Genomic DNA, 57,671 nt, shown 5'->3' on the forward strand with positions numbered 1-57,671 from the left:
GCTCCGAACAGAAAAAAGCCTACAAACGTATTGGTCACCATCTCAAGCCGATCGTAATGATCAGCGAAAACGGCCTCAGCGAAGGCGTGATGGCCGAACTTGATCGTGCACTCACTGATCACGAACTCATCAAGATTCGCCTCAGTGTTGCCGATCGCGACAGCAAGCAGGCGCTGATTGAAGAATTATGCAAAAACAGCGGCGCGGAACTGGTGCAGGTTATTGGCAAGATGGCAATTCTGCTGCGCAAGGCTAAAAAGCCCAACGCTCAACTATCCAATCTTGTGCGCTACAAGAACATGTGACCGCGTCACAGCTAACGTCCGGCTTCATCCGGACGTGGCTGTAGAATCAGAATCAGCCCCGCAAAAGCCACAACCAAATAGCACAACAGCTCGATGTAGACCGCTGCTGTAAAGGATCTCGCGCTGAAGAAGATTGCAGACGCCGCCAGCACCAGCATCAACAACTGGCCACGTAAATCTTTCCACCAGCCCACACCTGTCGCCGACCAGACAATGACCAGCTGAAGCACCGCGCAGACGGCAGCAAAAGCCACCATCAACGGCCGCATAAAGCTACCAATCTCTTCGGTCAGCATCGGAGCGAGACCGAAGCTTTCCAACGCGGGCAACAGGACGAAATGCAGCATCCAGATGCCGCCCACCCACAGCGTCACGGTCAGCTGCCAGGCAACCCGACCGCTACGCATGGCTGGCACGGCGGCCGATCCGCTCACAGATGCCGCACCTCTACCACTTCATACTCAACCACACCGCCAGGTGTCTTGACCGCAACGATGTCGCCCTCTTCCTTACCGATCAGTGCACGAGCAATCGGCGAACTGACCGAGATCTTGCGCGTCTTGATGTCCGCCTCGTCCTCACCGACGATCTGATAGACCATCGCCTCATCCGTATCGACATTGGCAATCTCGACCGTGGTGCCGAAAATCACCTTCCCCGAATGCGGGATAGTCGTGGGATCGATGATCTGGGCGTTGGACAACCGGCCTTCTATATCGCGGATACGCGCCTCAACCATACCTTGCTGCTCCCGCGCAGCATGGTATTCAGCATTCTCTTTCAGATCGCCCAGCTCCCGCGCTTCGGCAATCGCCTGGGTTATCTGCGGACGCATGGTGTTCTTGAGATGCTTCAACTCTGCTTCGAGCGCTTCTGCGCCCTGCTTGGTCATCGGGTATTTCATGAATCAAGCCCCCTCATGCAGATCCTGGAGACGCCGTACCGCACGCTCAGGACCAAATTTCAGTGCCATGCATACAGCCTGGCCACCAGCCAGGGTGGTTGTGGAGTAGACCTTGTGCTGCAGTGCATTGCGACGGATTGAATAGGAATCGGCGATCGATTGGCGCCCCTCGGTGGTGTTGATCACCAGACGGACTTCATCGTTCTTGATCATATCGACGATATGCGGACGCCCTTCCGTGACCTTGTTCACCCGGCGCACCTTATGTCCGGCTGACTGGATCACCTTGGCGGTGCCGCTGGTTGCGACCACATCGAAACCCAGCCCGATCAGTTCGCCGGCCATCTCGGCAACAAACGGTTTGTCGTCTTCACGGACACTGAGGAACACCGTGCCGCCCTGCGGTAGTGTTTCACCGGCACCAAGCTGGGACTTGGCAAACGCTTCGGCGAAATTATCGCCCACACCCATTACTTCACCGGTTGACTTCATTTCCGGCCCAAGGATCGGGTCGACACCGGGGAACTTGGCGAACGGGAACACGGCTTCCTTGACGCTGTAAAACGCGGGCACGATCTCTTTGGTGAAACCAATTTCCTTGAGCGTCTTGCCAGCCATCACCCGCGCCGCAATCTTCGCCAGCGACTGGCCAATGCACTTGGACACAAAGGGTACGGTTCGCGACGCGCGCGGATTGACCTCGATGATGTAGATGCGATCGTCCTGCAACGCCAACTGCACGTTCATTAAGCCCACCACACCGAGCTCAAGCGCCATCTTCTTGACCTGCTCGCGCATCTCGTCCTGGATATGCGCGGGCAACGAGTAAGGCGGCAGCGAACAGGCGGAATCACCCGAGTGCACGCCAGCCTGCTCAATGTGCTGCATGATCGCGCCAATCACCACATCGGTGCCATCCGACACTGCATCCACATCGACCTCAATAGCGCAGTTCAGGAAATGGTCCAGCAATACCGGGCTGTCGTTGGAGACCTTCACCGCATCGCGCAGATAACGCTTGAGTTCTTCTTCCTGGTAGACGATCTCCATCGCCCGGCCGCCCAGCACATAGGATGGGCGCACGACCAGCGGATAGCCGATCTTGCCAGCGGCGCGAATCGCTTCGTCCTCACTGCGTACGGTGGCGTTCGGTGGCTGCAACAGGTTCAGACGCTCGACCATCTGCTGGAAGCGTTCGCGGTCTTCGGCACGGTCTATCGCTTCAGGACTGGTACCGATGATCGGCACACCGGCTTCTTCCAGCGCGCGCGCGAGCTTCAAAGGGGTCTGGCCGCCGTACTGTACGATGACGCCCTTGGGCTTCTCCACGCGGACAATTTCCAGCACGTCTTCAAGCGTTACCGGCTCGAAATACAGACGGTCTGACGTGTCGTAGTCGGTCGACACGGTTTCCGGGTTGCAGTTGACCATGATGGTTTCGTAACCATCGTCGCGCATCGCCAGCGCAGCGTGAACACAGCAATAGTCAAATTCGATGCCCTGCCCGATACGGTTCGGACCACCTCCCAACACCATGATCTTTTCACGGTCTGAGGGATTGGACTCGCACTCTTCCTCGTAGGTCGAATACATATATGCCGTGTCGGTAGCGAACTCGGCAGCGCATGTATCCACCCGCTTGTATACCGGGAAGACATTCAATTTGTGCCGGTGGCGGCGCAGGCTTTTTTCACTGACAGCCAGCAACTCGGCGAGCCGGGGATCCGAGAAGCCCTTGCGCTTGAGCCGGAACATCAAGTCGCGGTCGAAATCAGCCAGACCCAGCGTCTTGACCCGCTCTTCGTCCTTGATCAGATCTTCGATCTGCACCAGGAACCAGGGATCAATATTGGTCAGCTCGAAGATTTGCTGCATGCTCATGCCCGAGCGGAACGCGTCACCGATGTACCATATGCGCTGCTCGCCAGGCACGGTCAGTTCACGCACCAGATCAGTCTGGGCATCGCTGCTGTTCAGATCGACCTTGGGATCCAGACCTGAGACCCCGACTTCCAGCCCACGCAGGGCTTTCTGCAGGGATTCCTGGAAGGTACGACCGATGGCCATGACCTCGCCAACAGACTTCATCTGCGTGGTCAGACGCGCATCAGCATTGGGGAATTTCTCGAAGGCGAAACGCGGAATCTTGGTCACAACGTAATCAATGGAAGGCTCGAAGGAGGCCGGAGTGCGTCCACCAGTGATGTCGTTGCTGAGCTCATCCAAGGTATAACCCACGGCGAGCTTCGCAGCGATCTTGGCGATCGGAAAACCGGTAGCCTTGGAGGCCAGCGCCGATGAACGGGACACGCGCGGGTTCATTTCGATAACAACCATGCGGCCATTGACCGGATTGATACCGAACTGAACGTTGGATCCGCCAGTTTCCACGCCGATTTCGCGCAACACCGCCAGTGAGGCGTTACGCATCACCTGGTATTCCTTGTCGGTCAGCGTTTGCGCTGGCGCTACGGTAATGGAATCCCCGGTGTGCACGCCCATCGGATCGAAGTTCTCGATGGCGCAGACAATGATGCAGTTGTCCTTGGTGTCGCGGACCACTTCCATCTCGAACTCTTTCCAGCCGATCAATGACTCATCAATCAGCAGCTCGTTGGTTGGCGACAAGTCGAGCCCGCGGGTGCATATTTCTTCGAATTCCTCGCGGTTATAAGCAATACCGCCACCCGAGCCGCCCATGGTGAAGGAAGGACGAATAATGCAGGGGAAGCCGACCTGATCCAGGACGCCATAGGCCTCCTGCATGTCGTGGGCGATCCCCGAGCGCGGGCATTCCAGACCGATGGCTTTCATCGCCTTATCGAAACGCGAGCGGTCCTCAGCCTTGTCGATGGTGTCGGCATTGGCACCGATCATCTCGACGTTGTACTTCTCCAGTACGCCATGCTTTTCCAGATCCAGCGCGCAGTTCAGTGCCGTTTGCCCACCCATGGTCGGCAACACCGCATCCGGGCGCTCCTTCTCGATGATGCGCGCTACTGTCTGCCATTTGATCGGCTCAATATAAGTGGCATCAGCCATCGCCGGATCGGTCATGATGGTCGCAGGGTTGGAGTTGACCAGAATGACCCGGAAGCCCTCTTCCTTCAGTGCCTTGCAAGCCTGGGCACCGGAGTAGTCAAACTCGCAGGCCTGGCCAATGACAATCGGACCAGCGCCGATAATCAGAATACTTTTGATATCTGTACGTTTTGGCATAGTCGTCTAAAAATCCTAAGTGAACCGGCGGCTTAGCGGCGTTTGGCCATGGTCTCGATGAAACGATCGAACAGCGGAGCCACATCGTGCGGGCCCGGGCTGGCTTCAGGATGACCCTGGAAACTGAACGCTTCTCTGTCCGTCAGCTCGATGCCCTGCAGCGTGCCGTCAAACAGGGACTTGTGTGTCGCCCGCACGTTGCTCGGCAGGGACGATTCATCCACCGCAAAGCCGTGGTTCTGGCTGGTGATCATCACTTCACCGGTACGTAGATCCTGCACCGGATGGTTGGCACCATGGTGCCCGCTGGGCATCTTCACTGTGCGCGCGCCCACTGCAAGAGCCAGCAACTGGTGCCCAAGACAAATGCCCAGCATCGGCGTGTCGGTCTTCAGCAGCTGCTGAATCGCCTCGATTGCATAATCACAAGGTGCTGGGTCACCCGGTCCGTTGGCCAGCAGGATGCCATCGGGCTTCAAGGCAAGCGCATCCGCGGCAGTGGATTGAGCCGGCAGGACCGTCAAACGGCACCCGCGTGCAACCAGCATGCGCAGGATGTTGTATTTGATACCGTAATCGAAGGCCACTACGTGGTAAGGCAGCTCACTTGCTTCGATCTCTGCATGGCTATTGCTTTCCAGGCACCACACACTTGAGCGCCATTCGTAACCTTCCTTGACGCTCACTTCCTTGGCCAGGTCCATGCCGTTCAGCCCCGGGAACTCACGAGCCAGCTCGAGCGCGCGCTCTTCAGTAGCGTCTTCGCCGGCAAGAATGCAGCCATTCTGCGCGCCTTTTTCTTGCAAGAGGCGCGTGAGACGGCGCGTATCGATTCCGGCGATGGCGACTGTACCGTTCTCGACCAGATACGCGTCCAGCGGCTGGGTGTTACGCCAGTTACTGGCCAGAAGCGGCAGATCACGGATGACCAGGCCGGCGGCCCAGACCCTGAACGATTCGCTATCGTCCGCCACAGTCCCGGTGTTCCCGACGTGCGGATAGGTCAGCGTAACGATCTGGCGCGCATAGGAAGGATCAGTAAGGATCTCCTGATAACCGGTCATGGCTGTATTGAAAACAACCTCACCTACGGTCTGACCGTCGGCCCCGATGGACTCGCCACGGAAAATGCTGCCGTCGGCAAGGGCGAGAATGGCTGGCTTGGACAAGAAAACCTCCGAAAAGAGCGGACAAGTTTTACTAAACGCGGGCTGCACAAAAGCGGGAACGAGGTGTTGGACACTTCATCCCGTTTACATTTTGAGCATTGTCAGATGCGCGCTGGATAGACAGATTAGCCCGGCATTCTAAGGGATCGCTCGACATATATCCAGACCGAAGGATCGCAGCGCCCCTCAAGCCGGCACCGAACCGTCGATCTATTTCGCTCAGGACACATTGGCAATTTGTTCCATATGCTGTAGCAGTTGTGTTAAAACAACTGTGAACGGATACAGCCCAGCCACTGATGCTGTGAAGCGCAGGAGCTGTGACAATAAAAAAAGGACCGGAGAGACCCCATGATACCGCGCCTAAGACGCTATATGGTGTTGGCACTGCTCAGTGTCGCGCCCATGATACATGCAGCAGAACTTCAAGAACTGCAAGACCTCCACGAATTCCGCAGCGATGGGTATGTTACCGGCACCTACGTGCTGATCGACAATAACCTGTTCGAGCGCGTACGCGAACCCGGCAATCGCGAGACCTACAACACCGCATTGAAGAACATGGATCAGCTGTTGCGCAAAATGGGCAACCCTACCGAGCTGCGCAGACCCTATGACGCACTGGTAGCCCTGATTCGTCAGCTTGAAGGCCAGTCAATCGAAGAAGCTCATTACCATCTGGCGACAGTCAACCAGATCATGATGGCCCACGCGGAACTGGACAAGGCCGTAGCGGCCGAATACGACTTGCTGGCCAAGGACGCTCCAGAGGACCTTCTCGCCCTGCACCGTCAGAGCTTGGAAACCAATCAGATTCTGCTGCTCTATCAGAACAGCATGTTCAGCTCCATTGGCGTCTATTTTGTTGAAGCCAAAGAAGGCCTGTTCAACGAAATGGATGCTCGCATTACCCAGCGCGCGAATGAATTGCGCGAGCTGTTTCCCGAGTTGAACGCCACCTTCGATCAACTGGAAAAACAGTACGAATTCATCAAGCCGCGACTACTGGATCACCGTGCGGACTGGGTGCCAACCATCGCTGCGTTCTATCTGCTACGTAACACCAGCACCCTCAACAACCTTTCCCGCGACGCCCTCAACCGCGACGCCTGAGACCGGTCGGTCCGGGTCCGGATGTAGCGCCTTGGCTCTTGCCGAGCACAGGCGCTACCAAAGCCTGCAGATGGTTCAGTATCACGAGCCGTCCCGGCTCTATCTGCAGGCGGCGTCAATCACGCAGGGATAACACATCCTGCATGTCATATAGCCCGGCCTTCCGTCCGGCCAACCAGATAGCCGACCGCACCGCACCCTTGGCGAACGTCATCCGGCTTGAAGCCTTGTGCGTGATTTCCACGCGCTCGCCTTCGGTAGCGAACAGGACGGTATGGTCGCCCACCACATCACCGGCCCGGACCGTTGCAAAACCAATGGCCTGGGGATCCCGCGCTCCAGTTTGGCCTTCGCGCCCGTACACGGCCACTTTCTGCAAGTCACGACCGAGCGCCTTGGCGACGACTTCACCCATACCCAGGGCGGTACCGGAGGGTGCGTCAACCTTATGTCGATGATGCGCCTCAATAATCTCGATATCAGCTTCATCGCCCATGACCCGTGCAGCCATATCCAACAGCTTGAAGCACAGGTTGACCCCTACGCTGAAGTTCGGCGCAAAGACGATCGGAATATCCTGCGCCGCCTCGGCAATGACGGCCTTCTGCGCATCAGAGAACCCGGTAGTACCGATAATCATGGCCTTACCGGCATCACGGCATAGCGCCAGGTTAACCATAGTGCTGGTCGGATGAGTGAAATCGATCAGCACATCAAACTCATCGAGCACATCCTCTAACGCGCCACTTACCGCGATCCCCAACCGGCCTACGCCAGCCAGTTCGCCGGCGTCAGCGCCGATCAGCGAACTGCCGAGCCTTTCGGTTGCGGCAGTCAGAACAGCCGCACCCTCGGCCTGACTGACCGCTTCGATCAGCGTTTTGCCCATGCGGCCGGCTGCACCGATTACCGCTACGCGCCTCATTTCTGCCCCAGTCAAAATTTCATGTCCTCGAAAAAGTTTTTCACCCCTTCAAACCAGCTTTTTGCCTTCGGAGACTGGTTGCTGCCTTCTTCTTCGAGACTGTCGCGCAGCTCTTCAAAAAGCTCGCGCTGGCGTCTGGTCAGATTCACAGGTGTCTCGACAACAACGCGACACAACAGGTCGCCGGCCGAACCACCGCGTACAGGCGTTACGCCCTTGCCGCGCAAACGGAACAGTTTGCCGGTCTGCGCGCCTTCCGGGATTTTCAGCTTGACGCGGCCATCCAGCGTCGGCACTTCCAGCTCACCGCCCAACGCGGCGTCAGCAAAATTGATCGGCACTTCGCAATACAGATTCTTGCCATCACGCTGGAAGATCTTGTGCTCGCGAACCGAGACCACAACATACAGATCGCCAGCAGGTCCGCCGTTGACACCCGCCTCGCCTTCACCTCCCAGCCGGATGCGATCGCCCGTGTCGACGCCCGCAGGAACCTTGACCGACAGCGTCTTCTGTTCTTCGACGCGGCCCTGGCCGTGACAGTCATTACAGGGATCAGCAATCATCTGGCCCGTGCCATGGCAACGAGGGCAGGTCTGCTGCACCGAGAAGAAACCCTGCTGCATGCGCACCTGGCCATGGCCACCGCATGTAGTACAGGTTATCGGCTTAGTACCCTTCTTGGCGCCGCTGCCTTCACAGGTCTCGCATGCGACCAGAGTCGGCACACGGATAGTGACCGAAGTGCCCCGCACCGCCTCTTCCAGATCAAGCTCCAGCGTATAACGCAGGTCGCTGCCGCGCTGCACGTTGGAACGACCACGACCGCCTGCTGCGCCGCCGAAAATGTCGCCGAACACATCGCCAAAAATATCCGAGAAATTGGCACTGCCGCCGCCGAAGCCACCAGGCCCGCCACCCATGTTCGGATCAACCCCAGCGTGACCATACTGATCATAGGCTGCGCGCTTGTTGGCGTCGGTAAGAACTTCATAAGCCTCGTTGGCTTCCTTGAATTTCTCTTCTGCGGTCTGATCGTCCGGGTTACGGTCCGGATGGAATTTCATTGCCAGGCGGCGGTAAGCCTTCTTCAGCTCGGCATCGCTGGCGCCGCGCTCTACGCCCAGCACTTCGTAATAATCACGCTTGGCCATCGTTTTTACCCATTTCTTCATTCAAAGCTCTGTTGACGTTTCGCAGCTGCAGGCTGCGAAACGTCAACAGACCCGAGGGTCCGTTACAAACAGCAACGCGGGAATAGCTCCCGCGTTGCCTGCAGTCAGTCGTCAAGCCGTTCGATCAAGGCCTTATTTCTTGTCCTTGACCTCTTCGAACTCGGCGTCAACCACATCATCCGCACCTTCCTGGCCGGCATCTGCTTCCGACTCGCCGCCCTGGGCAGCCTGCGCCTGCTCGGCGTACATCTTCTGCACCAGCGGACCGGACGCTTCGGACAGGGCATTGATCTTGGCTTCGATATCGGCCTTGTCATCGCCCTTGATTGCGGTTTCGAGATCAGCCAAAGCAGTCTCGATTGCAGTCTTCTCTTCCTCAGTGGCCTTGTCGCCAGCTTCGGTCAGCGTCTTACGCGTCGCGTGAACCAATTGATCAGCCTGGTTTCGGGTAGTGACCAGCTCCTCGAACTTGCGGTCTTCTTCGGCATTTGCCTCGGCGTCGCGCACCATCTGATCAATCTCGTCATCGCTCAGGCCCGAAGAAGCCTTGATGATAATCGACTGCTGCTTGCCGGTCGCTTTGTCCTTCGCGGACACGTTCAGAATACCGTTGGCGTCGATATCGAAGCTCACTTCGACCTGCGGCACGCCACGCGGAGCCGGCGGAATGTCTGCGAGATCGAAACGACCGAGCGATTTGTTCTGCGATGCCTGCTTACGCTCACCCTGCATCACGTGAATGGTAACCGCGGTCTGGTTATCATCAGCAGTCGAGAACACCTGCGACTTCTTGGTCGGGATGGTGGTGTTCTTCTCAATCAGCGTGGTCATCACGCCGCCCATTGTCTCGATACCCAGAGAGAGCGGCGTAACGTCCAGCAGCAGCACATCCTTAACATCGCCAGCCAGTACCGCACCCTGAATCGCTGCACCTACGGCAACGGCTTCGTCCGGGTTTACATCCTTGCGCGGATCCTTGCCGAAGAACTCGGCAACGGTGCGCTGTACCAGCGGCATGCGCGTCTGACCACCGACCAGAATCACTTCATTGATGTCGGACACGTCCAGGCCGGCATCTTTCATCGCTACGCGGCAAGGTTCGATGCTGCGCTTGACCAGCTCTTCTACCAGCGACTCCAGCTTGGCCCGGGTCACCTTGACATTGAGATGCTTGGGACCCGATGCGTCTGCGGTGATGTACGGCAGGTTAACGTCCGTCTGGTTGCTGGAAGACAGCTCGATCTTGGCTTTCTCGGCAGCTTCTTTCAGGCGCTGCAGGGCCAGTGGATCGTTGTGCAGATCAACACCGTTTTCTTTCTTGAACTCGTCGGCCAGATAGTCAATCAGGCGCATGTCGAAGTCTTCACCACCCAGGAACGTATCGCCATTGGTAGCCAGCACTTCGAACTGATGCTCACCGTCGACTTCGGCAATTTCGATTACCGAAATATCGAAGGTACCGCCGCCAAGGTCATACACCACGATAGTGGAATCGCCACGCGACTTGTCCATACCGTATGCCAGCGCAGCGGCAGTCGGCTCGTTGATGATCCGCTTGACGTCGAGGCCAGCAATACGACCCGCATCCTTGGTAGCCTGACGCTGACTGTCGTTAAAGTAAGCAGGCACGGTGATGACCGCTTCGGTCACCGGCTCGCCCAGGTAATCCTCGGCGGTTTTCTTCATCTTTTTCAGCACTTCGGCAGATACTTGCGGAGGCGCCATCTTCTCGCCCTTCACTTCAACCCAGGCGTCACCGTTGTCGGCCTTGACGATCTTGTAAGGGACCAGCTTGATGTCTTTCTGTACAACATCTTCTTCAAAACGGCGACCGATCAGACGCTTAACCGCGTTAAGCGTGTTCTGCGGGTTGGTTACCGACTGACGCTTCGCCGACTGGCCGACCAGAGTCTCGCCGTCGTTGGTATAGGCCACGATCGAAGGAGTGGTGCGACCGCCTTCAGCATTCTCGATTACCTTGGCCGTACCGTTTTCCATGATCGCTACGCAGGAGTTGGTAGTTCCCAGGTCGATACCGATTATCTTGCCCATCTAAATTCTCCGAATCTGTGTGCCGCGTGATACCCGCGGCGGGATTGTCTACTGATGAACCCTTAGTGGGGTCACTCGATTCAATTTCAAGCCTGTTCGTCGATCGAAGGCGATGCCGGCTTGTCAGCGGGAGCCTTGCTCACCACCACCATCGCCGGACGCAGAAGGCGACCACTGAGCGTGTAGCCTTTTTGAAACACCCGGACCACGGTGTTGGGCTCCATGCTGTCCCGCTCCTCTGTGGTCATTGCCTGATGGAGCTCGGGATCGAAGGGCTCACCTTCAGGGTGTACCGCTTCGATCTGATGGCGTCCCAGGGTGTCGGCAAACATTTTCAGTGTCAGCTCCATGCCTTCACGCATCGGCTTTAGCGCTTCATCACTGCGGTCAGACAATTCGATACCTCGCTCGAGACTGTCGAGCACCGGCAGTAAATCGTTGGCAAAACGTTCGAGTGCAAACTTGTGCGCTTTTTCCACTTCCTGCTCGGCGCGCCGGCGCGCGTTCTGCACATCAGCGGCCGCGCGCAAAGCCTGATCCTGCGCAGTAGCCAGCTGCTCTTCAAGGTTGGCCACCTTTGCAGCCAGGTCCTCCGCATCAGTGCCTTCCAGCACCTCTTCGACTTCGGGGTCCTGATCGTTCAGGTCCTGCTTCTGTTCGTCCGCCATGAATCTCTCCTGTCGATAAATAAGGGTACCTAGCCGGCCTGCTGACGCTGCGGAGCATTGTCGCTGCGATGCCGCATCAATAGACCTTTCGTCTCTGATCCCATATATGGGGACAGCCGCCTGCGATTCAAGCCCCTCGATCTCGCCGATAAAAGGATCGCGGGAGGACTTGAACGTAAAAGACAGACTACTGTATAAATAACCAGACCTATTATCCGGGAGCACGGCGATGCTGGTACATCTTGCGGTGAACAATTACGCCATTGTCGATCACCTCGAACTGGAGCTGGCCAATGGCATGACGGTCATCACTGGCGAGACGGGGGCGGGCAAATCAATCATGCTCGATGCGCTGGCGCTGACCCTGGGTGATCGGGCAGATAGTGGCGCTGTGCGTCCCGGTGCCAGCAAGGCTGATTTACTGGCGACCTTTGATATCAGCGACATTCCAGAAGCTGTCGCCTGGCTGGAAGAGCGCGATCTCGCAGGCGAAGATCAGCACGTCATTTTGCGCCGCGTGGTAACAGCCGAAGGCCGCTCGCGTGGATATATCAACGGCAGCCCCTGCCCGCAGCAGCATCTCAAGGCGCTGGGCGAAATGCTAATTGATATTCACAGTCAGCATGAGCACCAGTCACTCCTCAAGACCGACACTCACCGCCGCTTGCTGGACAATTACGCGGGTGCCAGTGAACTGGCGCGCCAGGTGCAACTGGCTGCACAACGCTGCCGGCAAACCGAGCTGGCTCTTGTGAAGGCGAGCCAGCGTGGCGACGAACAAAGCTCGCGCCTGCAATTATTGACCTATCAGCTGGAAGAGCTGGATAACCTCAGCCTGCAGGACGGTGAACTCGATCAACTGGAAAATGACCAGCGGCAATTAGCCAACGCCGAACAGATCCTGCATTCATGCCAACAAGTGATCAACCTCTGCAGTGAAAACGACAGCGGTAGCGTGCTGCAGTCGCTGACCGCCAGCCTGCAACGCATGGGCAGTCTGCAGGCAAATCATCGCAGTCTGGAAGAAGTCAACACCTTACTTGCCAGTGCCCAGATCCAGGTGGAAGAGGCGGTTGGCGAACTGACCCGCTACCTGGACCATTTCGAAGCCGACCCGGTGCGTCAGCAGCAGATTGAAGAGCGCCTTGGCACCATTTATGAGCTGGCCCGCAAGCATAAAGTCAATCCGGACGAACTGCCGGCCCTGCAACAGACACTTATAGACGAACTCGAGAGCATCCAGCAAAGCCACGCCGATTCAGGCCAATTGGCCGAAGAGCTCGACGCCTTTCGTGTTCATTATCGGGAGCTCGCGGGTAAGCTCACAAAGGCGCGAAAGAAAGCCGCCGACAAACTGGCTCAAGCGGTCACCCGGGAGATTCAACAATTAGGCATGCCCGGCGGCCAGGTTGTGGTTCAGCTGATAGCAAACAAAGCGGACGAATACTCGCCCCACGGCCTGGAAGGCGTCGAGTTTCTGGTTAGCGCCAACCCCGGCCAGCCACCCAAGCCCTTGGCCAAAGTAGCGTCGGGCGGCGAGTTGTCTCGGATAAGCCTGGGCATTCAAGTCATTACCGCCCAGACCTCACGGGTGCCGACACTGGTATTCGATGAAGTGGATGTGGGTATTGGCGGGCCGACAGCTGAAATCGTCGGTCAACTGCTGCGTCAGCTCGGCGCGCGCGGCCAGGTTCTGACCGTGACGCATCTGCCCCAGGTAGCAGCGCAGGGGCATCAACATCTGTTTGTTCGCAAGGAGCAGTCACGCAAATCGACACGCACCTGCATTGACAACCTCAACCGTGACGGCCGCATCCATGAGGTGGCGCGCATGCTGGGCGGCATCGACATGACCGAGGAATCCCTCGCCCACGCGCGCAAGCTTCTGGTCAGCCCCGACTAAAACAGAGCAGCCCAAAACGACAAGCGCCCTTTCCTGCAACAGAAAGGGCGCTATGTTACTGCCACGCTAAAGCGTGCTTCAGACGCGTTTCTTTACGTACAGCACCAGATTGTGATCCACCAGCTCGTAGCCGTGCTCCTTGACGATCTCATGCTGACGACGTTCGATTTCCGGGTCGTAGAATTCAATTACTTCACCCGTATCCAGGCACACCATATGATCATGATGCTCGCCATCCGCCAGTTCGAACACGGCGTGCCCGCCATCGAAATTGTGGCGAACTACCAGACCCGCGGATTCGAACTGGGTCAGCACCCGATAAACGGTGGCAAGCCCGACATCCTCACCCGCTTCCATCAGCGATTTGTAGACATCTTCGGCGCTCATGTGGCGGTCTGGTGAGTTATCCAGCATTTGCAGGATCTTGACGCGGGGGAGCGTGACTTTCAGGCCAGCTTTCCGCAGTTCTTGATTTTCAACCATGGGTAGTTTCTCGTTCAGCGCTTCGCAGGGCGGGATCTGTCGGGTATGATTCAAGGCCATTCAGCCGACTCACGATAGTGGATGTTACCACGCGATGCCAAACAGTCTGAACCGAATCCTCTGTGTCCTTTTGTGTACCTCTGCCCTGAGCCTGGCCGGCTGCGGCTTTCCCGGCGTGTATAAGATCGATGTGCAGCAGGGCAATGTCGTCACACAGGAAATGATTGACCAGCTGCGCCCTGGCATGACCACGCGGCAAGTCCGGTTCATCATGGGCACCCCTCTGATCCAGGATACCTTTGCGCCCAACCGTTGGGATTATCTTTACAGCATGCGCGCCGGCCATGACACCCGCGAGCAGGAGCGCGTTAGCCTGACCTTCGAAAACGATCAACTGGTTGGCCTGGCAGGTGACTTCCAGCCTGGAACCAGCCGCGACGAAGCCATCATGCGTGGCCGTGCTCACGAGGCGCCAGCGACTGAAAGCTATCCGGTGGATCTCGGTGCACCATTGGGTACCGGCGAATAACACGCAAGCCCCTGCTCGAAAGGAGACAATGCTGAGCTCCTTTCACCCCGGCTATTACCCCTGCTTCGCCTCTTCCGCCTTCGCTTCCTTGGCCTTGGCAGCACGCTGTTTGCGAACCTCCTTCGGGTCCGCAATCAGCGCACGGTAGATCTCCACTCGCTCGCCGGCTTTAAGCTGCCGCTCTGCCGGCTTTGGCACCGTCTTGCCGAAAATGCCCATGGCACTGTTCTCGATATCCAGTCCGGGGAAGTGCTCACCCATCCGGGACAGCCGAGCCGCTTCCAGCGCACTGGTCCCTTCCGGCACCACCAGGCTGATTATCTTCTGTTTTTGCGGGAGTGCGTAGGCTACTTCCACCGCGATGGTTTTATCGACCACCGTAGAGCTCCTTGGCGCGCTGCGAAAACGCTTCCACCAGCGTATTGGCAGCATGGTTGAACAGTGGCCCCAGCGTAGCCTTGACCACCGGCCCCGAATAGCTGAACTGCAGGTCCAGGCTGATCTTGCAGGCGTGATCACTCAGCACGCGGAACTCCCAGACCCCATGCAGCGAATTGAATGGTCCGTTTTCCAGATGCATATCGATTCGGGAGCCAGGCTCCAGTTGATTGACCGTGGTGAATGACTGGTGAATGCCGGCCTTGCCTACCGTAAGCCTGGCCCGCATCTCATGCTCGCTCTCCTCGAGAACCTCTGCGGCTGAGCACCAAGGCAGAAACTCCGGATAGCGCTCGACACGGTTGACCAGCTCGTACAGGCTTTCCGCCGGATAAGGCAGCAATGCAGAACGTTGAATATGGGTCATGGACACTTCAATTGTAGAGTTCTGTGACAAATACGATCGTCACGCCAACAGGTGCCACATAGCGTAGCAACCAATACACCACCGGGAACAGCCGCGGATATTTAAGCCCCAGCTCGGCCTTGAATACATCCCGACCCAGCACCCAACCGGCAAACAGTGCAAACAACAGCCCGCCCAGCGGCAACATGATGCGGCTGGTCACGTAGTCGACTGTATCGAAAAAGGTCTTGCCGCCTTCAGCGCCCCATGCGAACAACCGCCAGCCTGAATCATCCGAAACAAAAAACCTGGCCTCAGCCAGCACGTTAAAGGACAACGCCGAGCCCAGGCCGACAACCCAGCAAATGCCGGCGATGACGGCGGTTATTCGAGCACGGCTTTTGCCGGATCGCTCGACCCAGAACGCCACCGCAGGCTCAAGCATGGAAATGGCCGAACTCCAGGCGGCAATAGCCACCAGCACAAAGAAAATCACGCCGAAAACCTGACCCATCATCACGTTGCCGAAGGCGATTGGCAGGGTAACGAACATCAGTCCGGGTCCGGCGCCGGGTTCCAGGCCGGCGGCAAATACGATGGGAAACAGCGCCAGCCCAGCGGTCAAGGCGACGACTGTATCAAGCAACGCAACCGTTACCACGGTGCCACCAATAGACGATCTCTTGGGCATGTACGAGCCGAACACCATGATGGAACCGACACCGATGCTCAGCGTAAAAAACGCATGCCCCATCGCAGCGAGGATCCCCGCACGGGCCTGGGACAAATCAAAGTGGAACAGAAACTCGACGCCCTGCATGAAATAGCCGGTGGTAAGGCTATAACCCAACAGAACAACGAGCAGCACGAAAAGCATTGGCATCATGATACGCAGGCTACGTTCGAGCCCCGCTACCACACCCTTGGCAATGATATAAGCGGTGACAAGCATGAACAGCGTGTGCCAAAGGGTGAGCCGCCAGGGATCGGCAGTCAGCGAATCGAAGCGGGCGCCGGCTCCGGGACCGTCAATACCGGCAAACTCGCCCCGACCCATGCCGATGATGTAATCCAGGGACCAGCCCGCTACCACGCTATAAAAGGAAAGGATCAGCAAGGCCGCCGTCATGCCCATGGTCGCTGCCCACGACCAACGCGGCGATGCCCCGGACTGCAGGGCCAGGCTTCGCAAGGTATTGACCGGACTCTGACGCCCGCGCCTGCCGAGCACTGTCTCCGCCAGCATGATAGGCAGACCGATCAGCGCTATACACACCAGATACACAAGCACGAAGGCACCGCCACCGTAGGCACCTGCCATGTAGGGAAACTTCCAGATATTGCCCAGGCCCACTGCCGACCCGGTCGCCGCCAGGATAAAAACCCAACGGCTCGACCAGATTCCGTGTATCGATACGCTTTCGTTGGCCATATGAATGCCCGGTCCATATTGGAAAAGAACGGCATTGTCCAGATTCTGACCAGCCGCCACAAGAGCGGGCAATGACGGTGATAGCCGAACCGGTATTCAGCCCCTATAATACGCCGCCTATGAGCAACCAAAAGAAAACCCAGGCCAACAGCGGCACTATCGCGCTGAATAAAAAGGCCAAACACGAATATTTCATCGAAGATCGCTTCGAGGCGGGCGTTGCCCTGGCCGGGTGGGAAGTCAAAAGCCTGCGCGCCGGCAAGGTTCAGTTGGTCGACAGCTATATTTTGCTCAAGGATGGCGAAGCCTTTCTGCTTGGCGCCCACATCACGCCGCTGAAAACCGCCAGCACTCATGTGATTGCAGATCCGACCCGCACGCGTAAGCTGCTACTCAAAGCCCGAGAGCTGGACAAGCTGCTCACCGGCGTACAGCAGAAAGGCTTCAGCTGTGTCCCTATAGCACTGTACTGGAAGCGACACCTGGTGAAATGCGAGATCGCCCTGGTACGCGGCAAGAAGGATTTCGATAAGCGCGAAACCGAGAAAGACCGCGACTGGGCTCGTGACAAGGCAAGAATTCTCCGCGAGAACCACCGCTGACATTGCTGGGCGACGGCTCCTCGGCCTCGCCCGCTTTACAGCCGAGGGCGCGCCCTCGCCAACCCGCCTGTTAGGCGGAGTGTCCTCCGGCTACCCCGCCATGAATATTTTTGAAACAAACCCTCCTTGGTAAAGACCTGTGCTTACGTTACACTGCGCCCCGTACCAAGATGGTTTTGGGGCCGATTAGGATTCGACGACGGTTACAAAACTTGAGGGGCATGCCGAGTTGGTAACAGAACTCGTAAATAAACTGTTGCAAAACCTATAATTGCCAATGATGACAATTACGGTGCTCAACTAGCTGCGTAAGCAGCCTAGTCGCACTTCTGGTAGCTTCGGCTCCAGCAATCATTAGAGGATGTCTGTAAACTCGAAATGATTGTCATATAGAACAGAATCGCCGCCTAGTACGTTGTGGACGAAGCGGTTAAACATTACACAACTCGCTCCAAACACCCTGCCACTCGGGCGGTGAGGAGTTAACTCAGTAGAGCTGGCTAAGCATGTAGAACCGATAGCGGCGGACTGGCGGACGGGGGTTCAAATCCCCCCGGCTCCACCAAACAAACCAAAGAAGACGTCCTCGGACGTCTTTTTTTGTGCCTGGATTTCGGCTCATCCAGATGATTTCCCGAACCCTGTGCAGTGCCAAGCTCGAACGGTCCGTGGCATCAAAGCACAGGCGCAGGACTATATACCCTCGGCCCGCTACGGTGCGGAATATGGACAAGATTGAGCCCGTGCGTGCGCGCCCATTGAACACTCAGAGCTGTAGGCGCAGACAGGCAGACCAACGTCGATATCCGTCCGCGGACCGCTTTATGGATAAGCTCCAGACTGCAGCGACTTGTCACCACCGCGAAGCCATCGCTCGGGCTCAACGCGCTGCGATAAATGGCCCCGATCAGTTTATCCAGGGCGTTGTGCCGGCCGATGTCTTCACGACAGAGCAGAATGTCGCCCGAGGTCCGGTCAACAAATACCGCAGCATGCAGCGCACCACTCTGCCGCGCGAGCAGCTGAGCAGCACTGATTCGATCGCGCATGCCCTCCAACAAGGATGAATCTGGCAGAGCTGCATGATCCAGCGATGCAAGTGTCGGCAATGCCTGATCGAGGGCCTCGACGCCACACAATCCACACCCGCTAGTACCTGCCAGATGGCGGCGCTGTTGTTTTATCGCCCAGAACGCCCGACTACTCACTTCCAGATCTGCTCGCCGCTGTTCGCCCTGGCCGCTCAAGCGAATGTCATATATATCTTCGGGAGAAGTCACCAATGCGCCGGTGAGACTGAAGCCGACGACAAAATCCTCAAGCGCGTCCGGAGAAACCATCATGACGGCCTGACTGATTCCGTTGTAACTCACCGCTAGCGCAACTTCCTCCGCAAGCGTTTGGCTTGCCTGCACTTGCCCGCCAAGCTCGACATACTCGAAAGGACGCGCTGTCTCGCACGACCAATGATCGTTTTCGGACCTATTCTCTGGCATGGGACTCTCCGGGCTGTACTGACTCGTCACCATAGGAATTTAAGCCGAGCAGGTAAAGGCCTTCGCATGACAAGCGTAAGCCACAGTGCAGCAGATCAAACTGCCATCATTGCGCTTGGCCTCAGTCATGGGAAACACTCCATCTTGAGAGCGCGCCTGGTTTCGAATGAGCGCCAACGACGGAGCCCAGGCAAACGATGCCCACCGGGCATTAAATGATTTCGCCCTGCCCGAACACCTGATCCATACTCGTCAACGCGACACATTGCGCAGCGGCACACAATCCTGAAAAGACTGAGAAAACACCAGCCACTCAGCGACACAAATTTGGCGAAAAACCCCAAACCGCGCGCGATACGGCCCAACATGCTGATTCGCAAATGCTTTTCAGAAAGCCCTTTCTTCAACCGTTGCAGTTCGGATATTTTCTATCGAACAGATCCAGCAGAGCCGACCAATCCGAGGGAGCACCAGTCATCGAAAAGCATAGCTGGCAGAACAAAACTTTTGGAACTCTTCATTCAATGCTGAGTCTAGTCTTTCGGAGTGATTGAATCGGCTGATAGCGGTTTGATATCTCGACGATCAAGTGGCAGCAAACATGTTCGCGGTATGTGCCTCAAGGCTAGGAGGGCTTATGAACAACCATAGGGAAATGCCGGAAGTCGCCTGGTACCTCCTACAGCGCAAACCCCGACAGGTAGGCCGAGCGGGTGAGCATCGCGCTCATCAAGGCTTCGAGTGCTTGGAACCGAGCCTTCGGGTCGACGAGCTTCACGCTGGCAAAGTGAAGCGGATCGCGCAGCCCATGTTTCCCGGTTACCTCTTCGCAAGAATAAAAGCCCAGGATAACTGGACTGCACTCCCTTTGACCCGTTGTGTTTCACGCGTCCTCAACACTCGCGGGCAATCCGTTCCCCTCAGAGCACGCCGTCGCGGTCTCGTTGCGTCAGCCACGCAGAGACACGGCGCCTCAGGCAGCACATTTGCCTGGACTGGGCAGCGTGCCGATGACAAACATGATCAACAGGATGGGCGCACATTTTGCAGCGTTTTGATTTGAGCGGTACCGAAGCAAGCATTCGCGACCATAACAGGGAAACCGGGTGGCGCATCAAATGCCATCTTGCGGTTGATGAACCCGCTGGATCAAAGGTGACTCCTTTGGGCGGTAGCGTGCCTGCTGGTTAGCAAGCGCACTTGAACAGGGCATGACCTGTAACTGGACGCACGGAGGGGCATCTTGCACTTTCGTGCATCTGTGACTGAGTCAACAACGCTACGGCGTCAGCATGGGTAGTCTATATCTACCAAGGAGATAGTTGATGATGAGGAAAACTTTGCTTGTGCCGCTTACGGCGCTTGCCATGTCCGGGATGGGCATCACAAGTCTGCCAGCTCTGGCGGCGGATGTTTGTGCGCGCTCTGCAGAGCACCAGCTTGAAAACGCCGCCAGCACCCGTCAGGAGATCACTGTCGCGGTTCAGCAACGCATCACGGAATGCAGCGAGAAAGCTGTCGACATCGTCACGCTTGCTATCGGGGTAGCCCCCGAGCTAGCCAGTGATATCACCCTGGCGGCTATCGATGCAGCGCCCGATCAGATTGCAGAGATTGTGGAAGCGGCGGTAGCAGCAGCACCCGATCAAGCCGAGGAAATTGTCAGTGCAGTGACTGACAGACTGCCCACCGCGTCCGGTGCGGCATCGTCCACCATCCCGGCGCCCGCCTCTCTGGGCGTGCCACGCGGCGGCTCAGGGGGCGGAACCGGCGGTGGAACCACTGCCAGCTCCAGCTGATCGCTACCGTTCACAGAACAACAATCTTTCATTTCCGAGAAGGAAGACTGCTTTATGAGGCTCTCCAAATTTATTACCGCTTCGCTCGCGACCTCTGTATCTGCCTATAGCTGGGCAATCGAGCCGATGAGCATGGATATACGCGGCTTTCAGTTCACTCCGACCCTGTTTGTCTCCGAAAGCTACGACGACAACTATCGTGGTGTACGAGACAACGCTGCGGACTCGTGGATCACTACCATCGAGCCGACCTTTGCACTGAGCGCGGAAAACCGCAACAGCCAGCACGAGTTGAAGTACTCCTTCGACAGCGACATCTTTCATGATGATAGTGACGCATCCAACACCGATCATCACCTCACATTCAAGAGCGCGCTGGCGCTGACCTCGCGTCACCGGGTCCGGGGCAACATTGGTTACCACCGCATTGAAGACACCATCAACGATGACACCAGAAGTCGCACCGACGAACTCGCCGGCGACCTGGCCGGGCGCGACTTTTACAACGATCAGTACAGCCGTGCCGTAGCAGGTCTCGGCTATACCTTTGGCGCTGTGAGCGCCCAGAACCAGCTCGATTTCGCTACGAACTATGAACAACGCCGCTATCACAATAGCGGAGACATCAACGAAGACCAGGAGCGCGACAGCCTTGGCGTGAGCAGCACCTGGTTCCACCGCATCGGCGGCCGCACGCGTTCAATCGTTGAATTGCGTCATACTCAACATGAATATGTTGAAGACCGCTACAACCGAGACGGGACCAACACGGCAGGCTTGATTGGTGCGACCTGGGAGGCGACCGCCAAGACTACAGGTACTGTTCGTGTAGGCGCTGAACGCAAGAAATTCGACAGTGACGCGCGCGAAGATTTCACCAGCCCCATGTGGGAAGTCGGCGTTGCCTGGGCACCGCGGACTTACTCAACCTTCGAGATCAACGCCCGCCGCGCCTTCGACGAGGGTGAGGATGACTCTTCCACAGTTGAAGACGTCACCACCGCGCTCAGCTGGACGCATGGCTGGACGCCGCGCATCAGCACTGAACTGGAATACCAGATCTCTGATCGGGAATACAAAGCCAGTGACCGTGAAGACGACCGGACCGCATACAGTGTCGGAGTTAGCTACGCGTTCGATCGCTGGGCGGACATCACATTGGGCTACCTGCGGTCAGAAAATGATTCGTCTCGTTACTTCAACAGCTACGAGCGGAACGTATACCTGTTAAGCCTTAACATGAGCCTTTAACGCTCAGCGTCCGGCTGAGCGCTGCTTCGATAACATTAACACCTGCCGTATTGCCTGAATCCGTTAAAGGATTCAGGCCAGGCTATGGGGATGACATCCCCCCAGCGCTGAAAAACAGCTAGATGGAGAGAGCAAACATGTCTATCCAACATATTTTAAGAACAGCAACGATATTTTTACTGCTCGGTCTGAGCTTTCAGGCTACAGCGAACACACAATACCGGCTCAGCTCAGGCGACGTACTGAGAATCAGCGTTTTCGGGGAACCTGATCTTACCTTTGAAGAGATTCGCCTGAACGATGCAGGGACTTTCTCATACCCGTTTCTCGGTGCAGTCGAAGCGAAGGGCAAGACTCCGCGGGAGATCGAAAACCTGATTACCGAATCTTTGAAGGACGGCTATCTGGTCGATCCGCGCGTCTCGGTAAGCGTGATCAACTACCGCGAATTTTATATCAGCGGTGAGGTCAAACAGCCCGGCGGATATCCTTACCAGCCAGGCCTGACGCTTGATCGTGCCATTGCTCTGGCAGGCGGACTCACGGAACGCGCCTCGACACGTCGCATTACTATTGTTCGCGGATCCGATGAGAATCGGGCTGCAGAACGGGCGTCACTGAGCACTATCGTTCAGCCAGGTGACACCATTACTATCGACCAAGGATTCTTTTGAGCATGAACAGCTCCATACGACCTGACCGCCAGTGGCAGCCTATGCAGTCCGAAGACGACGCTGACTATATCGACCTGAAAAAGATCTGGCACGCGCTATGGTCCCGTAAATGGAGCATTATCTCGCTGGTTCTGGTAGTTACGATGCTGGCCACCCTGGCTGTCATGCAAATGACGCCCATCTATCGCGCCAGCGTGACCATGATGATCGAATCCAAAGGCGATCAACTGGTCGACTTTCAGCGCGTTTACGACAATACAGGGCAGTTGAGCGAGTATCTGCAGACCCAGCTTGGCCTGATCAACAGCCGCGGCGTCGCTGAACGCGTAGTGCGCGAGTTGAACCTGACCGAGCACCCAGAATTTGACCCGCGCCAGCGCCCTGAGCCACTAATCGATGTGAAAGGCATGGTGCGGCGCGCCAAGAGCATGATTCTAGGCGAAGATCCGTCAAAATCTGCCGCCCCGATGACCGAGGCAGAGATCATGGACGCAGTCACTCTGCGATTTCATGACACGCACGGCTGCGGACGTCGAAGGTAAAAGCCAGTTGGTCAGAATCTCCGTCGAGATGGCCGACCGCTTGACCGCAGCCCAGGCGGCCAACTCATTGGCCAACAGTTATATTGAAGGCCAGCTGGAAGCTCAGATGGAAATGTCCATGGCGGCCACTACCTGGATGAACAGCCGTCTTGCGGAACTGCGCACTTCACTCAAGGAAGCAGAGGATCGCCTGCAACAATACCGCGAAGAAGAAGGCCTGGTTGATGTGGGCGGCGTAGGCACTGTCAGTGCCGACAACCTGTCGTTAACCGGCGACCGGATGATTGATGCCCGTCGCCAACGCGCCGAGGCAGAAAGCCAGTATCGCCAGGTTCAGGCGATGTCGGAACAGGGCTGGGAACGGATGGCAAGCGTGCCAGCCGTACTCGGCCACCCGCTCATCCAGCAATTTAAATCTGAGCAAGCTCGTGCCCGAGCCAAGGTAGAAGAGCTTTCGCGCCGCTACGGCGAGCGCTTCCCGGCCATGCAGGCGGCTCAGTCTGATTTGGCGGCAGCCACCGCCAGCCTGAAAGCCCAGGTCGAACAAGTAGTCGCAGGTATCGAGCGCAACTATCAGCTGGCAGTTGCAAACGAAAACTCGCTGCGCGCCTCCTTCGATCAGAACAAGGAAGAAATTCAGGACATTTCGCGCAAGGAATTCAGGGTTCGCGAACTCGAGCGTGACGTGGAGAGCAACCGGGAGCTGTACGAGACTTTCCAGAACCGTTTGCGCGAAACGACCGCCACACAGGATCTAAGCAGCACCAACGCCCGCATCGTCGACGAAGCGCTGCCCCCTGCTGTACCGGCCGCGCCTAATACCCGTCTGCTGATCATGCTGGCCAGCGTGCTGTCATTCATCGCCGGGGTTGCTATCGCGCTGATTGCCGACTTCCTCAACAATACATTCAAAAGCGCCGAAGACGTCGAGAACAATCTCAATCTGCCGGTACTCGGAATCGTGCCTCTGGTCGCCAAAAAACAGCAGAAGAAGGTCGCTCATCTGTTCGAGAAAGGCGACGACATGCGCTTTTGCGAGGCGATCCGGACCATTCGTACCAGCGTGATGCTGGCCGATATGAGCCGGCCACAAAAGGTCATCGTGGTCACTTCCTCCGTGCCCGCCGAAGGTAAGAGTTCGGTCGCGGCGAATATGGCGTTTGCCTTGAGTCAGCTACAGCGGGTATTGCTGATCGATGCCGACCTTCGGCGCCCGACACTGGCCAAGAACTTCGATTTCCCGGTGGGTACACCGGGTCTGGCCAACCTGATTGCAGGCACGGCAAAGGCAGAGGATTGCATCCAGACAGTCGACAATCAGCTGGACATGTTGACCGCTGGCGCGGTGCCGCCAAACCCGCTGGAGCTGCTGGCGTCACCTCGCTTCGCCAAGTTTCTGGAGCGAGCCAAGGAGCAATACGATCACATCCTTATCGATTCTCCCCCGACCCAGGCCGTCAGCGATTCGGTGTTGATGTCTACGTATGCCGACTCGGTTATATACGTAATCAAATCGGAACACACCTCCATCAATATGGCTCAAAAGGGTGTTGGTCAGCTGCTGCAGAGCGGCGCCTCCATCGTCGGTGTTGTACTCAACCAGGTCGACGTGAAGAAGGCGGCCAAAAAAGGCGAGTACAGCGGTTACTACGACCACTACGGCTACAGCGAGCAGAATGCATAAGTTTTACTGCTGTTCCCTGAATGTAGCCAACCTTCCCTCCTACCCTACCGCCCGAGTGCCGCCCACCTAACAGTGGCGCGGCGCCACTCGCTTCACCCTCTCGCTTGGCTGTCCCGCGCTTAAACCGTTGTCAAACACGTTGATCGAGTCAGACAGACGCGGACACGTAACCCCGCCTTTTTTTGATCCACATACCGGTAGCACATAAATGCGAAACGCATCGAATTTTTTAGGGAACACCAGGCGCAAAGCCTTGTCGTAGATACACCATGTCTCATCCCGCATGAGTGCGTGACGGATATTCAGAGGTTACTGACCGCGGACGGTCAGGAGTGTCATGCCAACTCGGCGAAGGACAAAGGCAAGGACGTTTGGAAATGACCATATCTGCTGTTAACGGCCCATATACAAAAAGCACGTCCCCCCGCCGCGCCTTAGCGCAGCCATTGATCGCGCAGAAGCTGGCTTGCCTTATCGCGCTACCGGTGTCTGTTGCATGCCTGGTGCTCTCTGTTCCAATGCTGTTTGCCGGGGTAGCGAGCGAGCACGCGGAATTGGCACTACGTTACTGGCAGCGCTCGGAGGCACCGCCTAGCGAGAGCTACTGGAACATGTCTCTCCAGCGAGCCGCGAGCGCCGTTGAACAGACTCCGATTACCAACGCTGAATACCTTGACCGCCTTGGCAGGGTCTTGTTGTGGGGACCGTTGGTTGCGCCTGAAGGCTCCGGGAGTGAGGGGCAGAAACAGAGCGCGATCCAGGCCTTTCGCGAATCAGTTGAGGCGCGCCCTGCCTGGCCCTGGTCATGGCTGAGACTGGCCTACGCAAAACAGGGCTTGCACCAGCTAGATGATGAATTCGACCTGGCGATGCGCCGCACTAACGAGCTCGGCGCAGGCCGACCTGAACTGGACGGCGACCTCGCTGCACTGGGATTTTCGGCTTGGAGCGAACTCACTCCCAGCCAACGAATTATTACGCTCGAAGCAGCGAATCGCTCCGCCGCTTCGAGCAAAAAGGAAGCCTTACAGATGTATAACCTGGCAAGGGCCTCAGGCCTCGCTACCCCACTGTGCTGGAGTCTCGGCTCAGCGGTCAAAGCCGAACAGCAGATATGCAAGGAGGAAGGTTCACAATGATCGCTAAACGCACCAATCCCGCCGTGAATCGCCGGGGTCTTACATTCTGGGGCCAATGGCTCTGCGCTATGTTTCTGGTCAGCGGCCTGCTTTGCTATCTGGTTTATCAGCACGTCGGAGTCGTCTCGACGCAGTATCGACTGCTGATCGTCATCACCATTTTCGGCTCCGTACCGGCGTATATGCTGATGCACGTCTACCACAAGCGGCACAGTTATCTATCCGGCATGGTTCACTTGATGGGTGGATGGGCACTCTTGCTGGCAGGCTTGATGGCCATCACCTACGCCAGCCAGAGCATGCATTTGTTTTCCTCCGAGATCTTCTTGCAATGGGCAGTGCTCGGCTATCTTGTCCAGGCAGCGACGTATATTCCTTTGCGCTACTTTGGCAATCTCCACTCCAGCAAGCTGCGCCTCGGTAGAACATCTGTAATCATCGGCTCCGGGCCCGCCGCCTACGAGCTGGCCAAGCGGCTGCATGGATCCAATCGTGTACCGCTGGTGGGTCTGATCACCTCCAAACCCGATACCCAGACGCTGGATGGTCGTTTCCCGGTTCTGGGTGACCTTTCCAAGGTTCGAGAGCTGGTAGACCAATACGGGATACGTCGTGTCTACATCGCGCTGAGCCTGGACGAAGTTGCCTATATCGAGAAACTCTACATCACCCTGCTCGACCTTAGTGTAGACGTGGTCTGGATTCCGGATTTTGGTCGGATGCCTCTGCTCAATCAGTCCATTTCACAAATCGAGCAATTGCCGGCCATATACCTGAATGAGACGCCGCTCAGCTCGCATCCTGCATCGGTATTCAGCAAAGAATTGCTCGACCGCGGCGTTGCGCTACTGGCAATCATCGCGCTCAGTCCACTGCTGATCGGCGCCGCCATCGCCGTCAAGATGTCTTCCCCCGGGCCGGTACTGTTCCGCCAGCCCCGGCATGGCTGGAACGGCGAGATCATACACGTGATGAAGTTCCGCTCGATGCGCGTGCATAACGACGACAAGATCGTCAAACAGGCTACCCGCGACGACCCCCGCGTCACACCGGTGGGCCGCATACTGCGCAGCACGTCCATCGACGAGCTTCCTCAGCTGTTCAATGTATTGCGCGGCGAAATGTCTCTGGTCGGGCCACGTCCGCACGCCGTGACGCATAACGATTATTACAGCGACAAGATCCTGGCCTATATGGCACGTCATCGCATCAAGCCGGGCATCACCGGGCTGGCCCAGGTCACAGGGCACCGCGGCGAGACGGAAACCATAGAAAAAATGCAGCAACGCGTTGAACAGGATCTGGCTTACATCAATAACTGGTCGCTGTGGCTGGACATCAAGATCCTGTTCCGCACCCCGTTTACGTTGTTCTCACGAGACGTGTACTGACTGCCACGGCCATTCGGCAATCAGCTGAAGCCCCACATATGAAACGCCCCCGGCGTACCGCCGGGGAGTGCAAGCAGATTTCGTTCAAATTTAAGGAAGCGCCATGAATATCACTGTTGTTGGAACTGGCTATGTCGGGCTCGTTACGGGCGCTTGCATCGCAGAAATGGGTAACACCGTTTACTGCGTTGATATTGACCCAGCGAAAATCGAGAACCTGAAAAAAGGCATCTTGCCAATCTACGAGCCTGGCCTGGAAGACATTGTCGCTGACAACTTTTCTGCAGACCGCTTGCGCTTTACTACTTCGCTCAAGGACACCATCGAAGATTCCGAAGTCTTCTTCATCGCGGTAGGTACCCCGCCGGGTGAAGACGGCTCCGCCGATCTGAAATATGTCGTCGACGTAGCACGGGAAATCGGCAGTCTGATCACCCGTCCATCCGTGATCATCAACAAGTCCACTGTCCCCGTCGGCACTGCTGACCTGGTCCGCAGCACTGTAGCGGAGCAGCTGGAACAGCGCGGCCTGGATATCGAATACGACGTAGTCTCGAACCCCGAGTTTCTCAAGGAGGGTGCGGCGGTCGACGATTTCATGCACCCGGATCGCATTATCATCGGCACCGACAGCGACCGCGCGCGCAGCGTCATGAACGAACTCTACGCGCCTTTCATTCGCAACCATCCGCGAATGATGTTCATGGGCGTACGTGATGCTGAAATGACCAAATACGCAGCGAACGCCATGCTTGCGACCAAGATTTCGTTCATGAACGAGATTGCCAGCCTCTGCGAGCGGCTTGAGGTTGATGTGGAAAACGTACGCCTGGGTATCGGCTCTGATCAGCGAATCGGCTACCACTTTATTTATGCTGGCTGTGGTTACGGCGGTTCCTGCTTCCCCAAAGACGTTAAAGCACTGATCAGCATTGCTCACAAGAGCGACTTCGAACCCAAGCTGCTTCAGGCGGTAGAGGCGCGGAACGAGCTACAAAAGCAGTCGCTGTTCAACAAGGTCAATACGCATTTCGATGGCGACCTGGCCGGCAAAAGCTTCGCAGTCTGGGGCCTGGCATTCAAACCAGGCACCGACGATATGCGTGAAGCCCCAAGCGTGGTGCTGATCAACAGCCTGATCAGTGCCGGCGCGACAGTGAAAGCCTGCGACCCGGTAGCTTATGAGACTGCACGGCGCGAGTTTCCTGAAAAGTGGTTCGCTGACGGCAAGCTGGAGATCGTTGAAGGCCAGTATGAAGCCGCTATCGATGCAGACGCAGTGATCCTGGTGACAGAGTGGAAGCCCTACCGTCGGCCAGACCTCAAGGCACTGAAAAAACTGCTGAAGCAACCTCTGATCATCGATGGCCGCAACCAGTACGATCTGACCCAGATCAAGCGTGCCGGGTTTGACTATTACGGTATCGGCCGTACGAGCCTCAATGCCTAACGACGCGCCGACAGTGGAGGTCGACATCAACGCAAACGGAAAACCCGGATCCCGCTGGTCGAGGTATGGCGAACTGCTGCGTCAACAGATGCGCAGCAAACTGCTTCGCAATATTCTCACCGTCGTGTCCGGTACGGCCGGCGCCCAGATGCTGACGATGCTGTTCATGCCGGTCATAACCCGGCTGTACGGCCCCGAAAGCTATGGTGTGCTCGGGGTGTTCATGGGTGTGGTCATGATGATCGTGCCCGCCGCCGCGCTGTCCTATCCGATGGCTATTGTGCTGCCCAAAAGCAACACCGATGCGGGGGCGGTGGTCAGGCTGTCTCTGTTGATTGCTGTAGGCATGGCCGCTCTATCAGCCGTGCTGTTGTATGGATTCGGGGCGCCGCTGGTAGCGAAGATGGGCGTGGAGGAGATCACGCCTTTTCTGATGCTGCTGCCGCTGACCATGTTCTTCGGCGCTGCTCTGGAAATTGCGCAACAGTGGCTGATCCGTCATCAACTGTTTCGTATTACGGCCAAGGTGGCCATCGCGCATTCGCTGCTGCACAACCTCATTCGTAGCGCGGCGGGCTGGATCCATGCCTCGGCCGCTGTTCTGGTTTTCACAACTGCGCTCGGTCCGCTTCTACATGCGTTGATGTTGCTGTTTGGCATTCGACGTGGCAGCAAAACCGGCGGGGATGATGATTCGGCTGGCAAGCAGACAGGAGTGGACCAGACCCTTGCCGTAGCCAGGCGCTACAGCGACTTCCCGCTGTTCCGCGCGCCGCAGATGTTCATCAACACGGTTTCCCAGAACTTGCCGACGCTGGTTCTCGCGGCCTATTTCGGACCAGCCGCTGCGGGCTACTTCACGCTGTGCAAACAGGCGTTGAGCATGCCGACACATTTGATCGGCAAATCTGTGGCGGACGTTTATTACCCAAAAATCACCCAGGCCATTCACCGCCAGGAACCCATCACAGCGATGTTGATGAAGGCAGTGGCCGGGCTGGCAATCGTTGGGCTGGTTCCCTTTGGCATTGTGTTCTTTTTCGGACCATGGATGTTTGCGCTGGTGTTTGGTTCCGCCTGGGAATCAGCAGGTGAGTTTGCACGCTGGCTGGCGCTGGCCGAATACGCCATTTTTATCAGCCGACCATGCACTGTAGCCTTCCCCGCCCTGTCCATGCAGCGATTGTCTCTGGTGTTTGAAATTGTCAGCACCGCGCTGCGCATCGGTGCGCTATTCATTGGTGCCGCACTGCTGGAAGATTCGCTGAGCACGGTAATCGCCTTTACCTTTGCCAGTATTGCCATCTACCTGTGCCTGATTGCACTGACGGCTGTTGAATCGCGCCGAAGGTTTGCCCGGGGGTACCGCAATGCCTGATTGCCTCACCGGTTCACCTCTATCAATTTTCCTCAACTCTGGTTGTGAGACGTTATGCCTCTGAATTTGCCTACCATTATTGTCATCGGGTACAACCGCCCCAAGAGTCTGAGCCGATTGCTGAGCTCGCTGCGCAAGGCGCATTTTCCACCGGGCAACGTGCGGCTGGTCATCAGCCTGGATAACTCCGGTATGGAAGAACCGCGCGAGGTTGCGGAAGACTTCGATTGGCCGTTTGGCGAAAAGCGCATCATCGCTCACAAGACTCGCCTCGGACTACGACAGCATGTACTCAGCTGTGGCGATCTGACCGAGGAATACGGCGATGTCATCATCCTTGAGGATGATCTTTTCGCTTCGCCGTACTTCTACCAATACACTACGGCGGCCCTCGGCTCTTACGCGGATGACGCGAATATCGCCGGGATAAGCCTGTACAGCCAGCAGTTCAACCAGACCGCAAATCTTCCTTTTACGCCTGTCGATAACGGAAATGCCGACGTCTACTTCATGCAGCTAGCGGCATCCTGGGGGCAGGCCTGGTCGCGGTCACACTGGGTTGGCTTCCGCGCGTGGATGGAGAAAAACGGCACGGATATCGCTCACATCGACAACATCCCTGCGGATATCCGCAGCTGGCCTGAATCGTCGTGGTTGAAGCTCTACAACGCTTACATCATTTCGCGGAACAAGTTCTTCGTGTATCCGTACCGGTCGCTCACCACGAACTTTGGCGACCCGGGGCAGCATTTCAATATCGCGTCGTCGCGCTTCCAGGTGGCCATACAACAGCAGAACATTGATTACCAGTTCGCCCCTCTTGAAAGCAGCCTGGCCAAGTATGATGCGTTCTGCGAACTGCTCCCTGAAAGCGTGAAAAAACAGAATGAAAGGCTCGCCGCCTACGACTTCACCGTAAACCTCTACGGTTGCAAGGATTGCCGCAGCGGGTTGCAGCTGACTCGTACCGGTCAGAAAGGATTATTCAATTTCAGCTTATCTATGAAACCCATGGAGCTCAGCGTCATGCATGACATAGAGGGCGACGGCATTGCCCTGATCGATTCTGCCGAACTGAATAGCGCCAGCCTGACCACCCCGAAAACCGAATACGACATGTACCGCTTTTTCTACAAGTTTCCGTCGGTGCAGGTCATTCTCTTCGGCTTTCGCGAGCGCGTTCAAATCCTGCTTCGCAGCGCCAGATCACGATAAACGACTACCCGATTCAAACGAATCCAACTCATTGCAATTACGACCGGAGTGTCAAATAAATGGAACGCAAAAAGGCTTTAATCACGGGTATCACCGGACAGGATGGCTCTTACCTCGCAGAGTTTCTGCTCGAGAAAGGCTATGAAGTCCACGGGATCAAGCGTCGGGCTTCGCTGTTCAACACCCAGCGCGTCGATCACATCTATCAGGACCCGCATGTTGAGAACAAAAACTTCGTGCTACACTACGGCGACCTGTCGGATTCGTCCAACCTGACTCGTATCCTGCAGGAAGTGCAGCCCGATGAGGTCTACAACCTCGGCGCTCAGTCCCACGTAGCCGTCAGCTTCGAAGCGCCGGAATACACCGCCGATGTCGATGCCATGGGTACTCTGCGCATCCTCGAGGCGATCCGCCTGCTGGGCCTGGAGAAGAAGACCCGCTTTTATCAGGCGTCTACCTCAGAGCTCTATGGCCTGGTGCAGGAAACGCCGCAGAAGGAAACCACGCCTTTCTACCCGCGTTCGCCCTACGCTGTTGCCAAGCTGTATGCCTACTGGATCACCGTGAACTACCGCGAAGCCTATGGCATGTATGCCTGCAACGGCATCCTGTTCAATCATGAGTCGCCCCGCCGCGGCGAAACCTTCGTCACACGCAAGATCACCCGCGGCATGGCCAACATCGCCCAGGGCCTGGAAAGCTGCCTGTACATGGGTAACATCGATTCGCTACGTGACTGGGGTCATGCCAAGGACTACGTGCGTATGCAGTGGATGATGCTGCAGCAGGACCAACCCGAAGATTTCGTGATCGCCACTGGTGTGCAGTATTCAGTGCGCGAATTCATCAGCTGGTCCGCCGCCGAACTGGGCATCAAGCTGCGCTTCGAAGGCACCGGTGTGGACGAGCAGGCCATCGTCGAAAGCGTCGAAGGCGATCAAGCGCCGGGCGTCAAGGTGGGTGATGTGCTGATGCGTGTCGATCCGCGCTACTTCCGTCCGGCCGAAGTGGAGACCCTGCTGGGTGATCCGACCAAGGCCAAGACCAAGCTGGGCTGGACGCCTGAAATCACTGTTCAGGAAATGTGCGCCGAGATGGTCCGCGAAGATCTCAAGGTAGCCAAGCGTCACGCCCTGCTCAAAGAACATGGCCACGACATCCCGGTCACCGTGGAGGGTTGAGTATGCAACAGGATCTCGACCAGCGAGTCTTCGTGGCGGGACACCGGGGCATGGTCGGCTCAGCCATCGTGCGCCGGCTGGAGGCCCTCGGTTATCGCAACATCATCACCCGCAGCCGGCAGGAGCTAGATCTGCTCAGTCAGGCGGCGGTGAGTGCGTTCTTTGCGGAAGAACGCATCGACCAGGTCTACCTGGCTGCGGCCAAGGTCGGCGGCATTCACGCCAACAACAGCTATCCGGCAGAATTCATCTACGAGAATCTGATGATCGAAGCCAACATCATCCATGCCGCACATGCCAATGATGTTCAGCGGTTGCTGTTTCTCGGCTCGTCGTGCATCTATCCCAAGAATGCCGACCAGCCGATGCGCGAGGAAGCCCTGCTGACCGGCGTGCTGGAGCCGACCAACGAGCCCTATGCCATCGCCAAGATCGCCGGCATCAAGCTCTGCGAAAGCTACAACCGTCAGTACGGTCGGGACTACCGCAGCGTCATGCCGACCAATCTGTACGGCCCGCATGACAACTATCACCCGGAAAACAGCCACGTCATCCCCGCCCTGCTGCGTCGTTTCCATGAAGCGGCCCAGCGTGGCGACGAGGAAGTCGTGGTCTGGGGCAGCGGTACGCCAATGCGTGAGTTTCTGCATGTGGACGATATGGCCGCCGCCAGTGTCCACGTGATGAATCTGGATAGCAGCACCTATCAGCAGCATACCCAGCCCATGCTGTCGCACATCAATGTGGGCACCGGTCAGGATTGCACCATCCGCGAATTGGCTGAAACCATCAGCCAGGTGACCGGATTCCAGGGTCGCCTGACTTTTGATGCCAGCAAGCCCGACGGCACGCCGCGCAAACTGATGGATGTGTCGCGCCTGGCAGCGCTGGGCTGGAACGCACAGATCGGGCTGGAAGATGGCCTGCGGGATGCGTACAGCTGGTTTGTAGAGCACATGGACGAGGCGCGTGGCTGATATGTTTCTCGAAGCGGACGCCTTTCGATCAATAGTTGCCAGCACGCCGCTGGTTTCGATTGACCTGATCGTGCAAAACCAGAGCGACGAGATCCTCCTGGGCCAGCGGTTGAACCGCCCGGCCCAGGGATGCTGGTTCGTTCCAGGCGGTCGTATCTACAAGAATGAAAATCTCGATGCCGCTTTCAGACGACTGACTGAAACCGAATTGGGACAGACATTCTGCCGTGAAAGCGCCACTCTGCTTGGCATATTCGAACATTTTTATAGTGACAGTGTGTTTGGTGACACTCCTGACACCCATTATGTAGTGGTAGCCTACGCCTTGAAATTGTCGTCCGGGAGCGAACTGCAGCCGCCAGCAATCCAACATGACCTTTACCGATGGTGGTCAAGGCCGGACATGCTGGCCTCGGATGAGGTTCATGTGCACACCAAGGCCTATATAGCCTGATTCACTGATCCCGGCCGACATATGGCGGGGAACTTATTGCCGGCATCAGGGCCAAATTCTGTTGTCGAACGGCTGCTCGATCCCCGCAGCCGCGACCAGCCTCAACACAGAAAGGGAAATCGCCATTGCTCAAGCAATTGCTTGCATACAGGAACCTGCTTTTCATTCTTATTCTGTTGAACTCGGAAGTCTTTTTCCTGACTGACGATAAGAAAGCTGGCATCCCCTTTCTACGTGAACTGTATCTGCTCGGTGTTATCGCTGCTGCGGGCGCGCTGTTTGTAACCTGGCGGCGGGTCTATCAATCGAAAACCGCCCTCTGGATCGTGTTCCTCGGGCTGCTTTTACCCGTGTCGTCAGCCGTTCTCGCCAACCTCAACTACGGACAGCCTCTGGTCTACGGTCTGCTCGAAGAACGCCGCAGCTTCATGTGGTTGAGCTTTTTTGTCGCGTTGCTGCTGCTGATAAAGACGGCGCCTAGCCAGAAGCACCTTGAGAAGTATTTCCTGTACTCCGCGCTCTTCGCGACGTTCATCGGCTTCATGTACTACCTCAGCATCATCCCCGATAACGCGTCGGTTTCCTTCGCCAAGGATGAGGTTGACTGGGGTAACAATCCGCTACGACCCAACCGTTACCGTATAGGCTCGGGTTACGTCACAATCGCGGTATTCATGTTGCTGTATCAGCTCAAGGAAAAACTGTCGGTCGGTAAACTGGCGCTGGTTCTGTATTTTGCTGCCTATCTCTGGCTGGTGATCCAGACCCGCGGCACCATGGTTATCTGGGCGCTGGCGGCACTCTGGATCTTCCGCAACCGTATCGACTCGATGATCAAGGTCGGTGCGATGGCGGGGCTGATACTGGTCGCTTCGTTCTTCCTGATTCCTGAATTCTGGGCCGAGCAGATAGAGCGGTTCAACCTGCTGTTCGAGGAAGCGACCACCGGCCCTGGGGTACGGGACAACACCATCGCCACGATCCTGCAGGCGATCAAGGAGAATAACTACATCGGCAAGGGCGCGTTGTCGCTGCAGTGGAACGAAGGCTTCCACTCGCTATATAACCCGCATTTTTACCTCTCGGATGTCGGGATCGTCGGGGTCTACCATCGTTACGGCTTCCTGACTCCGTTTATTGCCGTCATCTTCTATGGCATGTACCTGCGCATAATGAGTCGCTGCAAGCACAAGGGCGATCTGCTCGCAGCCTTCCAGCTGAGCTTCATGTTCAGCATGTTCAATATGTTGCTGTCCAATTCCATCATGTACGGAGGGGATATGCTGGGCATTACAACCGCTTGCTTCCTCTATTACTCCAAGGTGCAAGCAACCGAAACTACGTCGCCTCGACAATTCAACCGGGTGAGCAATGGTCCACTTCAGTATCGTAACTATAAATTGGAATAACCTGGCTGGTCTCAAGGAGACCTACCAGAGTGTTGTCCGGCAGTCCCATCGTAACTTTACCTGGATCGTTATCGATGGTGCGTCCAATGATGGAGCGGTCGAATGGCTTGGACACATCAACGATCCGCAGGCGGATATCACATCCGAGCCGGACAAGGGTCTGTATGACGCCATGAACAAGGGACTGGTCAAAGGTTCGGCGCTGCCCGGCTATACGATCTTCCTGAACAGTGGTGACATGCTGTATGACGAAACCGTACTGGAAAAGGTCGCCGCAGCCGTCGAACAAGCAGAAGTCCGTCCTAAATTCATCTATGGCGACTTCTATCTGCGCACCGGTAGCCGCAAGCTCATCAAATCGTTAGCCAAACCGATCGACAAGCTGTTTATCGGCATGCCCTCGAGCCACCAGGCAATGTATTTCGAAAATGAGCATCTGAGTACCGTACGTTTTCGCGACGATTACAAACTGTCGGCTGACTACTGCATGATCATTGAATTCACCAACGGTATCGAGAAGCCGCGCGAAGTGTTGCAGCTTGCCGAGCCGTTGTGCATCTTCGATTTGACTGGCGTTTCCGAACAGCGGCGGTTTGCGGCCATCAAAGAGGATGTGCACATCCGCAGGCGCTTCCTCAAGCTGTCCTCGTTCAAAAACTACGTTCTGTATGGATTGCATTACATCCATGCCCACATCAAGTCGATCAAGGCCGCATTGGACAAGCGGGCGGCCTGAACGCAGTCAATTCACAGAATGCGCATTTGTAGGCTGTTTTCAGATGCCAGGGAGGTTGCATTGAAAGCTTTTGATATTGAATTCTACGAAGGCTCCGAGGAACAGCTGGTCGACGAAATCCGGACGACCAGCCAGGAAGACTTCAGTTATATCGTCACCCCCAATGTCAATCATGTCGTTCAACTCAAGGATGACAGGCAACTGCGCGCCGCCTATGACCAGGCCAGCCATCGAATATGCGATAGCCGCGTCCTGCTCCCCTTCCTGAAGATCTGCAATCTGGATCTCCAGGAGGCCATACCTGGCAGTACGCTGACCGCGCGTCTCATACACCTGGCCGACCAGCTGAACTGGAAGGTCTGCGTGGTCGGCTGTGAAGCAAATAACATGATGCTACTGCGGGAAAAATTTCCCGGTATCACTTTTTATCACCACTACCCTCCCATGGGCTTCATCAAGGACGAACAGGCTACTGCGGCCTGTCTGGATTTTATCGTTGATCACCCAGCACAACTGGTGGTGTTCGCGCTGGGTTGTCCAACCCAGGAAATATTGGCGCAGAAAGTTTTCCAAACTGGCAGGGCCAAGGGCGTTGGTCTCTGTGTTGGCGGCTCGCTTAACTTCCTGTCCGGAGCGGTGCCACGGGCACCCGAATGGGTTCAGAAGCTTTATCTCGAATGGCTGCACCGCATCTGCAGCGAACCGCGCCGACTGACCGGGCGTTACGCACGCGACGGCGTCCGGTTTATTCCCATACTCGTCAAGCAGCTCAGAACCAAACAGCCGCTATCATATAAAGGAGCTTAGAAATGATCCCCATCATCATGTCGGGCGGCACCGGCTCACGCCTTTGGCCGCTCTCGCGCCAGCTGAATCCCAAGCAATTCTTGCCGCTCGCGGATGACTCGCTGTCAATGCTGCAAGCCACGATCAACCGCCTGGATGGCCTTGATATCCAGCTGCCAAGACTGATCTGTAACGAAGAACATCGATTCCTTGCCGCAGAACAAATGCGCAAGTTGAAGATGGAAGAGGCGCCCATCCTGCTCGAGCCGGTCGGCCGCAATACCGCCCCGGCAGTAGCGCTTGCGGCACTGCAAGCAGTTGCCGATGGTGATGATCCAGTGCTTCTGATTCTGGCCGCTGATCACCTGATTCAGGACGAGGCGGGCTTTCGTGAGCGTATCGGCGTCGCTTTGCCACTTGCCGAAGCGGGCAAGTTGGTCAGCTTTGGTGTGGTGCCCACGCACCCGGAAACAGGCTATGGCTATGTACAGAAAGGCGCGCCTGAGGGGGATGGGGGCTACAAGGTGGCCAAGTTCGTCGAGAAACCGGACCTCGATACCGCCAAGGACTACCTGTTATCGGGCGATTTCTACTGGAACAGCGGCATGTTCATGTTCCGTGCCAGCCGGTATCTGGAAGAGCTGGAAAAATTCCGTCCCGATATCCTCGCCGCCTGTCGCAAGGCCATCAGCGCCAGCAGCCAGGACATGATTTTCACGCGTATCGACAAGGAAGCGTTCATCGCCTGCCCTGAAGATTCTATCGACTACGCCGTCATGGAGAAAACCGCCGACGCAGTGGTGGTCCCGCTGGATGTAGGCTGGAGCGACATTGGTTCCTGGTCCGCGTTGTGGGAAGTCAGCTCGAAGGACGAACAGGGCAACGTCTTCAAAGGTGATGTGCTCAGCGATAACACTCAGGGAACCTACGTACACGCCGAACACCGGCTAGTGGCGACCGTAGGCGTCGAGGATCTGGTGATCGTCGAAACCAAGGATGCGGTAATGGTCGCTCACAAGAGCCAGACCCAGGAAGTCAAACGCATCGTCGAACAGCTCAAGCGCGACGATCGCTGCGAGTATCTCAACCACCGGGAAGTGTATCGGCCCTGGGGTGTGTATGACTCCATTGACAATGGCCAACGCTATCAGGTCAAGCGCATCACCGTGAAGCCGGGCGCCAAACTGTCGGTGCAGATGCACCACCACCGCGCCGAGCACTGGATCGTGGTATGCGGTACAGCCCGTGTTACCAATGGTGAAGAGACTTACATGGTCACTGAAAACCAGTCGACCTATATTCCGATCGGTCAGGTGCATTCACTGGAAAATCCCGGTGTGATTCCGCTTGAACTTATCGAAGTGCAGTCGGGCTCCTATCTCGGGGAAGACGACATCATCCGCTTTGCTGACAATTACGGACGCGTGACGGAAGCCGAGACAAAGTCATCCGCTACCTAATCTGGATTCGATAACCCCCGGGCTGCGAATAACAACACCGGGGGACCAAGGAGCAACTCCAATGAACTATCGAAGTGTCAGCGACCTGGCGAATCTGACTAACAAATACGCAAGCAAGGTGCCTCACGATGTCGACCTCGTTGTAGGGATTCCACGCAGCGGTATGCTGGTAGCCAGTATCATTTCTTTGAAGCTGAATCTGCCGCTTACCGACCTTTATTCCTTTCATCGCAACGATGAACTGAAAAAAGGCAATACACGCACCTACAAGCACGCGCACCTGGCGCATCCCTGGGATGCAAAAAAGATCCTGCTGGTGGATGACAGTATTGCCTCTGGCAATTCCATGCTGGCTGCGGCTGAAATGGTCAAGTCGGTGTATCAGGGCGCGGTGATTACCATGGCGGCCTTCGCCCAGAAGGAGAACACCGGCAATGTTGATCTGTATTTCGAAACGGTCGAACAGCCGAGGCTATTCGAGTGGAATATTCTGCACCACAACCTGATGAGGCACGCTTGCCTGGATATTGATGGCGTGTTGTACGTGCAGCCAGCCGCAGCCGATGTGCACGATAATGAAAGCTGCGCCGCATTTGTCGAAAACGCAACGCCACTATTTACCCCATCGGTACCCGTTGCGCATTTGATTACCTGTCGACCGGAGAAATACCGAGCGCAAACGGAGCAATGGCTCGAACGTCATGGTGTCGAATATGGTCAGCTTCACATGCTGAATAGCGCCGGTGAGACAGGTGCGAAGGATGACGCCATAACCGCGTTCAAGGCTGATATCTATAATCAGGACCCCCACGCGATATTATTCATCGAGAATGATGAATATACCGCCATGGATATCATGCGGCTGACCAGCAAACCGGTTTTCTGCATCCAGTCCAATCAGATGTATGCACCGGGTATGAGTCTTCCGGCATTGAAGACACAGGTAATGCGTAAAAGTCTGACCTTCAGGCGCAAGGCACTCGGCAAACTACGGCGTCTTATGTCTGGGTCCCACCTGCCGACCGAGCCCTGACAGCTGTTCAGGCCGGCGGTGCATGGTGCATTACCGCCAGCCTATCCCAGCCATGCATCTAACCTTTTTTGGGACCGAAATCAGAGCAGTCGTCCTTGGCTGCATACTTTTTCAAGAGCGCTACCTGCGGTCGTTTTTCACCGTTCTTGGGCTCTATCGAGAGCTTGTAATTGCCCCAGGAAGGCCCGGCCGCCCAATAATTGATCGGGATGCAATTCTCATTGAGGTAGGCCAACAGTTTATCCATGGCATCCAGCCAACGCTCATCGTCGTTGGGAATGCCGAACTCGCCGATATGTCCTCTCTTGCCGTGCTCTTTCAGCCAATCGACGAAGGGCTCAACGCGGTTCACACCGATCATCGGCTCAAAATCCTTGCCTGGCCCTTTCTTATAACTGCCGCTGGCGTCTTCATCGATATACACATGGGCGGAAAATACCATATTGTCGGCCGGGTCCTTGAGCTTCAATAATTCGTCAGCGTAGCGTGGCCAGCGAGCGGCGCTCGACCACGACGCCCCCTCGATCAACAGCGGCCGCTTCTTGTCGTGCTCGCGCACACCATCGATTCCCGCCTGTGCCGCTTCAGGCCACAGCTCGTCAGCCGAACCATAGGGCTCGTTCATGATGTCATAGGCGAAGAGCGCGTCATGACCATGCCAACGCTTGGCAATACGCTCCATCAAATCCTGGTAGGCACTCACTGGGACCTCGTCGGTCCCGATCACCTTCTTGCGGTAGCGTGCGTAATTGTGCACGTCCAGAATGACCTTGATGTCATGTTCCTTTGCCTGGTCGAGCATGTCGTCGACCAGCGAGGCGTACACGCTGTCCAGCTCGGCATTCAGGCTTGGCTGCAGACGCTCCCACTTCAGCGGAAACCGCACGGTGCGTATGCCCTGCTCGCTCCAGTATTCAAAGTAGCCCTCCGGCGGGAAAAAATAATGCGTGCCGTGCTTGCCCGGCAGCTTGCCCCCGGTGAACTCGGCACCCGCAACGTTGATACCGATCATATCAACCGCCGCATGCGTCACTGTTGCGCCAGCTGATAGCAGGCTAAACGTGCCGAACATCAGCCATTTACGAACTGTCTTCAGGCCTGGTTGTCTCATTGTGTAGATCCTCCTGATGGGTTTTTCGATGGCCGCCCGGATAGTGCGAGGCCATGACAATTTCTCCGAGAATTCGACGACTCAGCTGAATGGCTATCCCTATCGAGTCATCCGACAACCTGTGTACCAGGAATCAATTCCAGGACCTGAATTGAACCAATAACCGTCGAAACGTACTCATATGAACCATTGTGTAATACGAGGTCCTCGATGACTAACTCTCTGCTCAAGCGTCACGACCCCCTGATCAACAAACTGCTGCTGATCGACGAGAATCAATCTGATGCGCTGTTGCAGAAGCTCGCTGCCATTGACTCTCCCACGACGCTGGCGTTCCTTAATCAGCACGCCTATAACCTCGCGCAGCAGAATTTGCCAATGCGGCGTCGTTTTTCCCAGATGTCCTATCTGTTGCGCGACGGCATCGGCGTCAAGATCGCCTGCAAGCTGAATGGAAGAGCTCCCCTGGCAAACATGAACGGTTCGGACTTCATCCCCAAGGTGGTGGACTACCTTATCCGCACCGATGCCGACCGTTATCAATTTTTCGCGCTGGGAACCCGTGAGCCCTGGTTATCCAAGGGCGCCCGTCGCCTCTTCCAGGGTCATCCTTTTCATGCCATGGACGGATTCCAGCCCGAAGAAAGCTATGCGCAATACGTTGAGAGGCATTGTGATAGCAATAAAGTTCCCGTGATTGTGCTGGCAATGGGCATGCCTAAACAGGAGGAAGTGGCTATCAGGATCAAACGTGAACTGGACATGCCCGCGCTGTTGATCTGTGGCGGCGCGATCCTGGACTTTTCTGCGGAGCGCTTTACCCGTGCACCGCTGATATTCCGCAAGACCGGGCTGGAATGGGCGTACCGCCTTGGCAAGGAACCAAAGCGGCTATTCAAGCGTTATGTGATAGGCATTCCTCAGTTCTTCTATTACGTCGGCCGGAACGGGTTTGGAAGTGCGCCACGCGACGCCAAGCATCAGGTAATAGAGTAACCCACTGGCCCTGTCTGTTTGGTGGGGTCCAGATCCGCGTCCGCCGTTCCCCCTTCGCTGCCCCGCTTTTTCTTGCTGCGTCCCGATCCGACTTTGTGCGTATTGGCGAGCACGGCAATGGCGCAGAGCACCACGTAGGTCGCTGCGTTGGAGGGTATCTGCAGATTGAAGTCCGTCAATGAATGCAGCATCAACGCCACTATCCCGAGCACCGCGCCACAACCGACACCGCTTCGATAGAGCGAGCGCTGCTGAGTCATTGCTTTCAGCGCATAGAACAGAGAAACCAGCACGAACAACACCAGCGGTAGGCTTCCAACCACGCCGTATTCGATGAAGAACTGCAAAAAATCGTTATGCGCATGATCATAATGCAGCGGTAAACCACCAGCGTAGGGTGGGAACACTGTCTCGAAGCTCCCCGCTCCCTGGCCGACCCAGGGCCGGTCGGCTGCCAGCGGAAGCGCCTGATTGAACACGGTGCCGCGCAACTCATTGGCTTGCTCAACCACCGCACCGTCGACCACTACGTCGGTCAGCCGCGTATTGACCAGCCGTTCCTTAAGCCGATCCAGACCGAAGTACTGACTGACTATCAATATGTCGATCAGCAAAATGCTCGCCAACAGCAGCCCGTTACGCAGCCGGTGCTCCTTGTCGAACAGCAGAAATAACCCGCCCGCCAGCAGCAGGCTCGAGAAGAAGGCGGTGTTGCCCATGCGCGAATGGGTCATGACCAAACCAATAACCATAATGATCAAGGCCAGGCGCAGCCGCATCTTGGGCCCCATCATGGTTTCAAACAGCCCCGCCCAACGGAACCTGCCAACCTGCCGCAGGGCCAGCAACAGCCCAACACCTGCCGCCAGGGTCAACTCAAGATAACCCGCCAGATGATTGCGGTTAACGAAGGTGCCGGTCGCATGGCCTACATGATGGTCCTTGGGCCCGATAATCAGCCATTCAAGTCCTGAAAGCGTCATGATGGTTCCGTAGAACGCTTGAAGAACACCACTGACTACCAGGACACCGAGTAAGACCGACAGCCGCTTGCGCGTCCGGAACAGGCCAATCACGAGCATATAGAGCAGACAATACGCCAGCCCCAGCATCAGATACTGAAAGGTCGCGGTCGAATCACGGGTCAGTTCGGCCCCCAGCTGGAGTCCCACCCAAGCCTGGGCCGCAACCAGCAGCCCCAGCGGCAACAGGGCTTTTCTGAACCCCGAGCCCAGAGAAAGGTTCTGTAGCATCTGCAGAATCAGCCAGACACAGGCAAGACTGCCCACAGCGAAGATCAGCAGTGCGGCTGACCAGTCCCGATTACTGCCGAGCGGTAAAGGTAACCAGACGAGCAAACAGAGCAGCCCGGCGAGCACAAGGCGTTCAGCGGTCTTGAAATAGCGGGTCATTCAGGCGCTTCCTACGACTTTGAAAAGGAATACTTCCGCCCTGTCAGGCGTACCAATTGTGTGGCTTTGTTAAGTCCATTGTCGAGGTCAGATGATGGCCATCTGCATAAAACCTGCATCCTTGGCCGACAGCTGGTTTACGCACCTGTACGCGGTTACTACACTCGGGCAAAGACAGGCTCCCGGGTTGCCGATTGGCGGGTAGTTCGGCATGGTCTGCTCCACACCCCGACAAAGGATAGCGGCATGCAGGTCGAATTCATCGAAATACGCGATCACCTTAGCCGCTTTCCGCCGTTCGATGGGCTGGACGAGGACGTGCTCAATGACGTCGCCCCTCAGATCGAAATCAGTTACGTCCGCGCGGGCACGGACATTTTGCAGTTCGGCGAGGACAGCCATTATCTCTATTACGTGCGCAGCGGAGCAGTCGAGATCTATCGCCGCAACGGCGATCTGTATAACCGGCTGACCGAGGGCGACATTTTTGGACACTTTGGTCTATTACGCGATAACAAGGTGCGCTTCCCAGCCAGGGCAATCGAAGACAGCCTGCTCTATCTGATCCCCGACAGACTGTTCAAACAGTTATGCGATGAGCACGACAGCTTCGCAGATTTTGTCGAGGCCGAAGGCCAGTCCCGGCTGAAAACGGCCGTGGATACCCAGGCCAAGGCCAGCGAGCTGATGAAGATCAAAGTGCGCAAGCTGGTGTCGCGTACGCCAGTGACCGCGCCGATGACAGCGACCATACGCGAGGCAGCCGGCATCATGACCCAGGAGAGCGTGTCGTCTCTGGTCATCGTCGACCCTGAATCCGGCCCCGCCGAAACCAGCAGCGGACCGGCACCTGCCGCACAGCAGGTCATGGTCGGGATCATCACTGATCGGGATTTTCGTACCCGCGTGGTGGCCGAAGGACTTCCAGCGCAAACCCCGGTCAGCGAAGTCATGACCGGGCATCCGATCACCATGCAGGCTGATGACTCGGTGTTCGAGGCCATGCTGTGCATGTTGCGCAACAATATCCATCACCTGCCGGTCGTTCATCGGCGACGCCCGATCGGGGTTATCAACCTGTCCGACATCATCAAGTACGAATCCCAGAGCAGCCTGTATCTGGTCAACAACATATTCAACAAGCAGAGCATCAAGGATCTGACCAGATTGCTGCCGGACGTGCGCGCCACCTTTGTCCGGATGGTCAACGAGGAGGCCAGCGCGCAAATGGTCGGCAGCGCGATGTCGAGTATTGGCCGCAACTTTACCCAGCGCCTGCTCGAACTTGCCGAAGGGCAACTGGGCCCGCCGCCCGTGCCCTATTGTTTCATGGCGCTAGGCTCGATGGCGCGGGACGAGCAGCTGATCGTCTCGGATCAGGACAACGCGTTGATCCTGGATGATAGTTTCGTGCCCGAGCAGCATGACGCCTACTTTCTGCAGCTGGCAACACTGGTCAGTGATGGCCTGGCTGCCTGCGGCTACACCTACTGCAAGGGCGGGATCATGGCCACCAACAGCAAATGGCGGCAGCCGCTCAAGGTATGGAAGAATTACTTCAACAACTGGATCGAGCGGCCCAACCCCGAAACGCTGCTGAACAGCTCGATCTTTTTCGATCTGGATAGCGTGTATGGCGAAGCCGAGATGGTCGAGTCGTTGAGGGATCTGCTGGCTGAGAAAGCCAGCCGCAACGAACCCTTCCTCGCTGCGATGGCGCGCAATGCGCTGAACCGCACGCCGCCCCTGGGGTTTTTTCGCACCTTTGTCATGGAAAAGGACGGCGAGCAGAAGAACGTAATCAACCTCAAACGCCGCGGTACTGCCCCGCTGACCGATCTGATCCGCGTGCATGCGTTGGCCTGTGGTACCAAGGCGCAGAATTCCTTTGAGCGTCTCGATGCTATCGCGAAAACCAAGCTCATGCCTCCTGAGGCAATAACCCGGCTGCGCTACGCCCTTGAATTCTTGACCAGCGTGCGCATCCGCCACCAGGCAATGGATATCGATCAGGATCGCGAGCCGGACAACAACATCGAACCGGAAATGGTCACGACGGCTGAACGACACAATCTCAAGGAAGCCTTCCAGATTCTCAGCAACGCGCAGAAATTTCTGCGTTACCGCTATCCCAGCCTGCAATCGACGCGGGCGCTATGACGGAACGCCAGCGCCGGTCCGCCCAGGCCGAACACACGCCAGACTGGCGCACGCTGTTCGCCAGCCTGGCCCGTACCGCTCGCCATCCGCATCTGGTTAAGTATTACCAGAGCGGTGCGGTCGCCGCCGATACGCCATTGGACGAAGTGCCATTGATGGCCCTGGATATGGAAACCACCGGCCTCGACCCGAAGAAACACGCCATTCTCAGTATCGGTCTGGTACCGATGAATCTCGAACGGATTCGCTGCCAGGGCTCGCTCTACCGGGTCGTCAAGCCGCCATCGGAGCTAAGCAGTGAATCCGTAGCGTTCCACCGCATCACCCATTCGGATATCGAGGCTGCGCCGCCTCTCGCCGAAGTGCTGGAAGAGCTGCTCGATGCCATGGCCGGAAAGGTGATGGTGGTGCACTACCGCAATATAGAACGAGCGTTCCTCGATCGGGCGTTGCAGCACTATCTCGGTGAGGGCATCCATTTTCCGGTAATTGACACCATGGATCTGGAAGCACGCATCCATCCCAGGCAGAAAACCGGGCTGCTCAACTGGCTGCTGCGCCGGCCACCGGAATCCATTCGCCTGGCAGACAGTCGCCGCCGTTATGGTCTGCCGCAATACCAGTCCCACCATGCGTTAACGGACGCGTTGGCGACAGCCGAGCTGTTACAGGCCCAGGTCGCCACGCATTTCCGGACGGACATTGCTGTGTGCGAGTTATGGCGCTAGGGTCTGTTCCCGTTTCATCGCGGCCGCGACGGAGGGCCGTTTGGTGCAGAACAAGGCGCGAGGAGCGAAGTTTGGTTGTTCCAAATAAGCAACGAGTAACGCAGTGCTGCGCTAAACGGGCCCCGTCCCTTCGGGTTGCGTGGCAAATGACGCCATGCGGCGTTGCGGGACTTGGGAAGGGAATAACCATTACCTGCGTCCCGCGCCTTGCCTGGCGCCATTTGACACAGCAACGCGGCTCGCGATGAAACGGGAACAGACCCTAGTCAGCATCCGGTGACCGCGCATTAAAAAAGGCGCGACCTTGCGGACGCGCCTTCTCTTCCCACTTTGCGTTATCGTGGCTCGGAGCGTAGCCCCTTGATGATCGCCACACACCCGACCAGCAGCACAACGGTGAATGGCAGCCCGGTGGATACGGCCATCGCCTGCAGCGCGACCAGACCGCCGCCAAGCAGCAAGGCGATAGCTATCACCCCTTCGATGATGACCCAGAACACCCGTTGCGGAGCCGGGGCATTGATCTTGCCACCCGCGGTAATCGCATCAATCACCAGTGAGCCGGAGTCCGAGGACGTGATGAAAAACACGACCACCAGGATGATGCCGATAAAGGAGGTAATCGCTGCCAGGGGTAGCTCGCTCAGCATGACGAACAGCTGAAGCTCAAGGGCGGCGTCCTGCACGCCGGTAAACCCTGCAGTCAACTGACTGATACCCGTCCCGCCAAAGGCGGTCATCCACAACACCGATACCAGCGTCGGCACCAGCAGAACCGAAATCAGAAACTCACGCACCGTGCGGCCGCGGCTGACGCGCGCGATAAACATCCCGACAAAGGGCGACCAGCTGATCCACCAGGCCCAGTAGAAGGCAGTCCAACCCTGACTGAAGTTGGCATCCTCTCGTCCTATCGGATTGGACAGCGCAGGCAGATGCATGAGATACGAGCCGAGGTTATCGAAAAACCCGGTCAGAATGGCCAGTGTCGGCCCCATGATAATGATGAAGCCCAGCAGCAGGATGGCGAGCCCCATGTTCAGCTCTGATAACCGCTTGACGCCCTTGTCCAGCCCAGCCAGGACCGATACCAGCGCGACCGCTGTAATGGCGACGATCAACAGTACCTTGACGGCGTTGGTCGAGGTGATACCAAACAGATAGTCGATACCGCCCGCGGCCTGCTCGGCGCCCAGGCCCAATGACGTGGCAAGACCAAACAGCGTGGCGAATACCGCGAGCACATCGATAACGTGTCCGGGCCACCCCCACACGCGCTCACCGAGTATTGGATAGAATATCGAGCGGATGCTCATCGGCAGGCCCTTGTTGTATGAAAACAAGGCCAGCGCCAGCGCCACGATGGCGTAAATAGCCCAGGGGTGCAGGCCCCAATGGAAGATGGTTGCAGCCATACCCAGCCGGGCCGCAGCTTCCACATCACCCTCAGCCCCACCCAACGGCGCCCAATCCGTGCGCGCGCCGCCTTCGGCAACTTCCGTTCCACCCATCGCAGCGGAATAATGCGACATGGGCTCGGAAACCCCATAGAACATCAAACCGATCCCCATGCCCGCGGCGAACAGCATGGAAAACCAGCCGAGATAAGAGTGGTCCGGCACGGCTTCCTTGCCACCCAGGCGAACCTTGCCCAGTGGGGAGACGATGAGGAACAGGCAAAGGATGACGAACACGTTGGCTGACGCGATGAAGAACCAGCTCAAATGTCCTGTAAGCCAGTCTCGAATCGCGTTGAATATCGGCGCCACTTCATTCTGCAATGCCAGGGTCAACATTACGAAGACGAGGATGGTCAACGACGAGATCAAAAAGACCTTGCCGTGGATATCCAGCGATAGGGAAAACTCCCCGGTGATATTGTCCTGACCGATCACGTAATCGGTATCGATCAGATTGGTTTCTCCACTGGGCGCCGGAATGCCTTCCAGGTTTTCTGGGGCTGGCTGGTCGGAGGGCCGTTCTTTATCCATGTATGGATACTCCTGAAAAAGCGGCCGCGCTTACCACGGCACATAAAGCGAAGACGTCTGTAAGTGCCTGGACCATAGTTCAGCCCGGACCCTCTGACAAGCGCCATACGGGGGCTAGAGAGATCTGCGAGCTCAGATCGAGTCGGAGATAACTGCCGACTCCTGGCAAACGGACACGCCGACCAAGGGGTAGCTAGCCCAATCGGGTGCACATGATATAGGTCTGGGATCCCATGGGATATCAACATCCATCCGCCGGGTCAGATAATCCACCGTCGCCAGCGGTCATTCATCGAACGTAACACCTCAGGCTTGAGCAGGTGCCGAGCGGAGAATGGCCAGCACAGTGCGCGCCGGCATGTTGTAGTCTTTCATCAGGGTCTTGAGTTCGTCGTTGAAAGCGAGTTCGCTTTGCAGTTGGGAGTCCTTTTGCAAGGCTTCCAGATGAGCCAGTTGCTCGGCGAGCTTGCGCTCGGCGGCTCGGAACTCTGCGAGTTTCGTCATATCCTGCCTGTTAGATATTAGATGGTGAGCCGACAATTCTACACCAACTAACATCGCTGTAGACGCCCAGCTCATCAGCTACTAGCCTCGTTTGCATGTTCAGATCACTCTTATATACACCGCTTGTATACAAAACGTCGGCTATTGCCCTGATCGGCGTGGCACTTACCATTCTATCAGGCTGCTCGGGCAGCGATCCCGCCACAACCCTGCGCACAGAACAACCTGTCGAACAGCGAATGGCGACTCGGCATATGGTTTCTGCCGCCCACCCCGCAGCGGTTGAAGCCGGACTGGAAATGTTGCGTCGCGGCGGGCATGCAGTGGACGCAGCCATTGCCGTGCAGATGGTGCTAGGTTTTATCGAGGCGCCCGAGACCGGCATTGGCGGCGGCGGCTTCCTGTTGCTGCATGACGAGAAAAACCAGCGCACCCTGGTGTATGACGGACGCGAAACTGCCCCCGAGGCGGCTCAACCAGAGCGTTTCATGACATTCGGCATCAGCCACCCAAGGGCACTGACTATCCCGAGTGGATCCTCGGTCGGTGTGCCGGGCCTGATCGCCATGCTCGGCGCAGCCCACCGCGAACATGGCCGGCTCTCCTGGGCCGAGCTTTTCGAGCCAGCCATCACGCTGGCCAAACAGGGGCTGCCCATGCCCCCTCGGCTGCAAGAGCAGATCGAGTCGGACTGGTCCCTGCGTTTATTTGCCGACACGCGCGATTATTTTCGCGAACAGATCGGCGACAGCGAGCCGACGCTGCGCAACCCGCAACTGGCCGACACGCTGAGGCAACTGGCTGATCAGGGTCCCGAGGCGTTCTATCAGGGCGAGATTGCCGAGCGCTTGGTCGAGCGGATTAATGACGCGCGCTGGGGCAAGGCTGACATGGCCACCGAGGATTTCGCTGACTACCGTCCAATCGAGCGCGAAGCAGTCTGCGCTCCTTACCGGCAATGGACAGTATGCAGTGCCGGTCCGCCCACCGCCGGCGGCCTGATTGTGCAGCAGGCGCTCGGCATGCTTGAGCATTTCCCGATCGCTGATATGGCGCCTGACGCGCCCGCCACTGTGCATTTGATAGCCGAAGCCAGCCGGCTGGCATTTGCCGACCGCAACCATTACGTCGGCGATCCGGATTTCGTGGAGGTGCCGGTAGATCAGCTACTGGACCGCCAGTATCTGCGCCAGCGTGCGGCGTTGATCGATTCGGACCAGGCCATGAATATTGCCCGACCGGGCGAACCGGGCCAACGGCCGGAAATGCCTGTCACCCCCAAGCCCGAGCCGGAGGAACAGGGAACCTCTCATTTCAGCGTGGTCGATGCTGACGGCAACCTGGTTGCGCTGACCAGCTCCAACGAGGCGCCCTTCGGCAGCCGCATGCTCAGCCAGGGCTTCGTGATCAACAATCAGCTCAGCGACTTCACCTTCGATCCGCAGCTCAATGAGCACACGCATCCCAACGCGGTGGGCCCCGGTAAGCGTCCGCGTAGCTCCATGGCGCCGCTGTTCGTGTTCGATCAACAGAACAACATCCGGCTGGTGATCGGATCGCGGGGCGGCAGCCGCATCCCCGGATACGTGCTCAAGACGCTGATTGGCGTGCTGGACTGGAACATGGATATTCAGGATGCCATGGCCCTGCCCAACATCGTCGAGCGGGGCCTGGGCATCGAGCTTGAAGCCGGCACCGATCTTGAAACGCTGAGTGAGGAACTGGAGCAACTTGGACACGAGGTCAGAATCGTTCCCATGACCAGCGGCCTGCATGGCATGGAACGCATCAACGGAACCTGGCGCGGCGGGGCTGATCCACGGCTGGATGGCGTTGCTTTGGGAGACTGAGCCCGGTTTCGCTGTCACACCTTGAAGACAGACTTTTACGCATCCAGGGAGCCATGCATGACCACATCGGATACTGCTTTTCCGTTGCCGCCGTGGCGGACCAATGCCGAAGGCAACCTGCGCCGGGTCGGTGTCGAGCTGGAAATGAACGGCCTGGATATTGATCGCCTGGCAGCTGTTGCGGCCAACTTTCTCAACTGCCAGGTCGAGCCGAGTAGCCGCTATGAGCGCACCTTGCGTGGCGATCCAGCGGGCGATTGGGTGGTGGAACTGGATTTTCGCCTGCTCAAGAACATGGGCCGCGAACAGCGCATGGAGGAGGACCTGGGCGATGAGCTTAAATCCTCGGCCGAAGACCTGCTGAAATGGGTCGCAGACAGCCTGGTCCCGCTGGAGCTGGTCAGCCCACCACTGCCCATGGATCGTCTCGGCGAGGTCAACAAACTGATCGTTGAGCTACGCGAAGCCGGGGCCAAGGGCACTGCTGATCGGGTGGCGAATGCTTTCGGCATGCAGTTCAACCCGGAAATGCCTGACACTGAAGCCGAAACCATCTGCGCCTACCTCAAGGCCTTCATGTGCCTCTATGATTGGCTGAATGCCCGCGCCAATATCAACATGACCCGCAAACTTACCTCGTATGTCGATCCGTTCCCGGCGGTGTACGTGCGCCAGGTGATCAATCCCGCCTACCGGCCGAATCTGCCGACGCTGATCAGTGATTATCTACGCGATAACCCCACGCGCAACCGGGCGCTGGACATGTTGCCGCTGTTCAAGCATCTGGATCCCCACCGGGTCGCCGCGCATACCGGTGATAAATTGATCAAGTCGCGTCCAACGCTGCATTACCGCCTGCCCGATTGCCGAATCGATCAACCGGGATGGGGCATGCATCTGGCCTGGAATGACTGGCTTGAAGTGGAATACCTGGCAGCCGACGCGCCCCGTCTCGAAGCCTGCTGCAGAGCCTATTCGCAACATCTTGAGCGTGGCGTGGGCCGTCTGCTGTCGCGCTGGGCCGAAGAAACCCGCAGGCACTGGTTGCGCAAAACTGAATGAGCAAACCGATTATCGCGATTACCGGGCCCACACGGGGCGCGTTTGGCCCACGTTTTCTGGTTGCCATGGCGGTGCGTCTGTATGGCGGACAACCGCTGCAGGTGCGGCCGGGCGATCCGATTACAGCGTTGAATTATGATGGCGTGGTGGTCACCGGCGGGCACGATATCGATCCGGTGCTTTATGCCGCGGAACCCGAGGTGCAACCCAAATACGACTCGGAACGTGATGCGCTGGAAATCGTCGTGATTGACGACGCACTCAAGCGCCACCTCCCGTTATTGGGGATCTGCCGAGGAGCTCAGCTGCTCAACGCGCGTCGCGGTGGCAACCTGTTCCAGGAGTTGAAATCACATCGCAAGATGACCTCGAACCGCTGGACCATACTGCCGCTGAAAACGCTGCTGCTTGAACCCCAAACATTCGTCAGCCGGCTGCTTCGCACTCACCGATGCAAGATCAACAGTCTGCACAATCAGGCTATCGACCGCGTCGGTGTAGATTTGCAGGTGACCGGGCGCGATCTCGACGGCATCGTCCAGGCTATCGAGGATCCGGGCCATCCCTTCCTGCTCGGTGTGCAATGGCACCCGGAGTTTTTGCTGTTTATCAGCCGCCAACGGCGCATCTTCAAGGCGCTGCTGGCAGCGTGCAAGGGGCAGCAACCGGTCGTCTGATCAGGTTGTGCTCACGTTCAACCCGCTGATACGCCGTACCGGCTGCGCCACCGCCGCCTCGAAGATGCCCTGCCGCGTTTCCACCAGCGTAAATTGCTGGCTGGCGCGGGTAATGCCGGTGTAGACCAGCTCCTTGGTCAATACCGGGCTGCGGGTTTCGGGCAGGATCAGCACCGTGTGCGCGAATTCCGAACCCTGGGATTTGTGCACAGTCATGGCAAACACCGTTTCTACCTCGGTCAACCGGCTGGGCAGGATGAAGCGCAAACTGCCGGAACCATCGTTGCGCGGGAAAGCGACCCGCAGCACCAGCCGCTCCGGCTCGCCCTCGCGCAGGGGTTTGTCCTTGACCTTCATGGCGATGCCGATATCACCATTCATCAATCCCAGGTTGTAATCGTTGCGCGTGACCAGCACCGGCCGCCCCTCATACCAGGCCTGACTGCTATCAAGCAGACCGCGGCGCTGCAGAATCTCCGCGATACGCCGGTTCAGGTTCTCAATGCCCCACGGACCCTTGCGCACCGCGCAGAGCACCTGAAATGCATCGAATGACGTCAGCACCGACCGCGCCCAGTTTTCCCAGGCGGGGCTGGTTGCTGGGGTCTCGGCGGCGGGACGTTCGGTAGTCAATCTGTCGAGATACTGCGCGTAGCCAGGCAAGCCCTCGCCCAGAGTGCCGAGCATCATCGTACTCAACGCGGCGTCTTCGACCGAGCCGAGCAGCCGACTGCGAATGTCCGGATATCCTGCGTTCAACACGCTACGCGCGGCCTGCGGGTCGCTGCGATTCACCGCCCGTGCCAGCTCGCCAATGCCGCTCTGGGCACCGAAGCGATGCGAATGCCGCAGCATGACCGTCTGCTGCGCCAATGGGTGCTGCTGCGAATCGCCGGTCTCCAGGCCCGCCGGCGCCAGCAATTGACCGCCGACCTGTTCCAGCCATTGGCGGGTTTCCGGGGAATAGCGCCCCGCTTCGGCATCGCGGCACAGGTCGCCAAGCACCGCGCCGGCCTCCACCGAGGCCAGTTGATCCTTGTCGCCGAGCAGCACCAGTCGTGCATGGGCGGGCAAGGCGCCCAGCAGATTGGCCATCATTTCCAGATCGATCATCGAGGCTTCATCCACCACCAGTACGTCCAGTGGCAGCGGATTGCCCGCATGATGACGGAAATGGCGGGTGTCCGGTCGGCTGCCTAGCAGGCGGTGAACCGTCGTCACCGCCGTGGGAATCTCTTCGAGTACCGCAGGGCTGAGCGTCAGCTGTCCGACCTGCCTGCCAATCGACTCGGTCAAACGCGCTGCGGCCTTGCCGGTGGGCGCAGCCAGACGAATGCGCAGTGGTCGTCCTGCCTGGACGGCCGGCTCCTGCAATAGCGCCAGCAGCCGTACCACAGTGGTGGTCTTGCCGGTTCCCGGCCCGCCGGTGATGATGCTGAAAGCGCCGCGCGCCGCCACGGCGCAGGCCAGCTTCTGCCAATCCGGCTGCGTCTGGCTGCTGGCGAACAACCGCTCCAGCCCTGCCTGAAAACCCTCCGGCAATACCAATGGTCGACTCAGCCGCTGGCGCAGCGAATCCATCACCTGGCGTTCGTACCGCCAATAGCGGCGCAGGTAAAGCCGTGCCCCGCGCAGCACCAGCGGCTCACCGCCACCCCCGCCGGCTTCGCTGTCGACCACGCCGCTGGCCGCGAGTATCGCCAGCCAATCCGCCGCCTGCACCGCAGCAAGCACCTGCGAGGGAAGCGCTACGCCTAGTGCCGCATCGTCACCCTCCGGGGGCAAGGACAGGGCAAAATCAGGGGCGCGCAGTGTTTCCCCGATGTCCAGACAAACGTGTCCATGGCCAAGCTGATGGCTGGTCAGTGCGGCGGCCATCAGCGTCAACGGCGCGCTATCGGCGTCCAGCTCGAGCATGAAGGCGGCCAGCGCACGGTCAAGTGCGCGCAACCAGCCAAGCTCGACCCACCGATCAAGCAACGCCAGCGTGGCCGGAATATCCCCCAGAGCACCCTGGTCCGGCCCATTTTCAGGCGGCGCCTGGTTGGGATCAGCTTCGGGACTGCTGAGCAGATCAAGTTGTTCGACAGTCATGACACCACCTCATCCAGCACCAGAGATTCACCGGCGAACAACCTGTCCAGCGACTCGATAAGCTCGCGTGGCGGACGGCAATGCCAGATGCCGGCATTCTCCGCAGCGCCGCCCCGCACAAACCAGTACACCGCGCCACCCACGTGCTGGTTGTAGTCATAACCTGGCAGGCGGGCCTTGAGCTGGCGGTGTAGCGCCAGCAGATAAAACACGAACTGGAGATCGTAGCGGTGCTCAAGCACAGCCGACTCCATTGCCGCCTCGGTATAGGCCGTTTCGTCCTGGCCCAGCCAATTGGACTTGTAATCGACCACGTAATAGCGCGACTCATGCTCGCACACCAGATCGATGTAGCCCTTGAACAAGCCGTTGAGCCGCTCCGGCGCCAGCGGTGCGCGCGGCTGGCCGGGCAGCACCTGGGCCTGCACCAACGCATCCAGCTGCTGGCCATCAACCCGGCTGGCAGCGAACAGAAACTCCATCTCGGCCTGATACTGCTCGGGCTCCAGCCCCGCCAGGCTCAGCTTCTCGGTTCCCGCCAATGGCCAGGGCCGGTTGATCAAGCCGCTCAGCCACTCAGCCAGCGGCGTAACCCACTGCTCCCAGCCGCGCCGAACGCAGCGCGGGCGCAGCAATTGCTCACAGGCGCTTGCGGTTGCCAGTTTGCTGAAACCTTCCATACCGGCCAGCTCAAGCAAACCATGCAGAAAGGTGCCGGGGCCTGGGCCACGGGGGAAGCGGTGAATGGTGGCCAGCTCTCCCGCACGCAGCGGCACGAAGATCGAGTGGCGCTCATCATCCGTGGCTTTTTGCGCCGCCGGGCTATCCGGCGCGGCATCGTCCGAGCGGGTGCGCTGCAGCACTCTGTCGTCGGGGCGCAAGGCACTGTACGAGGCTATCCACCAGTGCTCGGCCGCGCGCCGTTGCGTATGTCGGGCATGCAATTCTGGCACGGGACCGGTTATTGGCTGGAAGCATTCGTCGGAGGAATCGGGCACTGGCTGCGCCTCGACGATGCCTGGCGCGGACCACTGCGCCAGCAGGCCCGGCAGCACGGCGGAAGACGTCAACGCTTGCCCGCCGCTCAACAGTTGCCCCACAGCCGAGCGGTGCAGAATCGAAGCCTTGCCGTTGCCGTGCTTGATGTCGGCCATGCCCAACCAGCAGGCGTGCCGCGCACGGGTCAGAGCGACATATAAAAGTCGCAAGTCCTCGGCGAGCCGTTCGGCGTCCGCCTGGGCCACTTCGTCTTCGGTCGGCTCGAGTATCAATCTTGCGGTTTCGCCATCATGCAGGCGGACCGGGGCGTCCTTGTTGACCGGCCTGACGCCACAGATAAAGGGCAGAAATACCAGCGGGTACTCCAGGCCCTTGGATTTGTGAATGGTCACCACCTTGACCAGCGCAGCATCGCTTTCCAGACGCAGGATTTGTTCATCCGAAGCACTGGCAGAAGGGTTTGCCAGCAGCTCGGCCAGATGACGCACCAGCGCCTGCTCACCATCCAGTTCGCGCGAGGCCTGTTGTAACAGCTCGGCGAGATGCAGCAGATTGGTCAGGCGGCGCTCACCATCGCTTTCTGCCAGCAGGCGCGCCGGCAAATCGAAGTCATGGATGAGTTTGCGCAGCATGGGCAGCACACCCTGACGTAGCCAGACCCGGCGGTAGTCGCGGAACTGGAATACCCGCTGTTCCCAGATGCGCTCGTCCTGGTTTAGCTCATCCAGCACCGTCCAGGCCAGGCCGAGTGTGGCGCTGGCCAGGGCCGCCCGCAGCAGGCGGTCGTTATCCGGCTCGGCGCAGGCACGCAACCAGCGCAGCACATCCGCTGCCTCGCCAGTGGTCAGCACCGAGTCCTTGTCCGAGAGATAGACGCTGCGCACGCCCCGCGCTGCCAGTTCGCTGCGTATCGCCTGCGCCTCACGGAAACCGCGCACCAGCACCGCCATGTCTGCCGGGCGCACCCCGCGCATACCATGTTGCGGATCCAGGAAACCCGCCTGATTCTGCTGACCAAGGTTGAGCAGGCGCACCATTTCGCTGGCGCAGCGGGCGGCCATTTCCTGCTGATAGACGCCGCCCGCCAGCGGCTCTTCGCTGGACAAATGCCAGGCGGTCAGCGCTGGCGGAGTCTGCTCCTCCACGGTCCAGACTTCCGGTCGCCCCTTGGCAGCGACTTCGATAAAGGGCAAGGGCCGCTCATCGCCGTTGGCAAACAGAAAGGCGCCGCGGCCATCCGGACGTTTCTCGGCAAGGTCAAACACCCGGTTGACCGCTTTCACCATGGAATGGCTGGAGCGGAAGTTGGTGTCCAGGTTCTCGTGGCGTCCGGCGGTGGCCTTCTTGGCCTGCAGATAGGTATGGATATCCGCGCCGCGGAAGGCATAGATCGCCTGCTTGGGATCACCAATCAGAAACAATCCGTACTCGGGATCGTTTTCCGTCACCCGATACACGCGGTCGAAGATCCGGTACTGCAGCGGATCGGTGTCCTGGAATTCGTCGATCAGGGCTACCGGAAACTGCCGGCGAATGACGTCCGCCAGCCGCTCACCGTTTGCGCCGTGCAAGGCAACGTCGAGCCGGGCAAGCATGTCATCGAACCCCATTTCGGCGCGGCGGCGTTTTTCCTGCTCGAAACGCTGACGGATCCAACCAGCCGCATGCCGCAGCGCGGCCTGGCGGGGATTGGGTAATGCCTGAAGATCGGCCTGCAATGTGGCCAGCGCATCCAGCGCAGCATGTGAAGGCACGTCGCCGGTCTTCCAGGCTTCGGCGAGCCCGTCATGACACAGGCGTTTCCAGGCTGCGTCCGGCAAGTCGAGCAATTGCACAGGCGGGTCACCGGCCCAACTGCGCAACTTCTCGCACCAGGGCGCGTAGTAGCGTTTTTGCACCTTGCGCTTGTCCACATGGCCGACCTCTACGGCCCTATCAAGCAGCGACTCCAACTCATCAACCCAGGCAGCCCACGGCGCTTTGAGTTGCGCCAGGCGCTCTTCGGCCTGGGCCAGCACCGGCACAATCAGCTCGTCCAGCGATTGCCCGGGATGCTCCAGCGACTCCTGAAAGAGAGCCTTGACCTGGGAAATCAGGCGATCCGGCTCGCCCCAACTCTGGCGCACCCATAACAACCCACCGGCGCTGAGGCTATAGCACTGTTGACGCCAGTAATCGCGCACCACTTCGGCCAGCAATTCGCTGTGATCGGTCTCCAGCTGCTGAGTGAAGAGGCTACCGCTATCGAAGGCATGTTCGCGCAACATGCGCTGGCACCAGCTATGGATAGTCGAGACGGCGGCCTGGTCCATCCATTGCGCAGCGATATCCAGTCGACGCGCGCAGGCCGGCCAATCCGCCGCGTCGTAATCATCCAGCAGGCTCTGCAAGACGGTGTCGGCATTAGCCAGCTCACCGCGAAACGCCTGAGCTGCTTCCACCAGCCGGGCACGAATGCGGTCGCGCAACTCGCGCGTCGCCGCATCGGTAAAGGTCACCACCAGAATTTCCGGCGGTAACAACTCCCGTCCCAGCCCGGCTTCACTTCCGCCGTGCCCTAGCACCAGCCGTAAGTACAGCGCGGAGATGGTAAAGGTCTTGCCCGTCCCGGCGCTGGCCTCGATCAGCCGACTTCCACGCAGGGGGAAACGCAGCGCCAGGGGGCGCGCATCCGTGCTCATACTGTTTCCTCCAGAGGCTGGTAAATCACCACCAACTCGTCGAGGCTGGCGTGCACCAGCGGTGCGTAGAGTCGGTCACAATACA

General features: G+C 57.8%; 50 protein-coding genes and 1 other RNA gene (2 of these 51 running past the window's edge). 31 read left to right on the plus strand and 20 right to left on the minus strand.

Annotation, left to right across the window (positions count from 1 at the left end; genetic code table 11):
* A protein-coding gene (gene yhbY, locus FZE95_RS13795) for a ribosome assembly RNA-binding protein YhbY (protein WP_150301544.1) crosses the window boundary here: on the plus strand, nucleotides 1-305 show its 3' portion. 10 nt of this gene lie to the left of the window's left edge; 305 of the gene's 315 nt are visible here — the last part of the coding sequence; its start codon lies off the left edge, out of view; the stop codon is at nucleotides 303-305.
* Nucleotides 306-316: 11 nt separating this feature from the next.
* On the opposite strand, the gene FZE95_RS13800 is transcribed toward yhbY, so the two are convergent.
* The 4 genes from FZE95_RS13800 to carA are packed head-to-tail and all read right to left on the minus strand — an operon-like array spanning nucleotide 317 to nucleotide 5,597.
* The gene (locus tag FZE95_RS13800) at nucleotides 317-739 is read right to left on the minus strand and encodes a DUF4149 domain-containing protein (protein WP_223825069.1); all 423 of its coding nucleotides are present in this window, start codon (nucleotides 737-739) and stop codon (nucleotides 317-319) included.
* Nucleotides 736-1,209 carry a transcription elongation factor GreA gene (gene greA / locus FZE95_RS13805; protein ID WP_150301447.1) on the minus strand — a complete coding sequence of 158 codons (474 nt, stop codon included), beginning with the start codon at nucleotides 1,207-1,209 and terminating at the stop codon, nucleotides 736-738. Before greA ends, FZE95_RS13800 begins: the two co-directional genes overlap by 4 nt.
* Nucleotides 1,210-1,212: 3 nt before the next feature.
* Complete coding sequence (carB, locus tag FZE95_RS13810) at nucleotides 1,213-4,428, minus strand: carbamoyl-phosphate synthase large subunit (protein WP_150301448.1); 3,216 nt, start codon at nucleotides 4,426-4,428, stop codon at nucleotides 1,213-1,215.
* Between the two features lie 32 nt (nucleotides 4,429-4,460).
* Nucleotides 4,461-5,597, minus strand: a complete 1,137-nt coding sequence (carA, locus tag FZE95_RS13815) for a glutamine-hydrolyzing carbamoyl-phosphate synthase small subunit (protein ID WP_150301449.1) — start codon at nucleotides 5,595-5,597, stop codon at nucleotides 4,461-4,463.
* Between the two features lie 351 nt (nucleotides 5,598-5,948).
* Here carA and FZE95_RS13820 point away from each other — a divergent pair, with 351 nt between their 5' ends.
* Nucleotides 5,949-6,710, plus strand: a complete 762-nt coding sequence (locus FZE95_RS13820; protein ID WP_150301450.1) for a hypothetical protein — start codon at nucleotides 5,949-5,951, stop codon at nucleotides 6,708-6,710.
* Between the two features lie 115 nt (nucleotides 6,711-6,825).
* Here FZE95_RS13820 and dapB read toward each other — a convergent pair whose 3' ends face one another.
* The 4 genes from dapB to grpE form a co-directional block, all read right to left on the minus strand.
* Nucleotides 6,826-7,635: a 4-hydroxy-tetrahydrodipicolinate reductase gene (gene dapB, locus FZE95_RS13825; RefSeq protein WP_150301451.1), complete on the minus strand. Its 810-nt coding sequence runs from the start codon at nucleotides 7,633-7,635 to the stop codon at nucleotides 6,826-6,828.
* Nucleotides 7,636-7,646: 11 nt separating this feature from the next.
* Complete coding sequence (gene dnaJ, locus FZE95_RS13830; protein WP_150301546.1) at nucleotides 7,647-8,789, minus strand: molecular chaperone DnaJ; 1,143 nt, start codon at nucleotides 8,787-8,789, stop codon at nucleotides 7,647-7,649.
* 153 nt (nucleotides 8,790-8,942) lie between these two features.
* Nucleotides 8,943-10,862: a molecular chaperone DnaK gene (gene dnaK / locus FZE95_RS13835; protein ID WP_150301452.1), complete on the minus strand. Its 1,920-nt coding sequence runs from the start codon at nucleotides 10,860-10,862 to the stop codon at nucleotides 8,943-8,945.
* 86 nt (nucleotides 10,863-10,948) lie between these two features.
* Complete coding sequence (gene grpE, locus FZE95_RS13840) at nucleotides 10,949-11,530, minus strand: nucleotide exchange factor GrpE (protein WP_150301453.1); 582 nt, start codon at nucleotides 11,528-11,530, stop codon at nucleotides 10,949-10,951.
* 229 nt (nucleotides 11,531-11,759) lie between these two features.
* Here grpE and recN point away from each other — a divergent pair, with 229 nt between their 5' ends.
* Nucleotides 11,760-13,433 (plus strand): DNA repair protein RecN, encoded by a 1,674-nt coding sequence (recN, locus tag FZE95_RS13845; protein WP_150301454.1) that lies wholly within the window; start codon nucleotides 11,760-11,762, stop codon nucleotides 13,431-13,433.
* A gap of 78 nt (nucleotides 13,434-13,511) precedes the next feature.
* Here the strand turns inward: recN and fur are convergent, their stop codons facing one another.
* Nucleotides 13,512-13,916: a ferric iron uptake transcriptional regulator gene (fur, locus tag FZE95_RS13850; RefSeq protein ID WP_150301547.1), complete on the minus strand. Its 405-nt coding sequence runs from the start codon at nucleotides 13,914-13,916 to the stop codon at nucleotides 13,512-13,514.
* A gap of 94 nt (nucleotides 13,917-14,010) precedes the next feature.
* On the opposite strand from fur, the gene FZE95_RS13855 reads away from it, so the two are divergent.
* The gene (locus FZE95_RS13855; RefSeq protein WP_150301455.1) at nucleotides 14,011-14,445 is read left to right on the plus strand and encodes an outer membrane protein assembly factor BamE; all 435 of its coding nucleotides are present in this window, start codon (nucleotides 14,011-14,013) and stop codon (nucleotides 14,443-14,445) included.
* Nucleotides 14,446-14,499: 54 nt separating this feature from the next.
* On the opposite strand, the gene FZE95_RS13860 is transcribed toward FZE95_RS13855, so the two are convergent.
* Genes FZE95_RS13860 through FZE95_RS13870 form a run of 3 tightly spaced genes read right to left on the minus strand, consistent with a single transcriptional unit; the run spans nucleotide 14,500 to nucleotide 16,661 of the window.
* On the minus strand, nucleotides 14,500-14,823 hold the full coding sequence (locus tag FZE95_RS13860) for an RnfH family protein (protein WP_223825070.1): 324 nt from the start codon (nucleotides 14,821-14,823) through the stop codon (nucleotides 14,500-14,502).
* Nucleotides 14,813-15,250, minus strand: coding sequence for a type II toxin-antitoxin system RatA family toxin (locus FZE95_RS13865; RefSeq protein ID WP_150301457.1), 438 nt, complete (start codon nucleotides 15,248-15,250; stop codon nucleotides 14,813-14,815). Before FZE95_RS13865 ends, FZE95_RS13860 begins: the two co-directional genes overlap by 11 nt.
* Before the next feature lie 7 nt (nucleotides 15,251-15,257).
* Nucleotides 15,258-16,661: a sodium-dependent transporter gene (locus FZE95_RS13870; RefSeq protein ID WP_150301458.1), complete on the minus strand. Its 1,404-nt coding sequence runs from the start codon at nucleotides 16,659-16,661 to the stop codon at nucleotides 15,258-15,260.
* A 119-nt stretch (nucleotides 16,662-16,780) separates the two neighbouring features.
* On the opposite strand from FZE95_RS13870, the gene smpB reads away from it, so the two are divergent.
* Complete coding sequence (gene smpB / locus FZE95_RS13875; protein WP_150301548.1) at nucleotides 16,781-17,263, plus strand: SsrA-binding protein SmpB; 483 nt, start codon at nucleotides 16,781-16,783, stop codon at nucleotides 17,261-17,263.
* A gap of 178 nt (nucleotides 17,264-17,441) precedes the next feature.
* Nucleotides 17,442-17,828: a transfer-messenger RNA gene (gene ssrA, locus FZE95_RS13880) on the plus strand.
* Between the two features lie 109 nt (nucleotides 17,829-17,937).
* Here ssrA and fdhD read toward each other — a convergent pair.
* Entirely contained in the window at nucleotides 17,938-18,759 is an 822-nt protein-coding gene (fdhD, locus tag FZE95_RS13885; protein ID WP_150301459.1) for a formate dehydrogenase accessory sulfurtransferase FdhD, read from the minus strand.
* 655 nt (nucleotides 18,760-19,414) lie between these two features.
* On the opposite strand from fdhD, the gene FZE95_RS20105 reads away from it, so the two are divergent.
* From FZE95_RS20105 to FZE95_RS13975, 19 genes are all read left to right on the plus strand, one after another.
* Nucleotides 19,415-19,822 (plus strand): transcription termination/antitermination NusG family protein, encoded by a 408-nt coding sequence (locus FZE95_RS20105; protein ID WP_223825075.1) that lies wholly within the window; start codon nucleotides 19,415-19,417, stop codon nucleotides 19,820-19,822.
* A gap of 262 nt (nucleotides 19,823-20,084) precedes the next feature.
* Complete coding sequence (locus FZE95_RS13895) at nucleotides 20,085-20,558, plus strand: hypothetical protein (RefSeq protein ID WP_150301461.1); 474 nt, start codon at nucleotides 20,085-20,087, stop codon at nucleotides 20,556-20,558.
* 54 nt (nucleotides 20,559-20,612) lie between these two features.
* Nucleotides 20,613-21,809 carry an outer membrane beta-barrel protein gene (locus tag FZE95_RS13900; RefSeq protein ID WP_150301462.1) on the plus strand — a complete coding sequence of 399 codons (1,197 nt, stop codon included), beginning with the start codon at nucleotides 20,613-20,615 and terminating at the stop codon, nucleotides 21,807-21,809.
* A gap of 137 nt (nucleotides 21,810-21,946) precedes the next feature.
* Nucleotides 21,947-22,483 (plus strand): polysaccharide biosynthesis/export family protein, encoded by a 537-nt coding sequence (locus tag FZE95_RS13905; RefSeq protein ID WP_150301463.1) that lies wholly within the window; start codon nucleotides 21,947-21,949, stop codon nucleotides 22,481-22,483.
* 2 nt (nucleotides 22,484-22,485) lie between these two features.
* Nucleotides 22,486-23,025 carry a Wzz/FepE/Etk N-terminal domain-containing protein gene (locus tag FZE95_RS19780; RefSeq protein ID WP_223825071.1) on the plus strand — a complete coding sequence of 180 codons (540 nt, stop codon included), beginning with the start codon at nucleotides 22,486-22,488 and terminating at the stop codon, nucleotides 23,023-23,025.
* Nucleotides 22,994-24,709 carry a GumC family protein gene (locus tag FZE95_RS13910; RefSeq protein WP_223825072.1) on the plus strand — a complete coding sequence of 572 codons (1,716 nt, stop codon included), beginning with the start codon at nucleotides 22,994-22,996 and terminating at the stop codon, nucleotides 24,707-24,709. The genes FZE95_RS19780 and FZE95_RS13910 overlap by 32 nt, the downstream gene beginning before the upstream one ends.
* Nucleotides 24,710-25,086: 377 nt before the next feature.
* Complete coding sequence (locus FZE95_RS13915; RefSeq protein ID WP_150301464.1) at nucleotides 25,087-25,848, plus strand: hypothetical protein; 762 nt, start codon at nucleotides 25,087-25,089, stop codon at nucleotides 25,846-25,848.
* Nucleotides 25,845-27,239, plus strand: a complete 1,395-nt coding sequence (locus tag FZE95_RS13920) for an undecaprenyl-phosphate glucose phosphotransferase (RefSeq protein ID WP_150301465.1) — start codon at nucleotides 25,845-25,847, stop codon at nucleotides 27,237-27,239. Before FZE95_RS13915 ends, FZE95_RS13920 begins: the two co-directional genes overlap by 4 nt.
* A gap of 103 nt (nucleotides 27,240-27,342) precedes the next feature.
* A complete protein-coding gene (locus FZE95_RS13925) occupies nucleotides 27,343-28,689 on the plus strand; it encodes a UDP-glucose dehydrogenase family protein (protein WP_150301466.1) in 1,347 nt (448 codons plus the stop codon).
* Complete coding sequence (locus FZE95_RS13930; RefSeq protein ID WP_150301467.1) at nucleotides 28,682-30,067, plus strand: lipopolysaccharide biosynthesis protein; 1,386 nt, start codon at nucleotides 28,682-28,684, stop codon at nucleotides 30,065-30,067. Before FZE95_RS13925 ends, FZE95_RS13930 begins: the two co-directional genes overlap by 8 nt.
* A gap of 54 nt (nucleotides 30,068-30,121) precedes the next feature.
* Nucleotides 30,122-31,282, plus strand: coding sequence for a glycosyltransferase (locus FZE95_RS13935; protein WP_150301468.1), 1,161 nt, complete (start codon nucleotides 30,122-30,124; stop codon nucleotides 31,280-31,282).
* 59 nt (nucleotides 31,283-31,341) lie between these two features.
* The gene (gene gmd / locus FZE95_RS13940) at nucleotides 31,342-32,466 is read left to right on the plus strand and encodes a GDP-mannose 4,6-dehydratase (protein ID WP_150301469.1); all 1,125 of its coding nucleotides are present in this window, start codon (nucleotides 31,342-31,344) and stop codon (nucleotides 32,464-32,466) included.
* Nucleotides 32,467-32,468: 2 nt separating this feature from the next.
* Nucleotides 32,469-33,443, plus strand: coding sequence for a GDP-L-fucose synthase (gene fcl / locus FZE95_RS13945; protein WP_150301470.1), 975 nt, complete (start codon nucleotides 32,469-32,471; stop codon nucleotides 33,441-33,443).
* Nucleotide 33,444: 1 nt separating this feature from the next.
* Nucleotides 33,445-33,897: a GDP-mannose mannosyl hydrolase gene (locus tag FZE95_RS13950; protein ID WP_150301549.1), complete on the plus strand. Its 453-nt coding sequence runs from the start codon at nucleotides 33,445-33,447 to the stop codon at nucleotides 33,895-33,897.
* A gap of 125 nt (nucleotides 33,898-34,022) precedes the next feature.
* Nucleotides 34,023-35,306 carry a hypothetical protein gene (locus FZE95_RS13955; RefSeq protein WP_150301471.1) on the plus strand — a complete coding sequence of 428 codons (1,284 nt, stop codon included), beginning with the start codon at nucleotides 34,023-34,025 and terminating at the stop codon, nucleotides 35,304-35,306.
* Nucleotides 35,269-36,042 (plus strand): glycosyltransferase, encoded by a 774-nt coding sequence (locus FZE95_RS13960; RefSeq protein ID WP_150301472.1) that lies wholly within the window; start codon nucleotides 35,269-35,271, stop codon nucleotides 36,040-36,042. The genes FZE95_RS13955 and FZE95_RS13960 overlap by 38 nt, the downstream gene beginning before the upstream one ends.
* A 60-nt stretch (nucleotides 36,043-36,102) precedes the next feature.
* Entirely contained in the window at nucleotides 36,103-36,849 is a 747-nt protein-coding gene (locus tag FZE95_RS13965) for a WecB/TagA/CpsF family glycosyltransferase (protein ID WP_223825073.1), read from the plus strand.
* 2 nt (nucleotides 36,850-36,851) lie between these two features.
* Nucleotides 36,852-38,288 carry a mannose-1-phosphate guanylyltransferase/mannose-6-phosphate isomerase gene (locus FZE95_RS13970; RefSeq protein WP_150301474.1) on the plus strand — a complete coding sequence of 479 codons (1,437 nt, stop codon included), beginning with the start codon at nucleotides 36,852-36,854 and terminating at the stop codon, nucleotides 38,286-38,288.
* A gap of 61 nt (nucleotides 38,289-38,349) precedes the next feature.
* On the plus strand, nucleotides 38,350-39,321 hold the full coding sequence (locus FZE95_RS13975) for a phosphoribosyltransferase family protein (protein WP_150301475.1): 972 nt from the start codon (nucleotides 38,350-38,352) through the stop codon (nucleotides 39,319-39,321).
* A gap of 58 nt (nucleotides 39,322-39,379) precedes the next feature.
* Here FZE95_RS13975 and FZE95_RS13980 read toward each other — a convergent pair whose 3' ends face one another.
* Nucleotides 39,380-40,432 (minus strand): glycoside hydrolase family 5 protein, encoded by a 1,053-nt coding sequence (locus FZE95_RS13980; RefSeq protein WP_150301476.1) that lies wholly within the window; start codon nucleotides 40,430-40,432, stop codon nucleotides 39,380-39,382.
* A 210-nt stretch (nucleotides 40,433-40,642) separates the two neighbouring features.
* On the opposite strand from FZE95_RS13980, the gene FZE95_RS13985 reads away from it, so the two are divergent.
* The gene (locus FZE95_RS13985) at nucleotides 40,643-41,428 is read left to right on the plus strand and encodes a WecB/TagA/CpsF family glycosyltransferase (RefSeq protein WP_150301477.1); all 786 of its coding nucleotides are present in this window, start codon (nucleotides 40,643-40,645) and stop codon (nucleotides 41,426-41,428) included.
* Here the strand turns inward: FZE95_RS13985 and FZE95_RS13990 are convergent.
* Nucleotides 41,413-42,840 (minus strand): O-antigen ligase family protein, encoded by a 1,428-nt coding sequence (locus tag FZE95_RS13990; protein ID WP_150301478.1) that lies wholly within the window; start codon nucleotides 42,838-42,840, stop codon nucleotides 41,413-41,415. The genes FZE95_RS13985 and FZE95_RS13990 overlap by 16 nt on opposite strands.
* A 246-nt stretch (nucleotides 42,841-43,086) precedes the next feature.
* Between FZE95_RS13990 and FZE95_RS13995 the strand changes: the two genes are divergently transcribed.
* Nucleotides 43,087-45,000 (plus strand): DUF294 nucleotidyltransferase-like domain-containing protein, encoded by a 1,914-nt coding sequence (locus FZE95_RS13995; RefSeq protein ID WP_150301479.1) that lies wholly within the window; start codon nucleotides 43,087-43,089, stop codon nucleotides 44,998-45,000.
* Nucleotides 44,997-45,728: a 3'-5' exonuclease gene (locus FZE95_RS14000; protein WP_150301480.1), complete on the plus strand. Its 732-nt coding sequence runs from the start codon at nucleotides 44,997-44,999 to the stop codon at nucleotides 45,726-45,728. Before FZE95_RS13995 ends, FZE95_RS14000 begins: the two co-directional genes overlap by 4 nt.
* A 335-nt stretch (nucleotides 45,729-46,063) precedes the next feature.
* On the opposite strand, the gene FZE95_RS14005 is transcribed toward FZE95_RS14000, so the two are convergent.
* Both FZE95_RS14005 and FZE95_RS14010 read right to left on the minus strand, forming a co-directional pair.
* The gene (locus FZE95_RS14005; protein ID WP_150301481.1) at nucleotides 46,064-47,719 is read right to left on the minus strand and encodes a BCCT family transporter; all 1,656 of its coding nucleotides are present in this window, start codon (nucleotides 47,717-47,719) and stop codon (nucleotides 46,064-46,066) included.
* Nucleotides 47,720-48,025: 306 nt separating this feature from the next.
* The gene (locus tag FZE95_RS14010) at nucleotides 48,026-48,223 is read right to left on the minus strand and encodes a hypothetical protein (RefSeq protein ID WP_150301482.1); all 198 of its coding nucleotides are present in this window, start codon (nucleotides 48,221-48,223) and stop codon (nucleotides 48,026-48,028) included.
* Nucleotides 48,224-48,477: 254 nt separating this feature from the next.
* Here FZE95_RS14010 and ggt point away from each other — a divergent pair, with 254 nt between their 5' ends.
* Genes ggt through FZE95_RS14025 form a run of 3 tightly spaced genes read left to right on the plus strand, consistent with a single transcriptional unit; the run spans nucleotide 48,478 to nucleotide 51,812 of the window.
* A complete protein-coding gene (gene ggt, locus FZE95_RS14015; protein WP_190324573.1) occupies nucleotides 48,478-50,073 on the plus strand; it encodes a gamma-glutamyltransferase in 1,596 nt (531 codons plus the stop codon).
* 57 nt (nucleotides 50,074-50,130) lie between these two features.
* Entirely contained in the window at nucleotides 50,131-51,135 is a 1,005-nt protein-coding gene (locus FZE95_RS14020) for an amidoligase family protein (protein WP_150301484.1), read from the plus strand.
* Nucleotides 51,132-51,812: a gamma-glutamyl-gamma-aminobutyrate hydrolase family protein gene (locus FZE95_RS14025; RefSeq protein WP_150301485.1), complete on the plus strand. Its 681-nt coding sequence runs from the start codon at nucleotides 51,132-51,134 to the stop codon at nucleotides 51,810-51,812. Before FZE95_RS14020 ends, FZE95_RS14025 begins: the two co-directional genes overlap by 4 nt.
* On the opposite strand, the gene recD is transcribed toward FZE95_RS14025, so the two are convergent.
* The 3 genes in view from recD to recC are tightly spaced (each overlapping or abutting the next) and all read right to left on the minus strand, a layout consistent with a single transcriptional unit that may run on beyond the window.
* Nucleotides 51,813-53,906 (minus strand): exodeoxyribonuclease V subunit alpha, encoded by a 2,094-nt coding sequence (gene recD / locus FZE95_RS14030; RefSeq protein WP_150301486.1) that lies wholly within the window; start codon nucleotides 53,904-53,906, stop codon nucleotides 51,813-51,815.
* Nucleotides 53,903-57,586 carry an exodeoxyribonuclease V subunit beta gene (gene recB, locus FZE95_RS14035; protein WP_150301487.1) on the minus strand — a complete coding sequence of 1,228 codons (3,684 nt, stop codon included), beginning with the start codon at nucleotides 57,584-57,586 and terminating at the stop codon, nucleotides 53,903-53,905. The genes recD and recB overlap by 4 nt, the downstream gene beginning before the upstream one ends.
* On the minus strand, nucleotides 57,583-57,671 hold the 3' end of the coding sequence (gene recC / locus FZE95_RS14040) for an exodeoxyribonuclease V subunit gamma (protein ID WP_150301488.1). The gene runs 3,403 nt beyond the window's last position; 89 of the gene's 3,492 nt are visible here — the last part of the coding sequence; its start codon lies off the right edge, out of view; the stop codon is at nucleotides 57,583-57,585. Before recC ends, recB begins: the two co-directional genes overlap by 4 nt.

Origin of the sequence: Pseudomonas profundi, from assembly GCF_008638305.1 — a bacterium.
Classification (GTDB): domain Bacteria; phylum Pseudomonadota; class Gammaproteobacteria; order Pseudomonadales; family Pseudomonadaceae; genus Halopseudomonas; species Halopseudomonas profundi.

Coding starts and splice junctions, on each gene's coding strand:
- greA (WP_150301447.1), bottom strand. CDS start 1,209: ATGAAATACCCGATGACCAAGCAGGGCGCAGAAGCGCTCGAAGCAGAG.
- carB (WP_150301448.1), bottom strand. CDS start 4,428: ATGCCAAAACGTACAGATATCAAAAGTATTCTGATTATCGGCGCTGGT.
- FZE95_RS13820 (WP_150301450.1), top strand. CDS start 5,949: ATGATACCGCGCCTAAGACGCTATATGGTGTTGGCACTGCTCAGTGTC.
- dapB (WP_150301451.1), bottom strand. CDS start 7,635: ATGAGGCGCGTAGCGGTAATCGGTGCAGCCGGCCGCATGGGCAAAACG.
- dnaJ (WP_150301546.1), bottom strand. CDS start 8,789: ATGGCCAAGCGTGATTATTACGAAGTGCTGGGCGTAGAGCGCGGCGCC.
- dnaK (WP_150301452.1), bottom strand. CDS start 10,862: ATGGGCAAGATAATCGGTATCGACCTGGGAACTACCAACTCCTGCGTA.
- grpE (WP_150301453.1), bottom strand. CDS start 11,530: ATGGCGGACGAACAGAAGCAGGACCTGAACGATCAGGACCCCGAAGTC.
- recN (WP_150301454.1), top strand. CDS start 11,760: ATGCTGGTACATCTTGCGGTGAACAATTACGCCATTGTCGATCACCTC.
- fur (WP_150301547.1), bottom strand. CDS start 13,916: ATGGTTGAAAATCAAGAACTGCGGAAAGCTGGCCTGAAAGTCACGCTC.
- FZE95_RS13855 (WP_150301455.1), top strand. CDS start 14,011: ATGCCAAACAGTCTGAACCGAATCCTCTGTGTCCTTTTGTGTACCTCT.
- FZE95_RS13865 (WP_150301457.1), bottom strand. CDS start 15,250: ATGACCCATATTCAACGTTCTGCATTGCTGCCTTATCCGGCGGAAAGC.
- FZE95_RS13870 (WP_150301458.1), bottom strand. CDS start 16,661: ATGGCCAACGAAAGCGTATCGATACACGGAATCTGGTCGAGCCGTTGG.
- smpB (WP_150301548.1), top strand. CDS start 16,781: ATGAGCAACCAAAAGAAAACCCAGGCCAACAGCGGCACTATCGCGCTG.
- fdhD (WP_150301459.1), bottom strand. CDS start 18,759: ATGCCAGAGAATAGGTCCGAAAACGATCATTGGTCGTGCGAGACAGCG.
- FZE95_RS20105 (WP_223825075.1), top strand. CDS start 19,415: ATGCCGGAAGTCGCCTGGTACCTCCTACAGCGCAAACCCCGACAGGTA.
- FZE95_RS13895 (WP_150301461.1), top strand. CDS start 20,085: ATGATGAGGAAAACTTTGCTTGTGCCGCTTACGGCGCTTGCCATGTCC.
- FZE95_RS13900 (WP_150301462.1), top strand. CDS start 20,613: ATGAGGCTCTCCAAATTTATTACCGCTTCGCTCGCGACCTCTGTATCT.
- FZE95_RS13905 (WP_150301463.1), top strand. CDS start 21,947: ATGTCTATCCAACATATTTTAAGAACAGCAACGATATTTTTACTGCTC.
- FZE95_RS19780 (WP_223825071.1), top strand. CDS start 22,486: ATGAACAGCTCCATACGACCTGACCGCCAGTGGCAGCCTATGCAGTCC.
- FZE95_RS13910 (WP_223825072.1), top strand. CDS start 22,994: ATGACACGCACGGCTGCGGACGTCGAAGGTAAAAGCCAGTTGGTCAGA.
- FZE95_RS13915 (WP_150301464.1), top strand. CDS start 25,087: ATGACCATATCTGCTGTTAACGGCCCATATACAAAAAGCACGTCCCCC.
- FZE95_RS13920 (WP_150301465.1), top strand. CDS start 25,845: ATGATCGCTAAACGCACCAATCCCGCCGTGAATCGCCGGGGTCTTACA.
- FZE95_RS13925 (WP_150301466.1), top strand. CDS start 27,343: ATGAATATCACTGTTGTTGGAACTGGCTATGTCGGGCTCGTTACGGGC.
- FZE95_RS13930 (WP_150301467.1), top strand. CDS start 28,682: ATGCCTAACGACGCGCCGACAGTGGAGGTCGACATCAACGCAAACGGA.
- FZE95_RS13935 (WP_150301468.1), top strand. CDS start 30,122: ATGCCTCTGAATTTGCCTACCATTATTGTCATCGGGTACAACCGCCCC.
- gmd (WP_150301469.1), top strand. CDS start 31,342: ATGGAACGCAAAAAGGCTTTAATCACGGGTATCACCGGACAGGATGGC.
- fcl (WP_150301470.1), top strand. CDS start 32,469: ATGCAACAGGATCTCGACCAGCGAGTCTTCGTGGCGGGACACCGGGGC.
- FZE95_RS13950 (WP_150301549.1), top strand. CDS start 33,445: ATGTTTCTCGAAGCGGACGCCTTTCGATCAATAGTTGCCAGCACGCCG.
- FZE95_RS13960 (WP_150301472.1), top strand. CDS start 35,269: ATGGTCCACTTCAGTATCGTAACTATAAATTGGAATAACCTGGCTGGT.
- FZE95_RS13970 (WP_150301474.1), top strand. CDS start 36,852: ATGATCCCCATCATCATGTCGGGCGGCACCGGCTCACGCCTTTGGCCG.
- FZE95_RS13975 (WP_150301475.1), top strand. CDS start 38,350: ATGAACTATCGAAGTGTCAGCGACCTGGCGAATCTGACTAACAAATAC.
- FZE95_RS13980 (WP_150301476.1), bottom strand. CDS start 40,432: ATGAGACAACCAGGCCTGAAGACAGTTCGTAAATGGCTGATGTTCGGC.
- FZE95_RS13985 (WP_150301477.1), top strand. CDS start 40,643: ATGACTAACTCTCTGCTCAAGCGTCACGACCCCCTGATCAACAAACTG.
- FZE95_RS13990 (WP_150301478.1), bottom strand. CDS start 42,840: ATGACCCGCTATTTCAAGACCGCTGAACGCCTTGTGCTCGCCGGGCTG.
- FZE95_RS13995 (WP_150301479.1), top strand. CDS start 43,087: ATGCAGGTCGAATTCATCGAAATACGCGATCACCTTAGCCGCTTTCCG.
- FZE95_RS14000 (WP_150301480.1), top strand. CDS start 44,997: ATGACGGAACGCCAGCGCCGGTCCGCCCAGGCCGAACACACGCCAGAC.
- FZE95_RS14005 (WP_150301481.1), bottom strand. CDS start 47,719: ATGGATAAAGAACGGCCCTCCGACCAGCCAGCCCCAGAAAACCTGGAA.
- FZE95_RS14010 (WP_150301482.1), bottom strand. CDS start 48,223: ATGACGAAACTCGCAGAGTTCCGAGCCGCCGAGCGCAAGCTCGCCGAG.
- ggt (WP_190324573.1), top strand. CDS start 48,478: ATGGTTTCTGCCGCCCACCCCGCAGCGGTTGAAGCCGGACTGGAAATG.
- FZE95_RS14020 (WP_150301484.1), top strand. CDS start 50,131: ATGACCACATCGGATACTGCTTTTCCGTTGCCGCCGTGGCGGACCAAT.
- FZE95_RS14025 (WP_150301485.1), top strand. CDS start 51,132: ATGAGCAAACCGATTATCGCGATTACCGGGCCCACACGGGGCGCGTTT.
- recD (WP_150301486.1), bottom strand. CDS start 53,906: ATGACTGTCGAACAACTTGATCTGCTCAGCAGTCCCGAAGCTGATCCC.
- recB (WP_150301487.1), bottom strand. CDS start 57,586: ATGAGCACGGATGCGCGCCCCCTGGCGCTGCGTTTCCCCCTGCGTGGA.